Below are 56,514 nucleotides of genomic sequence, written 5' to 3' on the forward strand. Positions count from 1 at the left end.
AGGTGATCGAGCAGCAGATGAGCGGCCTGGACCACCTGCTCTACTTCTACTCGGAGAGCGACAAGGACGGCACCATGACCATCACCCTCTGCTTCGAGCAGGGGACCAATCCGGACATCGCCCAGGTGCAGGTGCAGAACAAGCTGCAGCTGGCCACGCCGCTCCTGCCGCAGGAAGTGCAGCAGCAGGGCCTGCGCGTGGCAAAGGCCACGGTCAACTTCCTCATGTTCTTCGCCCTCTATTCGGAGGACGGGACCATGAACGGGGGACGACATCGCCGACTTCATCGCCTCCCACGTCCAGGACCCCATCAGCCGCACTTCCGGCGTGGGCGACTACCTCCTCTTCGGCTCCCAGTACGCCATGCGCATCTGGCTCGATCCCGCGAAGCTCAACGAGTTCAACCTGACGCCCGGCGATGTCCAGGCCGCCATCCAGGCGCAGAACGTGCAGCTGGCCTCGGGCGAGCTGGGCGGCCTTCCTTCCGTGAAGGGGCAGCAGCTCAACGCCACCGTCATCGGGCCTTCCCGCCTGCAGACGCCGGAGCAATTCGGCACCATCCTCCTTAAGACGCTTTCTTCCGGCGCGCAGGTCCGGCTGAAGGACGTGGCCAAAGTCGGCCTGGGGGCGGAGTCCTACGCGATCAACGGCCTCTACAACGGCAAGCCCGCCGCCGCCCTGGGCGTGAAGCTGGCCTCCGGCGCCAACGCGCTGGAAACCGCCGAGGCCGTCCACAAGACCCTCGACAAGCTTCAGCCTATCTTCCCCTCCAGCCTGAAGGTCGCCTTCCCTTACGACACCACGCCCTTCGTGAAAATTTCGATCGAGGAAGTCGTGAAGACCCTCCTGGAGGCCATCGGCCTCGTCTTCCTGGTCATGCTTCTCTTCCTGCAGAACCTGCGGGCCACCCTCATCCCCACCATCGCCGTGCCGGTGGTGCTCCTGGGCACCTTCGCCATCCTTTCCGCCGCCGGATTCACCATCAACACCCTGACCATGTTCGGCATGGTGCTGGCCATCGGCCTCCTGGTCGACGACGCCATCGTCGTCGTGGAAAACGTGGAGCGCGTCATGGCGGAGGAAGGCCTCACGCCGAAGGAAGCCACCCGCAAGTCGATGGAGCAGATCACGGGCGCCCTCGTCGGCATCGCCCTGGTCCTTTCCGCCGTCTTCATCCCGATGGCCTTTTTCAGCGGCTCCACCGGCGTCATCTACCGGCAGTTCTCCATCACCATCGTCTCCGCGATGGGCCTTTCCGTGCTGGTCGCCCTCATCTTCACCCCCGCCCTTTGCGCCACCCTCCTCAAGCCGGTGGAAAAAGGCCACACGGAGCGGCAGAAGGGCTTTGCCGGCTGGTTCAACCGCGCCTTCAACCGGGCCAACCGCAGCTATGAAAGCGGCGTCCGCCGCGTCCTGGGCGGCGCGGTGCTCTGGCTGCTCGTCTACGTCCTGATCGTCGGCGGCCTGGCCTTCCTCTTCCTGCGGCTGCCCACCTCCTTCCTGCCGGACGAGGATCAGGGCATCCTCTTCGTGCTGGTGAACACCCCGCCGGGAGCCACCCAGGCCCGCACCCAAAAGGTCCTGGACGATGTCCGCACCTACTTCCTGACGCAGGAAAAGGACAACGTGGCCGACGTCTTCACCGCCGCGGGCTTTAGCTTCGGCGGCCGCGGCCAGAGCAGCGGCCTGGCCTTCGTCAACCTGAAGGACTGGAAGGAGAGGCCCGGCGCCCAGAACAGCGTCTCCGCCATCGCGGGGCGGGCCATGGGCCGCTTCATGCAGTTCAAGGACGCCATGGCCTTCGCCTTCGCTCCGCCCGCCGTGATCGAGCTGGGCAACGCCACCGGCTTCGACTTCGAGCTGGTCGATCGGGCCGGCCTGGGCCATGAGGCCCTCATGGCCGCGCGCAACCAGATGCTCGGCATGGCCTCCCAGGAGAAAGGCCTCGTCGGCGTCCGGCCGAACGGCCTGAGCGACGAGCCGCAGTTCCGCTTCGACATCGACCGGGAAAAGGCCACCGCCCTGGGGCTGACCGTAGCGGACGTGAACGACACGCTCTCCGCCGCCTGGGGTTCCGCCTATGTGAACGACTTCGTCGACCGGGGCCGCGTGAAGCGCGTTTTCGTCCAGGGCGATCCCTCCTCCCGCATGTCCCCCGAGGATTTCGGAAAATGGTACATCCGCAACAATACCGGCAGGATGGTGCCCTTTTCCGCCTTCGCCTCCGGCAGCTGGATCTACGGCTCCCCCAAGCTGGAACGCTTCAACGGCTCCCCCTCCATCGAGATCATGGGCGCGCCCGCCCCCGGCCTTTCCACCGGCTCCGCCATGAAGACCATGGAAGACCTGGCCGCAAAGCTGCCCGCGGGCATCGGTTATGAGTGGACCGGCCTTTCCTTCGAGGAGCGGCGTGCGGGTTCCCAATCCGGGGCGCTCTACTCTGTCTCCCTGGCCATCGTCTTCCTCTGTTTGGCGGCGCTCTATGAAAGCTGGTCGATCCCTCTGGCCGTCATGCTCGTCGTTCCGCTGGGCGTCTTCGGCGCGGTGGCGGCGACCGTCTTGCGCGGCCTTTCCAACGACGTCTTCTTCCAGGTCGGCCTTTTGACGACCATCGGCCTCTCCGCAAAGAACGCCATCCTCATCGTCGAGTTCGCCAAGGAGAACTACGACTCCGGCATGGACCTGTTGGAATCGACGGTGCGCGCCGCCCACCAGCGCCTGCGCCCCATTCTCATGACCTCGCTGGCATTCATCCTGGGCGTCATGCCCTTGGCCATCTCCACCGGCGCCGGTTCCGGCGGCCGCAACGCCATCGGCACCGGGGTCATCGGCGGCATGGTCTCCGCCACCCTCCTGGCCATCTTCTTCGTGCCGCTCTTCTTCGTCATCATGCTGCGGCTTTTCAAGGTGAAACCCTTCCGCGCCGGACACGATCCCCATGCGGACGAGGAGGAAAAGAGGGAGGGCCGCTCATGAGCCGCCTGGCTCTTATTGCCGCCGCCCTGCTCCTGGCCGCCTGCACCATGGCGCCCACGTATAAGCGGCCGGACTCCTCCATCCAGGCCTTCTGGCCGGACGACGGGCAGGGGAAGAAGGAGGAACCCTCCACGATCGCCGTGCCCGCCGCCGACATCGGCTGGCGTGATTTCTTCTCCGATCCGCGCCTGCAGAAGCTCGTAGAGCTGGCGCTGAAAAACAACAGGGACCTGCGCGTGGCCGCGCTCAACATCGAGCAGGCCCGGGCGCAGTACCAGATCCGCGCCGCGGCCCTCTATCCGGGGGTCAACGCCACCACCACCGGCGCCGTCCAGCGCCAGCCTTTGGCCGTCTACCTGCCCAGCGCCGGCAGCGGCGGCCTTACCATCCACAACTACAACATCGGCGTGGGCGTCACCTCCTATGAGGTCGACCTCTTTGGCCGCATCCGCAGCCTGAAGGAGCAGGCCCTCCAGCAGTTCTTCGGCATGGAGGAGAGCCGGACCACCGCCCAGATCAGCCTGGTGGCGCAGGTAGCCAACGCGTACCTCACCTGGCTGGCCGATCGGGAGCTGCTCAAGGTGGCGGAGGAAACCCTGGTCAGCCAGGGGCAAACCTATTCCATCCAGGAGCGCGCCTTCCAGGGAGGCGTCCTCAGCGCCCAGGACTTCCAGCAGGCCGCCACCGCCGTCAGCCAGGCCAAGCTCATCATCGCGCAGAACAAGCTGGCCGTGGCCCAGGACATGAATCTGCTGGTCCTGCTTGTCGGGGAACCTTTTTCGGACGAAGTGCAGGCTTATTTGGCCGCCAACCACGGCCTGGAAAACGATTCCCTGCTGGAAGCCCTTCCGGCGGGCCTTCCTTCCGATCTGCTGCGCCGCCGGCCCGACATTCGTTCCGCGGAGGACAACCTGATCGCCGCCAACGCCAATATCGGAGCCGCCCGGGCGGCCTTCTTCCCCACGCTGACGCTGACCGGCGCTTTCGGCACCGCCAGCAGCGGCCTCTCCGGTCTCTTTGCCGGGGGATCCCAGGCCTGGAACTTCACCCCCCAGGTGAGCGTTCCTCTCTTTGACGGCGGTGTCAACCTGGCCAACCTGAAAGCGGCCAAAGTGAACCGGGACCTCTACGTGGCCCAATACCAAAAGAGCATCCAAACCGCCTTCCGGGAAGTGGCCGACGCTTTGGCCGCCCGCAAGTCCCTGGACGATCAGCTCAAAGCCCAGGAGGAATACCTGAAGGCCACCGACGACAGCTACAAGCTTTACGACCTCCGCTTCCGCAACGGCATCGACAGCGACCTCAACGTCCTGATTTGGCAGCGCTCCCTTTATACGGCCCGCCAGAACCTGGTCAGCACTCGCCTGGCCCGTTTACAGAATCTTGTGAATTTGTATAAGGCCTTGGGGGGAGGGTGGTTAGAGCACACCGTTCCCACGGGAAAGACCCCGTCTGTAAAGCAGGGATAAGGCCTGGAACGGCCTATGCTTACCCTTAAGTAAGCCATGCCCGCCCAAGCTCCCCCATCCATCACCCTCCGCGCCGGCGGAGACGGCATGACGCTCGATTTCGATAAGTTCTACTCTGATCTGATTTCCGGCAAGCCGCTGGACGCGCTCCAACAGATCGATTCTTCCGCCTTCATGCCACAGGCCAATGCACCGGCCTACGCTCCCGCCGGGGAGCCGGGGCAGCTGATTCAATCCTTCTTGCCCAGCCAGGGAGCAGGACTGCGTGGGCTGTCGGTAAACCGCAATTCGGTTCCCATCCAGGCCACCCAGCTGGACGCCATTCAGCCGAAGGATGTCCCGATTGACTTTAACCGTCTGGCCGCCGCCTATTCCGTTACCGAATCGGGCCGGGATGGCTACGAGGCGGTGGGCCGTCCCACCGGCGTCAAAATGGGAATCGCCCTGGGCCGCTACCAATACATGAGCGGGCGGGACGACGTGCGCCAGGCCATCACGGCCAACGGGGGCACCGAGTTCCTTCAGCGCCTCGACCAAATCAGCCGCGTTCACGCCGACAAGAGCAACCTTTCCAAGGCGGAGAAAGAGGAAGTCCGGGAGGGGATGGACCGCTTCTTCCCCAAGAAGGACCAGGACCGCCTCTTCGTCCGGGACCAGACGCACCTTTACAACGTCGCCGTCCGGCAGATGGGCAGCACTGACCAGAAAGTGGTCCTGGAGCGGATGTTCGAGATGCATTACGGCGGCACCGGTTCCACCATCCACGGCGGCGCCCGGGACGTGAACGGCCGTTACGACTTGGCTGGATACGGCAAAGTGGGCCTGCGCAATTACGAGAACGCGGCCGCGCCGAAAATCGAGCTGGCCGGGGCGACCCGCTCCAACTGGCAGGTGATTCCCGGCGGGCGCGGACAGCCCCAGCAAGACCAGCAGCGGATCGCCGCCTGAAAATTTCATCCGCCCACAAAAAAAGGCCCGGTCTTTCGACCGGGCCTTTTTGCGTTAGAGACGGGTCTTACTTGCCGTTGAGCACGTCGTAGAGCGCCTTGCTGGAGGCGGGGGCCTTCACCTTGCCGGTGAGGATGTCGTTCACCCAGACGTTGGGGCCGTAGTAGCCCTGGTTGGCGTCGTCCGCCACGGCCACGGTGGTGCCGCCCAAGGTCGCGCCGCCGAAGACGCCGTCGACGTCCTGGTAGTAGATGATGGGGAGCTTGGCCAGCTGGGAGTTGGTCTCCTTCAGCTGGGTGGCGCCCGCGGTGCCCGCGGCGGTGCCGTCCCACTTCACCTCGCTGCCCTCGGTCGTGAAGAGGCGCAGGGCCTTCTCGGAGTTGATCACCATGACGTAGCGCTTGGTCTGGAAGCCGATTTGGGCGCCGAAGGTGCCGCCGGAGAGGTTAAAGGCGCTGGGGGCGCTCCAGCCGGAGCCGAGCAGGCTGGGTTTGCGGGTGACCAGGATGCCCTGGCCGCCGATGCCGCCGAAGACGAGGCCGCCTTGGCTGACCTTGACGATGGCCACGCCCTTGGCGTTCTTCAGAATGCTCTCCGGGATGGGATGGCCGCCGTGCTGGCGGGCGGAGAGGATGTCGACCGCTTCGGAAATGCGATCCTGCAGGTTTGCGGCGGACGCCGAGACCGCCGAGATGAACCCGATGGCCAAGGCCAGAAGAAGAGCGGAATATTTCATAGGTCTCAAAGGGTAGCACAGAACTTCCTCTTCGCCACCGGAAGTGCATATCCGGATTGTTGACCGGCGGCTGGCCGCTATCCTAAGTCCATCATGGCGATGAGAATCCTGTGCCTGGGAGCGGCCCTCTTTTTCCCTCTTTTTTCCCTTCAAGCCGCTCCGGTGGAAGCCGTGGTGAAGGCCGTGCAGGGAAGGGTGGAGGCTTGTCCCGCCGGCGGCACTTTTGCGCCGCTGAAGGCGGGGGCGCGGCTTTCGTCCGGAACCCGGATCCGGACCGATGGGAGCGGGCGCGCGATCCTGCTGGTCACGCCGGGCGCGGCGGCCTGTCTGGAAAAGGGAACTTCCGTTCGCCTGGAGCATTTGGAGTTTTCCCGGACGGCGGACGGCGTGGCTCGGCGCAAGGCGCTGCTTAACCTGCGTTCCGGAACGGTCCTTTCCCTGATCGACCGGAAGAACCCGAACGTCACCGATTTCGTCGTGCGGACTCCGCAGGGCGCGGACGCCGTGCCGGGCGCTTTCTACCGGGTCACGGTGAGGGGCGGCAAGACGCACGTCAGGACTACCGCGGGTCAGGCGGATGCCGCCGCCCGGGCGGAACTGAAAAAGGCGATTAAAAGCTAAGGCGCGGGCGGCGGTTCTTCCTTTGAAGAGGGCGCCGCATTGGATTCCGGCGCGTTCGTGGAAGCCGGCGCATCGGGGGAGGACGCGGTCTTCTCCGGGGCCGCCGGAGCGTTCGTCCCGTCAGCAGGCGGCGGCTGGGGCGCCTCCACCGCGTCCGGCGCGGCGCAAGTGACGGTGAGCGCGGTCTGCGCCATGAGTAAGTTGTTGAAGGCGTTCAGCAGTTGTTCCCGCTTGGTTTCCGGCGGCAGGTCGAGCATCTGGTGCAGGGCGTAGACCCGGATCTCGTAATGATGCACGCCGGAGCCGGGTTTTAAGTCGGGGCCGTCGTAGCGGTTGTTGCCGAAGTCGTTTTGTCCCACCACGACCCGGACGGGAAAGCGGATGTTTTCCGGGATCGTCCATGTCTGGCGGGGCAGATTCCAGACCAGCCAGTGGGTGAAGGGGCCGTCCGGGCCGTCCAGATCGACCATCACCACGGCAAGGCTCCGGGCGTGATCCGGGATGTGGTCGATCTTCAAGGGCAGGCTGACGTTGCCGCCTTCCTTCGTGTATTGCTTGGTGAGCGGGTCGCCGTTTTTGAAGGCCGGGGAGGTGAGGGAGAAGACGATGCTGTCCGGCACCTCGTAGGGAAAGGCCTGGGCCCAAAGGGAAGACCCGGAAAGAAGAAGGCCCAGCAGGCAGAGGAGCGCGTGCACGTCTCACGTTGCCCCGGAAGGGCGGGTTCCGCAATCCGGCAGGAAAAAGCCCCGGCATCGCGGGGATGCCGGGGCTTTTAGGGAAGCGCCCGCTTAGTTGACGGCGATCTTGAGCTGCTTCGGCTTGCTCTCCTCCCTCTTCGGGAAGGTGAGCCGCAGGACGCCGTCCTGGAAGTCGGCGCGGATCGCCTCCGCGTTCACGTCTTCCGGCAGCGCCAGGCCGCGGGTGATGGAGACGGTCCGGCGGTTCTCGCCGAAGCCGATCTCGCGCTCGGCGGCCAAGGTCAATTCCTCGCCTTCGACGTTCAACTGGACGGCCTCCTTGCGGACGCCGGGGAGGTCGAACTCGGCATAGTAATTGTCCTTGTCCTCATGATAGCGGCCCGCGGACTGGCCGGGGGAGTTCCATCCCATCAAGTCGGCCAGGTCGGACGTGTGGCCGTTCAAGCGATTAGCAATGTAAGGCACTAAGTTCATCGTGTTATTCTCCTTTTTAGTTAGTGAGGGGTTACCTCTGACAGGAGAGCTGCTTAAGCTGTGCCGCGCTTAAGTCCTTGATTTCAAAGGAGTGCATCCGGCGCGATGAGTCAAAACGTCCCAAGGCGCGGGACACTCTTTCCCGCTAGGCGGTGGCAGGGATCAAACGGCGCTTTTGCATCCGCCCCCAGGCCTCGTATCCGTAACTCAGGCACAGCACGCTGAGGAAAGTCAGGAGCAGGAAGGTATGAGAAGTGAGCCCCTGGGCGAAGGGGTCGTGCAGGTGGTGGGCCAGCTTCGGTCCCAGCCAGCAAAAGAAGAAGAACTGAAAGATGTAGAGGGCGTAGCTGATCTTGCCGATGTGGATGAGGTGCCGGTTCTCCACCAGGAGGTCGAGGTGCGGGAAACGGCCATGGGCGTCAAAGGTGGCCCAGACCAGCGCGGCCAGGGAAACGGCCTCCAGCGATTCCCGGAGGAACTGGAGGTGAACCATTTCGGGGAGAAAATGAAGGGTGATGCCCGCCGCAAAGGGAAGCGTCAGCCACAAAGCGGGCCGCGCCACCTTCCGCGCCGCCGCAGCCACGGCGGCGCGCTTCGCCGGGTCTGCGTAGACATGGGCCAGCACCGCGCCGGCCATGAAGGAATCCCAGCAGCCGGGCAAGAGCAGCCACTTGCAATAGGGGGAGAGGCCGTGGCTATCGCAATAGAAGCGGAAGAAAAGCGTGCAAACCACGGTGAGCCCCACCGTGGCCCGAAAGGACCAGCGGCAGGCCACCAGCAGCAGGAGCGGCCAGAGGAGGTAGAACTGCTCCTGCATGGCCAGAGACCAGAAATGGGCCGTGGCCCCGGGCCATTCATTCGCATGGACCACGTAGAAATTGGTCAGGAACAGGCTGTCCCAGCGGATTGTCTCCCGCGCCTGCGGCAAGCCTGCCCAAAGGCCCAGAAGCAACCCGCCGTAAAAGAGCGGGGCGATGCGGAGGAAGCGCTTGAGATAAAAGTTCTTGAGGATGTGAAGCCACGATCCCTGCAGGCCCGCTTTTTCCTGCGCCCGCCAAAAGGAAAGAGTGATGTGAAAACCGCTCAGGACGAAGAAAAGCCGGACGCCGACGGGTCCCAGGTGGAGCGGCAGCGCGTGCAGGTTGTAATGGTCCCACAGGACCAGGAGGATGGCCACGCCACGCAGCCCGTAGAGCCGCTGGGAAGCGGCCCGGCCGATGGTGTAGATCTTGGAAGCGTCTTCCATTGCCGTCTTGTCAGGCTAGCCGACTTCGGGGAGAGGGCAAGCGACGGTGGGGGGAAGAAACGTCGTTATGACGATCTTCTCCCCCCGAAGGGGAGTGGAGGCGGGGGGAGTCGAACCCCCGTCTTCTAGCGGGCTACCAGCCGCATCTACAAGTTTAGTGGCCGTTTGAGTTTCGGATTCCGGCGTTGCCTGGCCACGGGCCGCCGGAACCTAGTCACCACATTGATGCCGGCGCGGAGGTCGGTCACTCACCTCTCACGCCCGCCCGGCTAATGGCGCCGTTGTCCCCCAGCCGGAGTCAGGGCAACGACGTCGCGGCACTATTAGGCCGCGAGAGCCAACTCTTCGTTAGCGTTTATTTGTTTGAACAGGATTTTTTACGAGGCCAACCCGTTCAGTCCTCGACTTGCAGCGGGAGGCGACGCTCTAGAATCGAAGCCAATGCGCCCCCGTTAACGAGGGAACCTTACAATAAGAAGCCCCTTCCCGCAAGGCAGGAAGGGGCCCGGATTGGAGTTCCGAAATTCCGATCAGCTTCGGCTTAATCCCGGCGGGAAACCAGGAAGCCGACGACGAGGCCGATGCCCAGAGTGATGGCCACCGCGCTGAGGGGGTTGTTCTTCACATATTCCTTGGCGGTGCCGGCCGCGTTCTGCGCGACTTGCTTAGCCTGGTTGATGCGATTGCCCATTTCGCGGGTCAAATCTTGCTTGGCATTGGCGGCGATGTCGCTGATCGGCATGTCGCTGTATTTGTTGAGGGTGTCGTTCGTCATGAATCTTGGGGATCACATGGCGTGCCAATTCCAGATTCCCATTGCGCGGGAAGGAGTTGTGAAAGCGAAGGGGTCAGGACGCCGCTGCCGGTGCGGCAAAATGCATGAATCAGGCTTTTTGAAGCGGCGTTTTTGCAGAAACGCCCCGGCGCGGGCAGAGGTCGAGCAGCTCGCACTGGGGGCAATCCGGACGCTGGGCGCGGCAGCGGCGGCGTCCGTGCCAGATGAGGAGGTGGGAGAAGAGGGTCCACTCCGGCCGGGGAACGCGGCGGACGAGGGCGGCTTCGATCTTCTCCGGCGTGGTCTGGCGGGTCAGGTCGAGGCGGTGGGAAAGCCGCGTGACGTGGGTGTCGACGACGATCCCCTCGTCGATGCCGAAGGCGTTGCCCAGGACGACGTTGGCCGTTTTCCTGCCCACCCCGGCCAGCTCGACGAGGGCGTCCATCTCCCGTGGCACTTCCCCGGCGTGCTTTTCGACGAGGACCTGGCAGCACTTTTTGATGTTCTTTGCCTTGGCGCGGTAGAGGCCGATGCGGCGGAGCATTTCCTCCAGCTCGGGCAGGGGGGCGGCCGCGTAGGCGGCGGCGGTCTTGTATTTCTGGAAGAGGGCGGGCGTGACCTTGTTCACCAGCACGTCGGTGCACTGCGCCGATAGGATGGTGGCGACGAGGAGCTCCAGCGGGGTGCGGAAGTCTAGCTCGCACCGCGCGCCGGGGTAGGCGGCGCGCAGGCGGAGGATGATCTCGCTCAGGCGGTCGGCCTGGGCCTCTTTCACTTGGCCTTGCGGCGGAGGTAGTCGGTGATGAGGCGGACGCCCGCGCCGGTGGCGCCCTTTTCCAGGTAGGGCAGCTCCTTGGTCGTCCAGGCGGTGCCGGCGATGTCCAGGTGGACCCAGGGCGTGTCGCCCGTCCAGTGGTGGAGGAAGGAGGCCGCGGTGGAGGCGCCGCCTTGGCGGCCGCCGGTGTTTTTCACCAGCGCCACGTCGCTCTTGATCTGGTCGGAGTATTCCTCGGCGAAGGGGAGGGGCCAGGCGGGGTCGCCCGCTTCCTCGGAATTTTCCCAGAGGTCCTGGCGGATCTTCTCGTCCGTGGCGAAGAGGCCGGTGCGGCCTCCGCCCAGGGCGACGACGACGGCGCCGGTGAGGGTGGCCATGTCGAACATGAGCTTGGGCTTGAGGTGCTTTACCGCGTAGGCCAGCGCGTCGGCCAGGACGATGCGGCCCTCGGCGTCGGTGTTCAGAACCTCGATGGTCTGGCCGTTGTAGGTGGTGACGATGTCGCCGGGGCGGTAGGCGCGGGAGCCGGGCATGTTCTCCGCGCTGGAGATGAGGCCGACGACGCGGATGGGCAGCTTCAGCTCGCTGACGGCCTGGAGGATGCCCAGGACGGCGACGCCGCCCATTTTGTCGAACTTCATTTCGTCCATGCCCTCGCCGGGCTTGATGCTGATGCCGCCGCTGTCGAAGGTGATGGCCTTGCCGACGACGACGTAGGGGGCGGCGCTGGACGCGCCCTTGCCCCGGTATTCCAGGGAGATGAAGCGCGGCGGATTGGCCGAGCCCTGGCCGACGGCCAGGATGCCGCCGAAGCCCTCGCGCTTGAGCTGCTTTTCGTCCCACACTTTCACGGCCAGGCCGTGGGTCTTGGCCAGCGCGCGGGCGCGCTCCGCCAGGGTGGCGGGGGTAATGTGGTTGGGGGGGAGGTTGCCGACTTCGCGCACCAGGTTGGCGGCGCGGGCCAGGATGGCGCCTTGGTGGGCGTTCTGCTCCGCCTGGCGGCGGGCGGACTCGCCGCCCTGCTCCACGGCCACGGTGAGCTATTTTGCAGGCTGTTTTTCCGGCGGGCTTGGGGGGCTTTGTAGACCTCGAACTTGTAGGAGGCCAGGAGCGCGCCTTCCACGATGGCGGAGAGGTAGGGCAGGTGGCTGCCGGGAGCTAGGACGATTTCCTGCGCGCCGATTTTCAGGAGGGCCTTTACGCCGGTGCCGGCGGCCTTGCGGAGGAGGGCGGCGGTGGCGGGTTTTTTCTTGGGATCGCCGATGCCGACGTAGAGGGTGCGGCGGCCGTCGGCGGAGCGGTGGAGGAGGGTGGAGAGCGGCGCGCCGGAAAACTCCGCGGCGGGAACGCCGGGCAAGGCCTTGGCGGTGGAGGGGAAGAATTCAACCCGGTCGGTCCGGGCGGGCGCTTTGGTGACGATGTCGAGTTTCATGGTTGGAAAAGGGAGATGGGCAAAGAAAAGGGGAGCCGAAGCTCCCCTTTTCATGAATGCGGTGTTTTAGGCCGTGGCGGCGGGCGCCGGCGCGGGCGCGGGCGCGGGCGCGGCGGCGGCCGGCTGCGGGGCCAGGACGTCCTGGAAGCCGGGCGGCAGCAGGGTCTCCACGTTGACGCCGCGGAACTCGAAGAGGCGCTTGATGGCTTCCTCGATCAAGTTGTTCGGGCAGGAGGCGCCGGCGGTGATGCCGACGTGGACGTTGCCCGGGGGCAGCCAGTTTTCCGTGCTCTTTTCCTGGCCGTGGTGCAGGTCCCAGTGGCGGATGAGCTGGGGGGAGACGAGCAGCTCGGAGTTCTTGATGAAGTAGGTGGGGAGCATCGCCTCGCCCATCTCGGCCAGGTGGGAGGTGTTGCTGCTGTTGTAGCCGCCGACGACGATGAGGAGGTCCATCTTTTCCTGGTCCAGCATGTCGCGCAGGGCGTCCTGGCGTTCCTGGGTGGCGCCGCAGATGGTGTCGAAGAAGCGGAAGTGGTTGTCGACGGACTGCTCGCCGTAGCGGTCGGCGATGGCCTTGCGGATGCGGCGCTGCACTTCCTCCGTCTCGCCGCGCATCATGGTCGTCTGGTTGGCGACGCCGACGGCGCGCAGGTGCTGGTCCGGGTCGAAGCCGGGGGAGTGGGCGCCCTTGAACTTCTCCAGGAACTCTTCCTTGTTGCCGCCTTCGCGGATGTAGCGGCAGACGTAGTCCGTCTCGTCCAGGTTGTAGACGACGAGGTAGTGGCCGCTGGGGGTCTTGCCGTCGCCGACGGCCTGGCTGGCCGTGGCTTTCGTCTCCTCGTGCCAGGCCTTGCCGTGGATGATGGAGGTGACCTGCTCCTTCTTATATTGGCGGACGCGCTTCCAGACGCTCATGACGTCGCCGCAGGTGGTGTCGACGAGCTGGCAGTTGATTTCCTTGAGGCGGTTGATGGTGTTCACCTCCGCGCCGAAGGCGGGGATGATGACGACGTCGTCGGCCGTCAGGTGGTCGACTTGGTATTTGCCGTCGACTTCATGGAGCTGCTTGATGCCCATGGCGCTGAGCTGGTCGTTCACCTCGGGGTTGTGGATGATCTCGCCCAGGAGGTAGATGTCGCGGCCGGAGCAGACCTTGGCGGCGGCGTAGGCCAGGTCGATGGCGCGCTCGACGCCGTAGCAAAAGCCGAAGGCCTTGGCCAATTTGACGGTGAGGCCGCCCGCGGTCAGGGGGGAGCCGGTGTGGCGGAGAAATTCAACGATCGGGCTGCGGTAGTGGTTTTCCACCTCCGCTTGGACGATCTTCATGACCTCCGGCGTGCGGAGGTTCACCTTCTTGGCGGGCGTCGACATAGCCCGGCATCCTGCCGGGGCACGCGCGGCAGGTCAACCCGCAATCCACCGCAAGGCCTTCTCCGCCAGGCGGTCCAAGGCGGCGACGGCCTGTTCCAGGTGCTCTTCCCGGGTGTCCTCGATCTTGTTGTGGCTGATGCCGTGGAGGCTCTGGACGAAGAGCATGACGGTGGGGACGCCCGCCCCGGCGACTTCCGAGGCGTCGTGCAGGGGGCCGGAGGGGATGCGGTAAAGGGTCCCGGCGGTCTGGGTCACCGCCTCGTCGCAGAAGGCCAGGAGCTGCTCGTGGAAGGGGCGCGGGGCGATGTGCCAGATGCGGCTCCATTCGACGGTAACACCGCCTTCCCGGGCGAAGCGCTCGCTGGCTTCCCGGGCCTCCCGCAGCATGGCGGCGAGCGCGGCGGCGTCCAGATGCCGCTGGTCCAGGGTGATGCGGCATTCCTCCACGACGCTGGTGACGATGCCGGGCTTGGTCGTGCAGGAGCCGATGGTGCAGACGCCGCCGTGGCGATCGGTGATGGCGTAGATTTCCGGGGACATCTTTGCGGCGGCCAGGAAGGCGTCTTTGCGGCGGTTCATCGGCGTGCTGCCGGAGTGGGCGGCCTGGCCTTTGAAGGTGATGGCGTGGCGTTCCACGCCGTAGGTGCCCAGGACGGTGGCCAGGGGCAGCCCGGCGTCCAGGAGGACGGGGCCCTGCTCGATGTGCAATTCCAGGTAGGCGGCGGCGTTTTTGAGTTCCTTGCCCGCGTCCTTGGCGGTGGCCAGGTCGATGCCGTGGGCTTTGACGGCTTCGGGGAGGGGGATGCCGTCCTTGTCCTTAAGGCTCCGGGCCTCGTCCAGGTCGAGCGTACCCGCGCAGGCGGAGGAGCCGAAGAGGCTCTTGCCGAAGCGGGCGCCTTCCTCGTCCGTCCAGTCGACGAGGCGGACGGTGACGGGGGGCTTCCCATTATATTGGGCGGCGATCCGGCGCAGGACTTCCAGCCCGGCCACGACGCCCAGGCAGCCGTCAAGCCAGCCGCCGTGGGGCACGGAGTCCAGGTGGCTGCCCAGAACCAGGGCTTTTTCCGACGCGCCCCGCAGGGTGACCCAGACGTTCCCGGCGGCGTCGGTCGCGGTTTCCACGGGCAGGCCCTTTAGCTTTTCCCGGAACCATTCCCGGGCTTTCGTCCAGGTAGGGGTGAAGGCGACGCGCTGGGCGCCGTTTTCATCGGCGGTGAGGGCGCGGAGTTCCTTCAGTTCGGCGACGGTCCGTTTCGGGTCGAGGGTCATGGGGAGGGGGGAGCTAGCGGTTCGTGTGCCAAATTCCTTAATATTTGCAAACCTTGGCCTTTAAATTGCTTACGGAGCCCTTCTTTGTTAAACCGCTAAACTTCCTAGGAGGGCAATTATGGCAACACTGGCAACTACGGTCAACGGGCTCAAGCTTCCCAACCCCTTCATCATCGGTTCCGGGCCGCCGGGAACCAATCTCAACGTCATCCGCAAGGCCTTCCAGGAAGGCTGGGGCGCGGTCATCGCCAAGACGATCAGCCTGGACGCCTCCAAGGTGACCAACGTGAGCCCCCGCTACGCGAAGCTGTTTTCCAACAACCAGGAAGTCATCGGCTGGGAGAACATCGAGCTGATCAGCGACCGCCCGATCACCGCGTGGATCGAGGAGTTCAAGCGCTGCAAGGACGAGTTCCCGGACCGCATCCTCATCGCCTCCATCATGGAGGAGTTCGAGGAAGGCCGCTGGATCGAGCTGGTGCAGAAGTGCCAGGACGCGGGCGTCGACGCCTTCGAGCTGAACTTCTCCTGTCCGCACGGTCTGCCGGAGCGGAAGATGGGCGCCGCCATGGGCCAGAACCCGGAGATCCTGGGCCAGGTCTGCAAGTGGGTGATGAGCGCCGCCAAGAAACCCGTCTGGGCCAAGATGACGCCGAACGTGACGCGCATCGAGGACCCCTCCCGCGCCGCGCTGGAAGCGGGCGTCGACGGCCTGGCCGCCATCAACACCATCCGCAGCGTCATGGGCGTGAACCTGGAGACGTTGCGGCCGGAGCCGAGCGTGGAGGGCTACACCACCCCCGGCGGCTATTCGTCCAAGGCGGTCCGCCCCATCGCCCTGCGCATGTGCATGGAGATCGCCCAGCTGATCCGCAAGGATTTTCCGGGCAAGACCCTTTCCGGCATGGGCGGCATCGAGACGGGGGAGGACGCCGCGCAGTTCATCCTCCTGGGCAGCGACACGGTGCAGGTCTGCACGGGCGTCATGAAATTCGGCTACGAGTGCGTGAAGCCGATGCAGGAGCAGCTCCTGGCCTTCATGGAGAAGCACAAGTTCGAGACGCTGGCCGACTTCAAGGGCAAGAGCCTGGACTACTTCACCACCCACGCCGACCTCGTCGTGCGGCAGAAGGCGCGCAAGGCGGAGCAGAAGGCCGCCGCCGACGCCAAGAAGATGATCTCCGCCGACACGGAGTGGAGCGGCGATTCCTTTGTCGCGCAGTCCAACGCCCTAGCCCGCAACTAAACGCAAAACGGAGTCCCTTCCCATGTCGACGCTCACCTGTCCGGTCTTAGTCAACGGGGAGTGGCAGGCGCCGGACGGCGTCGCCACGTCCCCGGTCTACAACCCCTCCCACGGGCAGGTGATCGCCCACGTGCCGCTCTACGGCCCGGAGATGGTCGACGCGGCGGTGCAGGCCGCCCATGACGCCTTCCCCGCCTGGAGCGAGACGCCCGCCGTGGAGCGGGCCCGCATCCTCTTCCGCTACAAGATGCGGCTGGAGGCGGAGTTCGACGCCCTGGCGCAGAGCGTCACCCGGGAGCACGGGAAGACCCTGGCCGAGGCGCGCGGCGACGTGCGGCGCGGCATCGAGAACGTCGAGTTCGCCTGCGGCATCCCGTCCCTCCTCATGGGGGAGAGCCTGGAGAACATCGCCCGCGGCATCGACTGCGACTCCGTCCGCCAGCCGGTGGGAGTCTGCGCGGGGATCACGCCGTTCAACTTCCCGGCCATGGTGCCGCTGTGGATGTTCCCCGTGGCCCTGGCGTGCGGGAACACCTTTGTCCTCAAGCCGAGCGAGAAGGTCCCGCTGACCGCCCTGCGCCTGGCCGAGCTGCTGCTGGAGTCCGGCATGCCGCCGGGCGTCTTCAACATGATCCACGGCGGGCGGGAGTGCGTCGACGCCCTCATCACCCATCCGAAGGTCTCCGCGGTTTCCTTCGTCGGCTCCACGCCGGTGGCCAAGTACATCTATGAGACCGGCATCCGGCACGGAAAGCGGGTCCAGTCCGCCGGCGGGGCGAAGAACTTCGTCCTCATCATGCCGGACGCGGAGGTCGACGCCTCCTCCACCGCGCTCATCGAGGCGGCCTTCGGCTGCGCCGGGGAGCGGTGCATGGCGGGCTCCACCGCCGTGGCGATCGGCGACGCGGGGAAGACCGTCCTCCCCGCCCTGGTGGAGAAGGCCAAGGCCCTGCGCGTCGGCCCCACCGACGTCGATCCGGAGGCCAAGATGGGCCCCGTCATCACCTCCCAGCACCGCGACCGCGTGTGCGACCTGGTTTCCGCCGCCGCGGGGGAGGGGGCCAAGGTCCTGAGCGACGGGCGCGGGGCGAAGGTCGATAAGGCCCCGAACGGCTTCTACGTCGGCGCGACGATCCTGGACGGCGTGCAGCCCGGCATGACGACGATGAAGGAGGAGGTCTTCGGCCCCGTCCTCAACGTCGTCCGCATGGACAACCTGGACGCCGCCATCGAGCTGGCCAACCGCTCCGCCTACGGGAACGGCGCGGCCATCTTCACCCGCTCCGGCAAGGCCGCCCGGGAGTTCAAGCACCGCATCCAGGCCGGGATGGTCGGCATCAACATCGGCGTGCCCGCGCCGATGAGCTTCTTCCCCTTCAGCGGCTGGAACGACTCCTTCTTCGGCGACCTCCACCTGCAGGGGAAGGAATCGATCCAGTTCTTCACCAAGCAGAAGGTCACCACCACCCGCTGGTTCGGCGCGACCGACGGCGACATCTGGCAGAAGTAGCCCCGCCCCATGGCGCTCCTCATCAAGAACGGCGAGATCGTCACCGCCGACCGCCGCTACAAGGCCGACGTCTGGTGCGAGGGGGAGACGATCACGAAGATCGGCCCCGGCCTTACCGCCCCAGCCGGGGCGGAGGTGATCGACGCGGCGGGGAAATACGTCTTCCCCGGCTTCATCGACCCGCACACCCACATCTACCTCCCCTTCATGGGGACCTACGCGAAGGACACCTACGCCACCGGCAGCCGCGCCGCCCTGGTCGGCGGGACGACGACGATCTTCGACATGTGCTGCCCGGCCCGCTCCCAGGAAACCTGGGACGGCTACCGGACCTGGCGGGAGCGGAGCGAGGGGCAGTCCGCCTGCGACTACACCTTCCACATGGGCGTCACCCAGTTCGGGGAAAAGACGGAAGAGCAGCTGCGCCGAATCGTCGCGGAGGGGCTTTCCTCCTTCAAAATCTTCCTGGCCTACAAGGGCGCCTTCGGCATCGACGACGCGGAACTCTACAAGACCCTCTCCCTGGCCAAGGAACTGGGTGTCATCGTCACCGCCCATTGCGAGAACGAGACCCTGGTCGCCTCCCTCCAGCAGCAGCTCATGGCGGAGGGAAAGACCGGCCCGGAGTATCACTATTGGAGCCGCCCGCCCCGCGTGGAGGCCAGCGGCGTGCAGCATCTGACCTCCTTCGCGGAGCTGATCGGGACTTCTCTCTATATTGTCCACCTGAGCTGCAAGGAGGCGCTGGACGAGGCCCTGGCCGCCCGCGCCCGGGGCGTCGACGTGGCGGTGGAGACCCTCATCCAGTATCTCCTCCTTTCCAAGGACGACGCGGAGCGCGCCGGATTCGAGGGGGCCAAGTTCGTCATGTCGCCGCCGCTGCGGGACGCCGCCAACCAGGACGTCCTGTGGAAGGCGCTCAAGGAGCACGCGATTCAGACCGTGGCGACCGACCACGCCCCGTTCGACTTCGCCGGGCAGAAGCCGATGGGGAAGGACGACTTCACGAAGATCCCCAACGGCATTCCCGCCCTGGAGGACCGGGTGAACCTCCTCTACACCTACGGCGTGGCGGCGGGCCGCATCGACCTCCAGACCTTCGTCGCCGCCGCCAGCACCAACGCGGCCAAGCTCTTCGACCTCTACCCGCGCAAGGGCGCGGTGGAGGAGGGGAGCGACGCCGACCTCGTCGTCTACGATCCCGCCTACCGCGGCGCGATCTCCGCGCGGACTCATGCGATGAACGTCGACTACAGCGCGTTCGAGGGGTGGGAAATCCAAGGCCGCCCCTCCGTCGTCACCGTGCGCGGGGAGGTGGCGGTGCGGGACGGAAAATTCGTCGGGCAGCCGGGCCGGGGCCGCTTCCTGCAGCGGCAGCCCAGCCATTTCTGACATGAGCGGCATCGCCCACGCCGACGCCTTCACGGAGGTGGTGAACGTCCAGGAAAGCCACCTCTACAGCGAGGACCTTTCCCCCGTCCGCCCCCGGGATCGCAGCTGGGGCGTTTGGAACTACGCCGCCCTCTGGGTCTCCATGGCGGCCTGCATCCCCACCTACATGCTGGCCTCCTCCCTCATCGGCGGCGGCATGAGCTGGTGGCAGGCCGTGGCCACCATCTTCCTGGGGAACGTCATTCTCCTGGTCCCCATGCTCCTCAACGCGGAGGCCGGGACCCGCTACGGCATCTCCTTCCCCGTCTACTGCCGCGCGGCCTTCGGCGTCCGCGGGGCGAATGTCCCGGCCCTCCTGCGCGCGCTGGTCGCCTGCGGGTGGTTCGGCATCCAGTCGTGGATCGGCGGGGCGGCCATCCACCAGATCCTGGCCGTCTTCTTCCCCGCGCTGGGGCAGGGGACGCCGATCGGCTGGCTCGGCATCACCGCTTCCCAGCTGGTCTGCTTCCTCTTCTTCTGGGGGATCAACATGGCGGTGATCTACCGGGGCATCGACTCGATCCGCTTCCTCCTCAGCGTGAAGGCGCCGCTCCTCATCGCCCTGGGGCTGGCCCTGCTGGACTGGGCCTACCGGCACGCGGGCGGCTTCGGGCCCATTCTTTCCCAGCCCTCCGCCTTCGATCCCGGCCAGCCGCAGGCGGGGCGCTTCTGGGGCTACTTCTTTCCCGCGCTGACCGGCATCGTCGGCTTCTGGGCCACGCTCTCCCTGAACATCCCGGACTTCACCCGCTACGCCAAGACGCAGCGGGCGCAGGTGCTGGGGCAGAGCCTGGGGCTGCCGTTCACCATGGCGCTCTACTCCTTTATCGGCGTGGCCGTCACCTCCGCCACGGCGGTCATCTACGGGAAGGCGATCTGGGATCCGGTGGAGGTCCTCACCCACATGCGCAATCCCGGCGTCCTTGTCATTTCCATGGTGGCCCTCTGCATCGCCACTCTGGCCACGAACCTGGCCGCCAACGTGGTCAGCCCGGCCAACGACCTGGCCCATCTTTCCCCGAAGCATATCTCCTTCCGCACCGGCGGTTTCATCACCGGGCTGGTCGGCCTCTTTATGATGCCGTGGAAGCTTCTGGCCGATCCTTCCGGCTACATCTTCACCTGGCTCATCGGCTACAGCGCCCTGCTGGGACCGATCGGCGGCATCCTCATCGCCGATTACTTCGTCTACCGGAAGCGGCACCTGAAGCTGGCCGCGCTCTACCACGCGCGCGGGGAATACGCCTTCACCGGAGGCTACAGCGTCGTGGCGCTGGCCGCGCTGGCGTTGGCCGTGCTGCCGAACCTGCCCGGCTTCCTCATGACGATCGGCGTCCTGCATTGGCACGCGCCGTTCCTGCTCTCCCTTTACCACTACGCCTGGTTCGTCGGCTTCGGCCTGGCGTTCGTCCTCTACCTCATCCTCCGCCTCCCCTTCAAAAATGCATAAGAACATGCCCGTCCTCCCTCCCTTCAACCATCAGCCCGCTCCCTACACCGGCCCCTCCGCGGAGGAGGTCCTGGCGCTGCGGAAGCAGTATCTAAGCCCCGCGCTCTTCCACCTCTACAAGAAGCCGCTCATGATCGTGGAAGGGAAGGGGCAGTATCTCTATGACGAGACGGGCCGCCGCTATCTGGACGCCTTCGCCGGCATCGTCACCGTGAGCTGCGGCCACTGCCACCCGCACATCGTGGCGGCGGGCAACCGCCAGAACGAGCTGCTCCAGCACGCCACCACCATCTACCTGCATCCGAACATCGCCGAATACGGCAAGGCCCTGGCCGACAAGATGCCGGGCGACTTGAAGGTGGTCTACTTCGTCAACTCCGGCTCGGAGGCCAACGACCTGGCCATCCTCATGGCCCGCGCCTACACCGGGAATTACGACGTGGTGGCCCTGCGCAACGCCTACCACGGCGGCAACGCCTCCGGCATGGCCCTGACGGCCCATTCCACCTGGAAGTTCAACGTGCCCCAGCCCTTCGGCGTCCACCACGCCCTGGCGCCCGATCCCTACCGCGGCCCGTGGGGCCACGATGACGCGGAAGCGGGCAAGAAATACGGACGCGACGTGAAGAGCGTCATCGACTACGCCACCTCCGGCAAGGTCGCGGCCTTCATCGCGGAGTCGATCCAGGGCGTCGGCGGCGCCGTCGTCTTCCCGGACGGCTACTTGAAGGAAGCCTACGGCCACGTCCGCGCGGCGGGCGGCGTTTGCATCGCGGACGAGGTGCAGGCGGGCTTTGGCCGCACCGGCACCCACTTCTGGGGCTTCGAGACGCAGGGCGTCGTCCCGGACATCGTGACGATGGCCAAGGGCATCGGCAACGGCGTGCCGCTGGCCGCCGTGGTCACCACGCCGCAAATCGCCCAGGCGATGACCAGCCGCATCCACTTCAACACCTTCGGCGGCAACCCCGTGGTCTGCGCCCAGGGGAAGGCCGTGCTGGAGGTCATCGAGAAGGAGAAGCTCCAGGACAACGCGCTGAAGATCGGCGCGACCCTCGACGCGGGCCTGCGCAAGCTCCAGCAGAAGCACTCCCTCATCGGCGAGGTGCGGGGCAAGGGCCTCATGATCGGCGTGGAGCTGGTGAAGGACCGCGCGACGAAGGACCCGGCCAAGGAAGAAACCCTCCAGGTCTACGAGAAGGCCCGGGAGCTGGGCCTCCTCATCGGCAAGGGCGGCTTCTTCGGCAACGTCCTGCGGGTGAAGCCCCCCATGTGCCTGACGGAGGCCGACGCCGCTTTCCTCCTGGAAGTCCTCGACGAGTCGTTCGCGAGCGCCTAGCCCTCCTGGGGTGAAGCTCCACCGCGGCCTGATCGCCCTGCTGGCCTTTTTGGCCATGCTGGGGCCGTTCTCCATCGACACGTACCTGCCGTCGTTCCCGGCCATGGGCCGGTATTTCGGCGTGGGTCCGGCGGCGATCCAGCAGACGCTCACCGTTTTCCTCCTGGCGATGGCGGTGATGACCCTCTTCCACGGGACCCTCTCCGACGCTTGGGGAAGGCGGCCCATTATTTTGGCGGGGCTCTCCGTCTACGCGCTGGCCTCGGTCGGCGCGGCTCTGGCGCCGCGGGTCGGCGTCCTCGTCTTCTTCCGGCTGGTTCAGGGGCTTTCCGTCGGCGTCGGCATCGTCGTGGGCCGGGCGATGATCCGGGACCGCCTTTCCGGCCCGGAGGCGCAGAAGGCGATGTCGACGGTCACCGCCGTCTTCGGCCTGGCGCCGCTGATCGCGCCGCTTTTGGGCGGATGGCTGGAGGTGGCCCTGGGATGGCGCTCCGTCTTCGTCTTCATGGGGCTCTACGGGGCGCTCCTGCTAACGGCCTGCGGGCGGAGTCTTAAGGAGACGCTGGTGCCGGAGGCCCGCGTGCCGTTGCGGCTGCGGGCCACGCTGCGCGCCTACGGACGGGTGGCGGCGGATCGGCGCTTCCTGAGCCAGTGCCTGGGCATGACGCTGGCCTCCTCCATGCTTTTCCTTTATGTCAGCGCGGCGCCGGTCTTCCTCATGCAGCTCTTGCACCTGCCGCCGACGGCCTTCGCCTGGCTCTTCACGCCGCTCATTACCGGGATGACGCTGGGGGCGATCGTCTCCGGCAAGCTGGCCCACCGCTGGCCGCCCAAGCGGACGATCTGGACCGGCTACGGGATCATGGGCGGCGCCGTGGCGGTGAACGTGGCCTATAACGCCCTGGCCGCGCCGGCGGTTCCCTGGGCCGTGCTGCCGATCATGGTCTACACCTTCGGCATGGCGTTGGCCTCTCCCGCCATGACGATTCTGACGCTCGACCTTTTTCCGGCCAACCGGGGCCTGACCGCCTCCCTCCAGGCAGCCATCCAGCTGGGGACTTTCTCCCTCATCGCGGGCGTGGTGGCGCCCCTTATCTTCCACAGCGGCCTGCTGCTGGCCGTGGGAGCCGCCGCCGGATGGCTGGCGGGGTTGCTTTGTTGGAAATGGGGAGCGGGCGGCCCCGACTCGGCCGGGGAGCCGAAGCCGCCCGGCGAAGTTACTTTTTGAAGCTGGCCTTGTCGTCCGCCTCGAGCATGTCGAAGAGGGTGCTCTTGGCCGGATCGATGCCCAGGGGCTCGCAGGCGCCGACGAACCATTCCTTCTTCTCCGGGTTCTCGTACGGCTTGGCGGCTTCCATCGAGTCGGACCAGGCCTTGATCTCCTCCGCCGTGCGGGGCGTGCCGCTCTTTTCGAGCCAGGCGGCGAGGTCGGCGTCGCTGGCGCCGGTTTCCAGGAGCTTCTTCACGTCGGCGTCCTTCACGCCCTTGAATTCGAAGAGTACCTGGTCCAGGGGACAGGCGAAGTGATACTCGCCCACCTTGCCCTGGAGGTCGGCGCGGCCCTTGTCGGCCATGCGGGAGAGGAGGGCGTAGCCGCCCGTGCGGACGCGGGGGCTGGTGGGGGCTTCTTTGGTCAGGTCTTTGATTTGGCTCATAGGCCGTCAATTTACGCTGGGAAAGGGCGCTGTCCAGCGAGGCTTTCGCAAGTAATTTGCGATTATAATTGCAAATAAATTGCATTTTAGACACCCTCAGCGCTTTGTATGCAGCGCAATTCCACGCACCCCCAGCGCAAGGCTGGGGAAGCCGTTTTGGCCGCCCCGGCTAGCGTCAACTCCGTGAATTCCGAATATTTCAACATTCCGGACGACGAGGCCCCGGCCGCCGATCAGGCCGCCGAAGGCGCTGTCTCCGAAGCCGCCGAGGGCGAGGAAGCCCAGCAGGGCGGCCGCCTGAACGGCCTTACTTTCGTTTATTCCCGCAAGGTCGGGCATTTCAAGAAACCGCCGGAGGCCTGGGGCAAGTTCCGGAGCATGTAACCGTTTTCCCCGCGTAAGCGGGCGCTGCGGCGGGTCATCCCCAAAAGGGAAGCCCGCCGTTTTTCGTCATTTGCCCTTTCATCCATGAAACTTTTGCAAAGCTTCCGTTCCCTGATGCGGCTGGCGGGCCCCCACCGGGGCAAGCTGGTCGTCTCGGCCGTCTGCGGCGTGCTGGCGGGGTGGATCGGCATGATTCCCTTCGCACTGGTGGCCGCGATTGGGCAGGCCTTCCTGCGGCATGACGCGGAACGCCGCCATATTCTGGCGTTGACCGGCTGGGCGGTGGGGGCGCTCCTGGCCCGCTACGCTTTCCTGGCCGCCGGCAAGCTGCTTTCCCACCTGGCGGCTTACCGCACGATGTATGACCTGCAGCTGGCGCTGGCCAAGAAGATCGGCGCTCTGCCGCTGGGGGCGGTGATGGAGCGGGGCTCCTCCACGCTGAAGAAGACGGTGCTCCAGGATACCGACGTGGCCCACACGCTCCTGGGCCATTACCTGTCTGACTTCCTGGTCGGCCTCACCGTTCCGGCAGCCACCCTGGCCGTCTTTTTTTGGGTCGATTGGCGGCTGGCGCTGGCGGCGGCGGCGGTATTGCCGTGCCTCTACCTGGCCTACCGCGCCTCCTTCCGCAATTACGAAAAGGAGCTGGAAGCCTATTTCCGCGCCGACGAGAGGATGCAGTCCGGATTGGTGGAGTACGTCTCCGGCATCATGGCCATTAAGACCTACAACCGGGACCTCTCCCGCTTTCTGCGGGAGGCGGTCTGGGGTCAGGTGGAGCAGTCGGTCCTCTGGGCGGAGCGGACGCTCAAGCCCTGGTCGGCCTTCAACGTCTTGCCCGACCTGAGCCTCCTCTTTATCCTGCCGGTCGGCCTTTGGCTGGTGGTGGAGCACCGGGTGGGATTCGACGTCCTCCTTTTCTTCCTCCTGCTGGGGGTCGGCTATTTGCAGCCGCTGGTCCGGCTCTCCATTCAGATCGGCCTGCTCAATTACGCGGGCAAGAGCCTGGAGCGGATCGAGTCGATCCTCAACGCCCCGGCGCTGACGGCGGCAGGCCCCGTTCTTTCTCCGGAAGGAAACGCCCTGGTGCTCGACCGCGTCTCCTTTTCCCACCACGGAGCGGAGGCCGCCGCTTTGGAGGAAGTCAGCCTCACGATCCCGGAGGGTACCACCTGCGCGATCGTCGGCCCCTCCGGCGCGGGCAAGTCGACCCTGGCGCAGCTCATCGGCCGGTTCTGGGACGTGGAGAGCGGCGCGATCACGATCGGCGGCGCAGACCTGCGCCAGGTGGAAGAGGAGGAGCTGTACCGCCGCGTCTCCTTCGTTTTCCAGGACGTCTTCCTGTTCCGGGGGACGGTGGCCGACAATCTCCGCCTGGCCAAGCCGGAGGCGAGCGATGCCGAGATCGTCGCCGCGGCGAAGATGGCGCGCGCGCACGAATTCATCATGGCGATGCCCCGGGGCTACGAAAGCCAGGTGGGGGAGAAGGGCGGCTTTCTCAGCGGCGGGCAGAAGCAGCGGCTCTCCATCGCCCGTGCCATCTTGCGAAACGCGCCTCTCCTCATCCTGGACGAGGCGACGGCCTACGCCGACCCCGTGAACGAAGCGGAAATCCAAAAGGGGTTGCGGGCCCTGATGAAGGGGCGAACGGTCGTCATGATCGCCCATCGCCTCTCCACCGTCGTCGGCGCGGACCAGATCGCGGTCCTGAACCGGGGCAGGCTGGTCGCGGCCGCCCCGCATGAGGCGCTCCTGCGGGAATGCCCCCTCTACGCCTCCCTCTGGCGCGACTACAGCGAGGCCGCTCACTGGCACTTCGACGAGCATTCCCAACCAAGCCTGGCCCGATGATCGGACGCCTTCTCCAATTCGGAAAGGGGGCGGGTCCCAGCTTGCCCCGATATGAAAAGGCCCTCGGCGGCCAGCGCGGCGCGCTTTTTCTCCGCCTGGCGGAGAGCCTGCTGTTGGCCGCCGTCTACCTGCTGCTCTATCCCACGCTCCGCCGCCTTTTTGCGGGGACCCTTAGCGAGGCCTACATCGTCAAGGTCACCGTGGCGATGGCCGCCTGCCATGCGCTGCGGATGGCGCTCTTCCACCGCTCGGCGGTCGTCATCTACACGGCCAGCTACGCCCGGATCGGCGCGCTCCGGCTCCGCATCGCGGAGCATCTGCGGGCGTTGCCGCTGGGCGCCTTCCAGGCCGACCGCCTGGCCCATGTGAAGAGCGTTCTCACTGAAGACCTCCAGCTCGTCGGCCAGATGGCGGGAAGCCTGGTAGGCTTCTTCATCTCGGCGGTGGGCCTGCCGTTCTTCCTGGCGGCCGGCCTGGCCTTTCTCAACGTGAAGCTGGCCGCGGCGCTCGTCGCGGGCCTTCTTCTGTGCCTGCCGGTTTACCGGTGGATGCACCGTTTCATGGCCCGGCACAGCCGCCTGCACTTCCAGAACATCTCCCAGTCGAGCGCCCGGCTGCTGGAATACGTCATGGGCATCAAGGTCCTCAAGTCCTACGGCCTTACCGGCAAGCGATTCATTCAGCTGGAAACCTCCCTGGCGGGGACCCGGGACTCGGTTCTGGCCCTGGAGCTGGGGGCGATCTCCTTCCTGGTCGTCCTGACGCTGCTGGTCGAGTTCGGCTTTCCTCTCCTTCTCGTCTGCGGGACCTATGCGGTGCTCGGCGGGACGGTCGACGTGCCGACCTTCCTCTTCGCCCTGATCCTCTCCGTCCGCTTTTACGCGCCGATTCAGGAGGCCTTCGCCCTCTCGACCGAGTTCCAATACCTCAACGCCGCCCTGGACCGCGTGGACGGGGTGCTCTCCCTGCCCCGCCAGGAGGTCCCCGAGCGGGCAGAGCGTCCCCGCGCCTTCGACATCGAGTTCCAGAACGTCTCCTTCCGCTACGAAGAGGGCGGCGCGCCCGTCCTCCAGGACGTCTCTCTCCGTATTCCGGAGGGGAGCATGACGGCGCTCGTCGGCCCTTCCGGCGCGGGGAAGACCACGGTCAGCAACCTCGCTGCCCGCTTCTGGGACCCCGATCAGGGGCGCGTCCTCATCGGCGGCGTGGACCTGCGCCGGATGGAGGCGGATGAACTCCTGGGAGACATCGCGATCGTTTTCCAGGACGTGGTCCTCTTCCACGACACGGTGCGGGAGAACATCCGCATGGGCCGTCCGCAGGCCAGCGACGCGGAGGTGGAGGAAGCCGCCCGCCGCGCTCAGTGCCATGACTTCATCCTGCGCCTGCCCCGGGGCTATGAGACCCTCATCGGGGAGGGGGGCGGCCGTCTTTCCGGCGGGGAGAAGCAGCGGCTCTCCATCGCCCGCGCGCTCCTCAAAGACGCCCCCATCGTGCTCCTGGACGAGGCGACAGCCTCCATCGATCCCTCCGCCGAGAAGGACATCCAGAAGGCCTTCGCCGCCCTTTCCGAGAACAAGACCCTAGTCGTCATCGCCCACAAGCTGGCGACCGTCACCCATGCCGACCAGATCGTCGTGCTGGAAGAGGGCCGCATCGTCCAGCGCGGCACCCATGCCGAGCTGCTGGTCTCCGGCGGCCTTTACAAGACGATGTGGGAGAGCCAGGCGGCCGCCGCCTCCTGGCACATTTGATTTGGAGACACCCATGCAGACCAACACCCTGGAAAAACCCGCCAATCCCTCGCTTCCCGTCCGCGTCCCGCCCCGCCTGGGCCCGGAGATGAAGGCCCTCTTGGACAGCACCGATACCCTCTTCCGCGCCGCCGCGCTGCATAATGGCCCCGTTCACCTCATCACCCCGGGCGCGTTGGAGCGGAACGTCGCGCAGATGCGGGAGGCCTTCGAGAGCCTGGGCCTCGACCATCAGATCTACTTCGCCCACAAGGCGTGCAAGTCGTCGGCCCTGGCCAAGCAGGCGCGGAAAAGCGGCATCGGCATCGACGTCGCCTCCCGCAACGAGCTTGTCGCCGCCCTGGGGGCCGGCTTCACCGGGGAGCGGATCATCTGCACCGGGCCAAAGAACCGGGAATTCCTTCGCCTGGCCCTCATGCAGGGCTGCCTTATCTCCTGCGACTCGGAGGACGAGCTGGAGAAGTTGGCCGAGCTTTTGGAAGAGCACCCGGAGATCGCGTCCGCCCAGATTCTCCTGCGCATCAGCAACATCCGCTCCCGCGACCGCAGCGCCATTGCCGCCGCCTCCCGCTTCGGCATTCCGCAGGAGAGCCTGCCGCGGATCTTCGAGTGGCTGCCCACCGTGCCCCGCCTCGTCCTCAAGGGCTTCCACAACCACAATGACGAGCGGAATCGGGACGCCAAGGCGGGCTTCATCGACAACCTTCTTTCCCTGATGGAGCAGGCTTACGCGGCGGGCTTCGCGCCGACGATCGTCGATATCGGCGGCGGCCTGCGCAGCATCCGCGTGGCCAACGCCCAGGACTGGTCCGACTTCATCGACCAGCTTGCCCAGGGCCTCCTGGACAAAACCGGGACCGGCACGTGGAGAAACTTCGGCCTCGGCATGTCGATCAGCGAAAAGGGGGCCATCGCCGGCCGTGAGCGGGTACAGGGCAAATACGCCTCCGACGAGGAGTTCCAGGACGTCCTAACCACCGTGCTGCAGAACGACGCCTTCCGGGGCCGCCCCCTGGCGGAGATTTTCGCGGAGAACATGTTCTCCATCGCGGTCGAGCCGGGCTTCGCCCTCCTCCAGCAATGCGGGCTCACCCTCCTTCGCGTCGTGGGGGTCAAGGAGGCTGCCGACGGCACGCCGCTGGTCCTGGTCGACGGTAATATCTACAGCCTCTCCCAGGGCGTGACCGAGATCCTCTACGACCCCTACCTGATTCCCCGGCAGAAGGAAGGGCAGGCCCGCCCCTTTGCCGCCAACGTCATCGGCAACATGTGCCGGGAAGAGGACGTCATCACCAAGCGCCGCATCGTTTTCGACCAGGTGCCGCGGGAAGGGGATCTGCTTTGCTTCACGAATACCGCGGCTTACAATTCGGACTTTGAGGACTCCAACCCTCACCAGCATCCGATGGGACGCCGCTTCGTCGCCCAGGAGCGGGGCGGGGAGTGGTCCCTCCTGTCCGAGGAAGCCTACAGCCCCTACGCCGCCTAACCAGAAACCAGACCTATGATCATCGAGAAAATCCAAGACGCCATCGGCCGGACGCCGATCATGAAACTCGACCCGGCCAAAACCGGGCTGAAGAACATCGACCTTTACGCGAAGCTCGACCTGCTCAATCCCTTCGGCTCCCTCAAGGACCGCATCGCCCAGGGCATGCTGGAGCCGCACATGGCAGAGCTTTTGGCCAAGAAGAAGACCGTCATCGAGGGGTCTAGCGGCAACACCGCCAAGTCCCTGGCCGCCATCTGCGCGGTCAACGGCCTGGACTTTCGCGTCTATACCAACCGCATCAAGCTGCCGGAAATCCGCATGATCCTGCAGCTCCTGGGCGCGCAGATCGAGGAGCTGCCCTCCCTCTCCGACTGCCCGGACCCGATGGACAACAACAGCTTCTTCGCCGTGGCCGACGGCGTGGCCAAGGCGGAGCCGGAGAAATACCTCTACACCGACCAGATATTCAACCCCCTCAACCTCCAGTCCCATTACGCCACCACGGCCAAGGAGATTCACGAGGACATCGGCGAGTTTCACTACTACATCAACTTCCTGGGCACCTGCGGCTCCAGCATGGGCGTCATCAAATACGCCAAGGAGAACTTCAAGGAGAAGACGGCGTGCTGGGGCGTCGTCGCCTCTCCCGGCCACCACGTGCCGGGCGGCCGCAACATGAACGAGCTGTGGGAGACCAGCTTCTTCGACAAGGACGTCTTCGACGAATTCATCCACGGCACCGCGCGGGACTCCGTGGAGGGGATCATCTCCCTCTGCCGCAACTTCGGCATCCTGGCGGGGCCTACCTCCGGCCTCCAATACCATGTCGGCCTCAAGCGCCTTCAGGAAGAGGACGCCAAGCTGGAGGGCACCGGCGTGAGGAAGAAGGCCGCCTTCATCATCTGCGACCGGGTCGAGCCCTACATGACCTACATCAAGAAATACTATCCCGAGCTATTCACCACCGCCACGTCGACGCGCCCCCGCGTCGACGCCCTGTCCGCGGCGGATGTGGAGGCGGCGCCCGCCCTGGAGGCGGAGGCGCTGTCCCAGTTCCTTGGGGATGGAAACCCCCTGGTCATCGACGTGCGCGGCAACTTTGCCTACAACATGGGCCACCTGCCCGGCGCGGTGAACATCCTGGACGAGCTCTTCGGCCAGATGATCGAAGAGGGGCCGATCTCCGACAAGAGCCGGAAGATTCTGGTTGCCTGCGGCATCGGCAACATTTCCCGGAAATACGCCGCCTTCCTGCGCACGCAGGGTTATGACGCCTATTCCCTCAAGGGCGGCATCAACGGCTGCAAGAAGGCGGGCGTCACGCTGGCTTCCGGCATGGCCAAGCCGGAGACGGGCGGCGCCCACACCGTGGCCAACCAGGCCCGGGAAAAGGGCTACGTCAGCCTCAGCGGCCTGAAGCAGCGCGCGGAGAGCGGCGTATGAGCACCTTCATCGACACCGCGGACAACTACCAATACATGTTCCGCCCGCTCAGCCACATGCGGCGGGAGAAGTTCAAGCGCATCGTCGCCCGCGTGGGCGGCGGCGACGTCCTGGACCTGGGCTGCGGACAGGCCGGACATTACTGGGCCATGGGCTACGCCCACAAGGCGGACAGCCTCTCCTTCTACGACATCGTGCCGGAGAACATCGCCGAGCAGCAGGCCAGCATCGAGACCCTCTCTCCCGACTTCCTGGCCGAAAGTTTCGGAGAGACCCTTGGCTTCCTCGGCGCGGAGGGGATCATCCCCCAGCCCGTCGATCCCCAGTCGATCGCGGAGAACATCGTGGGCAAGACCGTCGACGTGCGGGTTTTCAACTTCATTCACGACAAGGCCGACCGTCAGTTCGACTTCGTCATGGCGATGGAGTCGATCGAGATCGCCGACACCTACGCGGAGTTCGTCTCCTCCCTGCGGACGGCCAAGTCCCTCCTAAAGCCGGGCGGGCTCTTTCTGGGCGTCATCCTGCCCTATGACGTGCTGCTGCCCACCACCCAGGAGCAGATCAGCATCAAGCGGGAAGGCATCCTAAACCCCCGTGTCGAAGAGACGCGCCAGGCCTTCTCCGACGCGGGCTGGAACCTGGAGGCCCTGGAAACCTACAAGACCCTGCAGGCCAATTACGACGAGGCGATTTGCTTCTACGCCCGCCACGCCTAAACAAGGAAAACGGATCATGACCATGGTTGAACAGTTCGTCGCCGATTGCGTCGCCGCCCTAGACAAAGCCGATCCGCCCGCCGAGATCGAGAAGCTCCTCCAGCGCTTCATGGCCGACGCGGAGGCCCTTAAGGCCGCCCTGCCGCCGATCGACGTGGAAGACTACCTCCTGCACCAGTCCCCGCTCCTGAGCATCTACCACATCCGGTTCGAGCCGGGCGTCGGCTATCCGGCGCACAACCACGGCATGCCGGTCGTCTCCGGCATCTACGAGGGCGTGGAGACCAACCGCATCTATCGTGAGAGAGAGGACGGGAAGATCGAGTTCCTCAAGGAGGTCGAGTTCACCCATCCGCATACCTTCATCATGCGGGATGGAGTCCATGCGGCCTCCAACCGCGGCACCATTCCCTCCCTGGGCTTCCATATCCACGTCGGCGACTTCTACGGAGCGCCCCACTACCTGTGGGATGAGAAGACCGGGGAAAAGTTCCCTTACAGCGACAAGAAATTCGTCGAGCTGGCGACCTATCCCCCCGGCTATCCGGTGCCGCAGGTCTGATGCAGGAAGCCTGCGACTTCGACTACATCTACGCCCCGCTGACTCCCTACCGGGCGGAGATCCTCCGCTTTGTGGAGCGCCATGTGCCGGAGGGGGCCTCCGTCCTCGACTTGGGGTGCGGCGCGGTCGGCTTCTATTGGGCGCTGGGCTATCTGCGAAAGGCGGCGGCCCTCCGCTTCGCGGACCGGAACGAGGCGGTCCTGGCCGGGCTGGCCGCCCGCCTGGACCAGCTGACTCCGGCCATGCTGGAGCGCGATTTTGCCGACGTGCCACCCTCCGGCCTATCCCGGGAGACATGGCTGGAAAAGCTCCATGCCGTCGCGGACGTGGCCCAGATCGACGCCCTGGAAGCGGGGGAGGGAACCTATGGCGCTCTCCTGGCCGTCGAGCTTCTGGAGTGCGCCCAGGATGAGGAGGAACTGCGGCGCATCGCTTCCTTCTGCGCCGCCCGTCTGGTTCCGGGAGGGCGCCTGATCGGCTGCACGCTGGATTACGTGGCGTGGACGCCCTCCCTGGAGGCGCTGGCCCGGGAGCGCCTGGCCGGCCGGGTCCGGATTGAGGAAAAGACGCTGCGGCAGGCGATAGAGGACGCGGGCTTAAAGGTGGCGGATTGGTCCGTTTTCTCCACCGGGATGGAGAACCATCCCCGCGCCTATTTCTTCTGCGCGGAAAAACCGGCCTGATCCCGGATCGCCGCGGCCGTTTCCGCAACGCTGGCCAAGAGGGCTTCGGCGTCCGCCTGCGTCGTGGGGCGGCCGAAGCTGACCCGCAGGCATTCGTGGGCGAAGAATTCCATCCGCATGGCAGCCATCACGTGGGAGATCTCTTCCCCGCCCGTGCTGCAGGCGGAGCCGCGTGCCACGGCGATTTCGGGAAGCGCCGCCATCAAGTCGGCCATCGGCACGCCGGGGATCTGGAAGTGGCTGACGTGGGACAGACGGGGGGAAGGCTCCCCGTTCACGCGCAGATCGGGAAAGGAGGCGCGGAGGCCTTCTTCAAAGCGGTTCCGGATGTCCTGAAGGCGGCGGGCCTCCTCCGTCATCCCGGCTAGGGCCGCATCGACCGCCGCGCCCAAACCGACGGTGAGGGGGACCGCCACCGTGCCGGAGCGGAGCCCATCCTGCTGGCCGCCGCCATGGATCTGGACACCCAGGCGGGATCGGAGGCCCGGTCCCACGTAGAGGGCGCCGATGCCCTTGGGCCCGTAAAGCTTGTGGGCGGAAAGGGAGAGAAAATCAGGGACGGTTTCCAGGGGGATCTTGCCTGCGGCCTGGGTGGCGTCCGTGTGGAAGAGGATGCCGCGCTCCCGGCAGAGCCGGGCGGCGGCCTCGACGGGCTGGATCACGCCGGTCTCGTTGTTCGCCCACATGACGCTGGCAAGGAGGACGTCCTCGCCGAGTCGGGAAGTGAAAGCGTCGACGTCCAGCGCTCCGTCGTTGTTGACCGGCAGCTCATCCACGGTGAAGCCGCGCCCCCGCAGGAAGCGCGCGGTCTCTAAGACGCTGGGGTGTTCGATGGCGGAAACCAGGATGCGGGTGCGGCCCGCCGGGGCCAGGTCGGCTAGGCCCTTGAGAACCAGGTTGTTGGCCTCCGTGGCGCCGGAGGTAAAGGTCCACTCCCCCCGGGCGCCCGGGAGCAGGCGGGCCAGCTTGGCACGGGCCTCTTCCACCGCCTCCTTGGCGTCCAGGCCGTAGATGTGCGCGTCAGCGTGGGGGTTTCCGAAGCGGCCCTCCCAGTAGGGGCGCATGGCGTCGAGGACGCGGGGATCGGGAGGCGTGGTGGCCAGGTAGTCGAAATACACGGCGGCGCGGGAATTAGGCGGTGATCTTGGCGCGAACGAAATCGACGTGCTGCCTCAGGGAGTAGAACTGGTCGGCAAAGGAGGCGGGCAGCCGTAGCTGGTTGACCGCCTGTTCGATCTCTTCCAGCCGCTTGAGGAGCGGCGCGCGGTCGCCTTCGGGATGGGTGAAGAGGTCCTTTTCCAGCGCCAGCAGGGCGCGATACCACCGCAGGAGCCGCCCGCGCATCCGCCACCGGTAGGCGACTGGCAGCAGCCGCAGCGTGGGCAGGATGACGACGATGGCCGGGATGATCACCACCAGGATGCGGCTGACCACGCTGGCCAGCCAGAAAGGGAGGTGGTGGTAGAGGAAGCTCTTCCCGGATCGGTAATAGCGCAGCGCGTCGTCGCTCAGGCGGAAGCCGTGTTCCATCGGCGCGGGGAATTCGCCTTTCTTTTGGAACAGGGAGGGGCGCCCGTGGATTTCCTGGGCCGCGCCGAGGATCAGGTCGGACAGGGCGGGATGGAGCTTTTTCCGCGCGACGAGCTCGATGGTCGGCCCCACCAGGTAAACGTCCCGGGGCGGGACGTCCTTGGCCAGGTCGATCGCGCCCTCGGGCATCTTAAGCGTGCTCAGCCAGTTGAAGCGGCGGGCGTAGGCTTCCTGCTGGGAAAAGCTTAAGAGATGGACGCCGGGCGCGGTGAGCAGCCCGCGAAGGATGGCGATGGAGGCGTCCTCCCCCATGAGAAAGACGGCGTCCACCTGGCCGTTCAAGAGCGCCTGGGAGGAGCGCTGCGGGTCCCAATCCAGGAGTGTGGTGGCCCCGTCCGGACGGATGCCGTTGGCCTCCAGAAGGGTGAGGGCGATCTGCCGCGTGCCGCTGCCCTGGCTGCCGATGACGACGCGCTTCCCGGCCAGAGCGGCCAGGGTGTCGACCGCCGTCGTGCCGCGGTAGAAGACGAGGAGGGGCTGGTAGGAGACGCTGCCCAGGGACATGAGATTGGGATATTCCTCCGACGTGACGCCGTCCTGGACGAAGCCGATGTCGACCTTGGCGGAGGGATCGTTCAGCCGTTGCAGGTTTTCCAAGGAGCCGTGGGAGGAAAGGACGCGGAGCGTCACGCCTTGGCGTTTGAGGATCGCGGCGTATTTCTGCGCGGTCGTGTAAAAAATGCTCCCCTCCGGACCGGCGGTGATCGTGAGGTGGGTGGGAGGCGCGGAGTGGATGAAGAAGAAGACGGCGGCGACGATGACCAGCGCGATGAAGCAAGCCGCTCCGATGGCGCCTTGATGGCTGATGCCGAAGGTTTCTTCCAATCGGGAGAGGGGAGCGTTGAGTTTGGAGGGGGCTTCCGGGGGATTCATAAGCGACTTACTGACACTGTTGTGACACTAACGCCGTAAGGCGTTGATAGAAAGGGGAGCGGGTGAAGGGAATCGAACCCTCGTGTGCAGCTTGGAAGGCTGCCGTTCTACCATTGAACTACACCCGCGGGAAAATTGAAAATTGGGCCCTAAAGGATTCGAACCTTTGACCTTCTGATCCGTAGTCAGACGCTCTAATCCGCTGAGCTAAGGGCCCGTGAAGGAAAAGCAAGAGTGCCGAAATCGCCGAATTTGGCAAGCCCCTAAAAGATTCCCCGGTCGACCTGGATCTGGTCGCCCGCCTGGAGGGCGATGTCCAGGGTGGGATTCTTGAGGGCCTCGACGGCGTTGAAGCGGATAAGGGCGCCGTTGCGCAGGATTTTGACCTTTCGCTTGTTGGCGTAGTCGGTGAAGCCGCCGCAGGCGGTGATGGCGCGCAGGACGCTGAGGTCGTTGGTGAAGGGGATGCGCTGGGGCTGGCGGACCTCCCCGCTCACGTTCACGTAGCGCAGCTGGGGGACGATGGTGATGTTGGGGGTGGAGTAAATTTTCTTTTCCCGGTAGGCCGTCTCGATGTCTTCCTTGAGCTGGGAGGTGGTGCGGCCCGCGGCCTGAAACTTGCCCGCGTAGGGCATGGAGATGTCGCCCTCGTCGCCGATCTTCACCTCGTAGATGCCGGCGTCGTCCGAGGGGACGCCGGAGAGGCGAATGGTCAGGACGTCGCCGACGCGCAGGAGGTCGGTTTCCGGCGCGGCGGCCGGGGTCTGGGCCGTTCCTTCCGGGGTGACGGCGGGGGAGGGCTGGTAGGCGGCGGTGCCGGTGTTGGCGCCGGTGGAGGAGAAGCCGCCGCCGCAGGCGGCGACGAGGAGGCAGGCGGCCAGGAGCAGGAGGAGGCGGTTCATCGGAAAAGGGGAGGGTTTTAGAAATCCTCGGTGCGGACGGGCGTGGGGGCGTGGATGCCGTTGCCGTTGGCGGAGGGGCCGCCCTTGCCCTTCTTGTCGTCACGCCGTGCCTGCTTCTTTTTTCCTTCGGTCGGCTTGCCGTAGTAGTCGGCGTAGGCGCCGTAGTGGTAGTAGCCCTCGTCGGCGTGGCGGGAGACGGCGTTGAGGACGACGCCGATGAGGTTTCCCTGCACCTCGGTGATGGTGTGCTTGGCACGCAGGGAGATGTCCTTGGGGTAGCGGCGGTGCTGGATGACGAGGACGGTCTTGTCGACCTCGTGGCAGATGATGGAGGCGTCGCTCACGCCCAGGGCGGGCGGGGAGTCGATGAGGACGACTTGATACAGGCTCTTCAGCTCGTCGAGCATCCGGCGCAGGGCTTGGTTGCTGAAGCGGTTTTTGGCCTCCGCGGGATTGGAGCCGGCCAGGACGACGTGGAGGTTCGGGATGGGGGTGGAGAAGAGGTAGGGAGCCACGGGGCCGTCCTGTTCCAGGAAGTCGGAAAGGCCGGGGGCCAGGTCCCATCCCAGGATGCGGTGGAGGGAGGGGCGGCGGAGGTCGGCGTCGACCAGGACGACGGACTTGCCCGCCTGGGCGCAGACGTAGCCGAGGTTGAAGAGGGTGGTCGACTTGCCCTCGCCGGGGCCGCCGCTGAGGATGCTCAAGGCGTTGCCCTGCTGGGGGCCGCTGCCGTTTTGCAGATCGATGCGGGCGCTGAGGATGCGGTAGCTCTCGGCAAAGGGGGAATCGGGCGGCTCCTGGTTGAGCGGGCGGGCGCCGTGGGGGACGAGGGCCAGGACGGGAACGCCCAGGACGCTTTCGACCTCCGCGATGGTCTTCACGCTGGTGTCGAGGTGCTCGATGAAGAAGGCGACGCCCAGGCCCAGGGCGAGGCCGCCGAAGCCGGCCAGGGCCAGGTTGAGGAGGAGGATGGGGCGGACGGGCTTCGGGTTGGGTTCCGCCGGGGAGATGATGAGGGCGGGCTCGCCGGTGACCTGCTTGTCGACGCTCTCCTGTTTGAAGCGGATGTTGAGCTGGTCGAGGATGATTTGCTGGGTTTCCGCGTATTTTACCGCGTCGAGGTAGGGGGCCATCTTGTCGCTTCGCTCTTCCCGGACTTTTTGCCGGAGGGAGTCGACGTCCTTCTTCAGGAGGGCCAACTTTTCCTGGCTGACCTGGAGGTCGATCTGCAGGGCGGTCCTCTTGCCTTCCGCCAGGCTGTTGAGCTGCTCGTTGAGTTTGGCCAGGGCGGCGCGGAGGGACTGGACGCGCGGATGCTCCGGCCCGAAGCCGCTCTTAAGCAGGCTTTGCAGGTTGGATTCCGCCTGGAACTTCTGGTCCTGGAGTTGGGTGATGTTGGTGTCGTCCAGGTTGAGGGAGGGCAGGGTGCTGAGGAGCTGCGCGTCGCTCAGGTTCTTGAGGCTCTCCAGGCGGACGCGGCGGGCCTCGGTGTCCGTGCGCTGCTCGTCGAGCATCTGCTGCTTGCGCTGGAGTTCCTGGTCGGTCAGCTGCATTTCCGCGCTGGTGCCGACGAGGCCGGTGACGTCGATGTCGAGCTTGCGGCGCAGGTCCTCGACGCGTTCTTTGGCCTTGCGGACTTCCTCCTGCTGGGTCTTGACCTGGTCGCTGACGCTTTGCAGGCCGCGGCTGGCGTTCTGCGTTTCGCGTTCGGTGCGGGAGGAGACGTATTGGCGGGCGATCTCGTTGGCGATGCGGGGGGCCTCCTCCATGTCCTCCGTCTGGACGGTGATTTCGATGATGTTGGAGCCGCGCTGGGGGTCGATCTTCAGGTGGTGGCGGCGGAGGAGGTCGTAGACCTCGTCCTTTCGCAGGTCCCGCTCCCCGTGCATGTAGCGTTGGGACCAGACGCGGACCAGGTCGAGCTTGTCGATGATGGGGTAGAGGATTTCCTTCGACTCCAGGGTCTCCTTTTCCGACTCGAAGAAGACGGGGTCGAAGTAGTTGGGATCCCGCTGGTCGAAGACGGGGATGTCCTTCTCGTTTTTCAGCACGCGGATCTGGACGGTGCCGCCGTACTGCTTGTTCATCAGGAAGGCGGAGACGACGTAGCCCGTGCTGAGGGCCAAAAGGAAAAGGGTGAAGATGATCCCGGAGCGGGCGCGGATGACCCGCCAGTAATCGCGGAAAGCCGGTGTCTCGATGAGATCGGATGCGATAGCCATGTCGTGCAGCTTAAGGGCGGTGGGGGCCCTCATGGGAAAGGATAAGGAAAAGGGCCTCGATGGGGAAGGCCATTAGTAGGTGGCCGTCAGGCCCAGGGAGACGACGTTGCGGTCGTAAGCGCGGCCGGGATCGTCCGAATTGACGTGGGTGTAGCTGTAATTGAGGCTGAGGTTCAGATACTTGTTCAGCTCGTAGCTCAGGCCGAAGTCGACGCCCAGGGTGTTTTCCAGAAAGTCTCCGGCCCCGGCGACCAGGGAGGAATTGGCGTCGCTTACGCCCAGGTTGTAGTCCCCCTGGAGGCGGGCGGTGAGGAGGGGGGTGATCATGTAGCGGCCGGTGATGGCAAAGTTGTCGCTCACCTGGCTGTCGTAGTTGTTCACGTCTGTCTGGGAGACGGTGTGGACGTAGTTGAAGCTCAGGGAGCTGCGGGGGCCGATCTGCCAGGTGGCAAAGGCGCTGGCATAGGGATTGAGCGCGCTGCCCAGGGATTGGTAGTCGGCTTCCACGCCGCCGACGCGGGCGCCGAGGAGGATTTCCGGCGAGATGTTGTAATCCAGGCCGACGTAGCCGGTGTAGGACTGCCAGTCGCGCCGGACGGCGGCGGTGGCGCCCGCGGGGACGAAGGAATTGGCGTAGCCGACGTCGGTGTAGGTGCCGCCCGCCACGAGGGTGGTGGTGGAGGTCAGCAGGAAGCGGAAGTCGTTCTGGAGGATGTTTACGTCGCGGTCGTTGTAAAGGGACTGGGTGGGATCGTCGTAGCCGAAGTAGTCGTTGGTGAAGGTGGTGACGGTGCTGAGCTTGGGCATCCACTGGGCGGTGCCCTGCATGGTGAAGGTGTTTTCCACGAAGCTGCCCGCCACGCGGTTTACCGTGGCGCCGCTGGAGATTTCCGGCTGGGTGGTGTTCAGGACGCGGTCGCGGACGTCCAGGTTGAAGCGGTCGGAAAAGGAGTGGTTCACGCGGGCCAGGAAGTCGTGGCTTAGGTCGAAGCTGCTGCCGCTGCGGTCCGGATAATAGGTGGCGCCGAAGGTATAACGGGCGGCCAGGAGCGTGTTCTCCATCGGGTAATTGAAGAGGAAGCTGGGCTGGACGATCGTCTCGAACTGGGAGGTCTTGTTGTTCGGGGTGGTATAGATGTTGTCGTCGTAGGCCTCGCGAACGGTGGCGCTGACGGTGAAGAGGCGCTTGTTGTCGGCGTGGGACATGGGGACGTTGTTCCGCATGTCGTTGGACGCCCCGGCGGCGTAGGAGGGCGGGGGCTGCTGAGACGGGGAGGGGGTGACGGCGGAGGCGTTTTGGTCGGCCGGAGCTGTCAGCGTGTTGTTCCCCAGGCTGCTGGGGGCGTATTGCATGGCCTCCGGGCTTAATTGCTGGGCGTGGACCTCAAAAGAGAGATCCCAGGCGAGAAGGAAAGCGGCGGCGATCGCTATTTTTTTCATTCAGGCCGAAAAGGTCTTAAGCGAAGCAGCTTCTTACGTAATTACCAGAGTAATTCATTTCACGCACCAAAAAAGTAAAATGCAGACAACGAATCAGAATGTGCGACAAAAGTAAACCGAAAGGTTTACTGTGTAAAGGGGGTTACGGCGATTTTTCCGCGACAGGCCACCGGACGTGGTCGGCGAAGAGGAGGTAGTCGCTGCCGTTGGGGGGGAGTGGGAGGGCGGTTTGGAGCGGGAAATCGGGCGGATACCCCTTTTTATTGATTAGGGACTCCCATTCGGCCCATTCGCCGCGCTCGATGTCGAAGAGGTTGGCGGCGTTTCGGCTGACGGGGGTGAAGAGGACGCCGCGGATGGAGGAGACGTAGTCGTGGATCTCCATGAAGTCTTTGCGGGTGGCGGGAAGCCAGAGGGACGGGCGGTTCTGATACCAGGCCACGGCCCAGGGCATGTCGCTGGCGATGGCCTCGTTCGGCTCGAACCAGGGGGCGCTGTAAAGGAGGATGGGGGGGAAATAAGGGGGATAGGCAAAAGCGCCGCGGCCGGAACCGGCCAGGGTGGCCAGGAGGGGAAGCGAGTTGACCGCCAAAAAAAGCCCGATAACCCAGGGGCGGAGGACGCCGGAGACTTGCAGGCGGTCCAGCAGGATGAAGAAGAAGGAGGCGCCGAGCAGAGTCACTAACGGCCAAAGAAGGAAAAGAGTATTGGCTAAGGTGGCCGGTTCCGGCTCCGCCTTCACCAGGGAGGTGCCAAAAGCCAGGCAGAGAAGGCCGACCAGGACGAAGCCGCGCACGATCTGCCCCCGGCGGCGGCGGAAAAGGTAAAGAAGCCCGACGAGGAAGAAGGCCGGGGCGATGCCGGTCCCCAGGAGGCGGTAGAAATTTTCGATATGGTAGCGGAGGCCGTGGGCGGCCTTGTGCAATCCTTCCTGCCAGATGAGGACGCCTGTCTTGAAGCGGTAGGAGCGTTCCAGGGAGGTGCCGGGATAAGACTCCCCGCCGGTGCCCAGGAGCAGCGTGTTGACGCCCACCGGATTGCCGGTGAGGGCGATTTCCCGGAGAGCCCAGGGAGTCAGGAGCACGCCCCAGACGGCCAGCAACAGGGCGGCGGTGCGCCAGCGCGCCCGCAGGCCAAGGAGCGCGGCGGCCAGGAACGGCGGCAGCAGCCACCCGGCGGTGTATTGGCTTAGGACCGCCAGCCCCAGGAAGAAGGCGCCCAGGGCCAGGGAAAGCCAGGGCCAGGATCTTCCTTCTTCCTCCCGCAGCAGTGCCCGGTGCAGGAAGAGGGCGGCGAGGGTGATGAGGAGGAGAGTCAGGCAGACGGGCAGGCCGGAGAGGGAAAAACGCCAATTCAGGTCCCCCGCCAAACAGGCCGCGGCGGCCAAGAGGCCGACCCGCTGGTCAAAGAGGGAGCGCCCCAGCAGGAAGACCGCGACGGCGGTGAGAGCCAGGCAGAATTGGTTGAAGAGATTGACCGCCAGTTCCGGCGTGAAGAAGTGGAAGTTGCTTAGCTTTTCCGGCGGCACGGAAAAGGAGACGCCGCTGACCTTGAACAAGGCGGCCAGGCAGAGGGGGTAGAGGGGCGGATTGGCGGTGTCCGGCAGGCGGGTGAGGTCGACCGCCCGGGAGGAGGCCGTGGCAGGGGAGGTGATGAGGCCGCCCTGGCGCAGGTAGGCGCGGTCCCGCATCTGGGCCAGCGCGGCGGGGCGGACGAAGTAGGTGGTGAAGCCGTGCCCCTGGGCCAGCTGCCGGGCCAGCTGCGCGTCGTCCATCGCCTCCTGGGAGGCGAAGCCGCGGAATTGGAAAAGGTTGAGCCAGCCCGCCAGGACGAAGAAGGCGACGAGGAAGACGATCCAGCGGACCCAGGAGACGCCGCGTCCTTGTTCGAGGTTGTAGATCGTTTCCTGGATCGTCGTCATGGCGTTTTACATTCCTTCCAAGCCGTATTCCTTCAGCTTTCGGTGCAGCGTCCGGCGGCTGATGCCCAGGGCCTCGGCGGCCTCCGTCCGGTTGCCGCGATGCTGGCGGAGAGCCTGGGCGATGTAGCGTTTTTCCATCGCTTCCAAGTTGAGGCCGTCGGCGGAGGGAGCCTCTTCTCCCCTGCGGAGCGGGGTGCCTTGAAAGAGGCGCTCCGGCAGGTCGGCCGGGGTGATGAGGTCGCCCCGCGCCAGGACGACGCCGTGTTCCATCGCCATCCGCAGCTCGCGGACGTTGCCCGGCCAGTCGTAGCGCTGCACGGCCTCCCGCGCCTCCGGGGAAAGGCCGGCGATCCTCTTGCCGTTTTCGGAGGAGAATTCCTTGATGAAGGCGTTGCAGAGGATGGGGATGTCCTCCTTCCGCTGGCGCAGGGACGGCATGCGGAGGCGGACCACGTTGAGGCGGAAGAAGAGGTCCTCGCGGAACTTGCCCGCCGCCACTTCCTGTTCCAGGTCGCGGTTGGTGGCGGTGATGAGGCGGACGTCGACCTCGATCGGCTTGTTGCTGCCGACGCGCTGGACGGTCCGTTCCCCGATCGCGCGCAGGAGCTTTACCTGGGTGGCGCCGTCGATCTCGCCGATCTCGTCCAGGAAGAGGGTGCCGTGGTTGGCCTCCTCGAAGCGGCCGATGCGCCGCTCCACCGCGCCGGTGAAGGCGCCCTTCTCGTGGCCGAAGAGCTCGCTCTCCAAAAGCTGCGGGGAAAGGGCGGCGCAGTGGACGGTGATGAGGGGGTGCCCCTTGCGGCTGCTCAGGCGGTGGAGGGCCTGGGCGGCCAGTTCCTTGCCCGTGCCGCTCTCCCCCTCGATGAGGACGCTGGCGCGGGAATTGGCCACCTGCTTGATCTTTTCCAGCACCTCGCGCAGGGCGGGGGAGTTTCCCAGGATCTTTTCCAGGCCGTATTTCTGGTCCAGCTCCTGGCGCAGCTGGACGTTCTCCGCCTCCACCTTGTTGGAGCGCAGGGCGCGGGTGAGGAGCAGCTCCAGCTTGTCGAGGTGGAGGGGCTTGGTGACGTAGTCGTACGCGCCCCGGCGCATGGCCTGGACCGCCGTGTCGACGGAGCCGTAGGCGGTCATGAGGATGCAGATGGGCGGCTTGGGCAGGCTCTGCGCCTTGGAGAGGAGGTCCATGCCGCTGTCGGTCCCCAGGCGGAGGTCGGTCAGGAGGAGGTCGACAGGCTCGCTTTCCAGCACGTTCCAGGCGGTCTGGATGTCGGAGGCCAGGTAGACCTCGAATTTGTCCTCCAGCGCGCGGCGGAGGCCGTCGCGGGTGTTCTTTTCGTCCTCCACGATGAGGAGGCCGGGCAGGTTGCCGGTGACGCCGGTCATGCCGCGCTTTCTCCCGCGGGCAGAAGGCGGACCCGCTTTTCCGGCAGGGGCAGCAGCAGCCGGACGGTGGTGCCGGCGCCGGGGTGGCTCTCCAGCTCCAAATCCCCCCCGTGCTCCCGCACGATGCGGCGGACGATGAGCAGGCCCAGGCCGCTGCCGGAAGGCTTGGTGGTGAAGTACGGCTCGAAGATCCGCCCGATCTTTTCCGGGGGAATCCCGGCGCCGTTGTCCGCAAAGGTGATCACGAGGTGGGTGTCCGTCCGCTCCGTCGACAGCAGGAGCTTACCCCCGGCGGGCATCGCTTGCAGCGCATTTTTTATCAGGTTGTAGAACGCCTGCTTGAGTTGGTCGCGGTCGACCCAAAGGGGCGGGGCGGCGGCGTCCAGGCGCGTTTCCACGTGCAGCTCCCTGTCCCGGATCTCCGGGCGGAGGAACTCGATCGATTCTTCCAGCAGCGCGTTGACGTTTTCCAGCTGGAGCTGCGGCGTCGTCGGGCGGATGGCGCGGAGAAAGTTGACCAGAATCGTGTCCAGGCGGCTCATTTCCGTGCGGAGGACCTGCCACGACTCGGCGATGTTCTGGTCCTTCTTGAAGACGCCCAGCCGCTTCAGGTCCCGCTCCAGGAGCTGGAGATGGATGTCCAGGGAGTTGAGCGGGTTGCCCAGCTCGTGCGCGACGCCCGCGGCCAGGAGGGTGAGGGCGCCGAGCTTTTCCGACTCGATGGCCTCCTGCGTCTCGGCCCGGGCGCTGGTCAGGTCCCGGAAGATGAGGGCGAAGCCGCCGCGCTCCTGCCCGTCGTCCTCCAGGGGGACCAGGGTCAGATTCAGGTAGCGGCGCTCCGGATAGGAAACTTCGAAGTCCCGGCTGAGGCTGCGCCGCTCGCCCAGGATGGAGGTCCAGTCGACGTCCCGCAGGTAGCGGGTGACCGGCTGGTGCAGGGCGTCCTCCAGGGGGATGCCCAGGAGCCGCTCCACGCCGTCGTTCATGTAGATGATGCGCCCGTCCGGATCGACGACCAGGATGGCCTCCTGGAGGCTGTTGAAGATCGCCTCCAGGAATCCCTTGTCCCGGGCCAGCTGCATCAAATAGTGCTGCAGGTCGCCGGGGCCGACGCGGTCGATCCGGTGGAGGAACTTGTCCAGGAAGCTGCTCTTCTTCACGGGTTCCGGTCCTCCTCTGCCGGGCGGAAGTCGGCCTCCGTCTCGCTCTGTTCGGAGGCGGCGGGCGCCGGTGCCGGCGCGGCCACGGGAACCGGGCGCGGCGCGTTGGCGGGCGTGGCCACGGGCTGGTCGCTGCTTTCCTGCAGGAAGTTTTCGATGCCGGTGGCGATGGCGTCGGCCAGCCGCTGGCGGTAGAGCGGCAGGTCGACGGCGGCGGCTTCCAGCGGGTTGGTCAGGAAGCCTCCTTCCACCAGGACGGAAGGGAGGCTGTTTTCCTTCAGAACGACGAAGCGGGCGCGTTTCAGGCCGCGGTCGGCCTCTGTGTCGCCGGGGTTGAGACGGATGATCTGGCGGTGGATCTCGTAGCCCAGCAGGGTATTCCACATGTCCTGCTCGTTGCCGGGGACGCGCTGGTAGTCGGACATGCGGAGGTAGCCTTCCGAGCTGGTGGAGGCGGCGCCGCGCGGCGTCTCCACGTAGGTTTCCAGGCCGCGCGCGGCGGGATTGGCGGAGTTGAAGTGGATGGCGACGAAGATGAAGTCCTTGTATCGCTCCCCGAAGCGGGCGCGCTCCTCCAGCGGGACGAACTCGTCCCGGCGGCGGGTGAGGACGGTCTGGATGTTGTGCTTGCGCAGGATCGCCTCCAGGCGGAAGGCGGTGTCCAGCGCGTAGTTCTTCTCCATCTTCCCGCGCGTGCTGGTGGCGCCGTTGTCCGTGCCGCCGTGCCCGGCGTCGATGACGACGCCCAGGAACGCCCGGCGGCCGGAGATGCGGTAGGGGCGCAGGGCGGGTTCCAGCAGGTAGCTAAGGTCCAGGCGGGAGAGGAGCCAGTTCCCGTCGCTCTCCACGACGGGGAAGCAAAGGTAGTAGCGGACGCCGTTGAGATAGATGGCGGCGCTGTCCAGCTGGAGCCGCAGGGTCCCTCGCGGCCCTTTCAGGACGCAGACCTTTCCGTCCATCGCTCCCGGAAAGTCGAAGCCGTAAAAGCGGCAGAAGTCGTGCAGGGTGACGTATTCCCGGCGGTTGAGGGAGACGAGGTGCCAGGAATCGTCCGCGGCGCGGGCTTCGGCGGGGGAGAACGCCAGGACCGCCAGGAGAAGAAGGAGCAGCCGCCGCATCATTTGACGGGGCAGGGGACGTTGTCCAAAAGGCGGGTCTTCCCCACCCAGGCGGCGACGCAGAGGCGCCCGCCGGAGAGGGTGACGTAGTCGAGCTTGAGGCCGGGGGCCTTGGCCAGGTGGCGGCGGAGCCACGCTTCCCCGCCGGTCCGCCCGGCGGCGACGCGCAGGAGGAGCGGGATGGCCAGGGCGCGCTGCCGCTCTTCCGGGGAGAGGTAGCGGTTGCGGGAGCTGAGGGCCAGGCCGTCCCGGTCCCGCACGGTTTCTACCGGCACGATGCGGACGGGCAGGTTCAGGTCCCGCGCCATCCGGGTGACGACTTCCAGCTGCTGGGCGTCCTTCCAGCCGAAGCAGGCCAGGTCGGGCTGGACGAGGGTGAAGAGCTTGGTCACCACGGTGGTGACGCCCCGGAAGTGGCCGGGGCGGGAGGCGCCGCAGCGGCCTTCGGAAAGGGCCTCTTCCGTGACCCAGGTGGAATGGCCGGGCGCGTAGAGGTTGCCGGGGGCGAAGACGAGATCGACGCCCAGCTTGCGGCAGAGGGCCAGATCGGCCCGGCGCGGGCGCGGGTAGCGGGTCAGATCTTCCCGGGGGCCGAACTGGGTGGGATTGACGTAGATGGAGACGACGATCTTGCCTTTCTTTCCCGCCTTTTGGCGGGCCACTTCGATCAAACGGGCATGCCCTGCGTGAAGGGCCCCCATCGTGGGCACCAGGGCAATGCGGACGCCGCGCCGCCGCCAGGCCAGGGCGGTGCGCTGCATGAGGGCGGGATCGGAAACGGTTTTCATTTTTCCGGGAGAGGGAAGCTAACGAACCTGAACGCTTCCGCCGAGAGTTTTCCATCGCCCTAATTCGGCCTCCAGGGATGCCTGTTTTTCCCGGGCGGCGGCGTAGGCCCGCGCGGCCTGGGGACGGGGGCGAACGGCGGGTCCATGGAGGGGGCGGAGATTCTTTTGCAGAAGTCCCGAGTTTTGGAGGGCGTAGAGGGCGGCCCCCCGGAGGGAGGCTTCCGGCTCCAGGGAGGGATGGACCGGGCGTCCCAGGACGTCGGCCAGCTGCTGAAGGGCGGCGGGGGAGTGGAGGAGGCCGCCGGAGACGATGTAGGAAAGGCGGCGGCCCGCCGTCTTTTCCACCAGCTCCGCGATGCGGGCCAGGCGCAGGTAGCTGGCCTCCTCCAGCGCGTGAAGGAGGTCGAGGGCGGTCGTGGCCTGCGTCATGCCGAAGAAGGCAGCGGGGATGCCGTCCGGCCAGGTGGGGGCGCGCTCCCCGGCCAGGAAGGGGAGCATTTCCAGGCCCGGCGCGGGGCCGAGGCGGCGCGCGGCTTCCCTTTCGAGCGCGGCGGCGTCCGGCAGCCGCAGGACGCGGAGGGCCCAGGCGCGGAGGTTGCCCGCGTTGCTGATCGCGCCGCCCAGGAGGCGGTAATCGGCGTCGATCCGGTAGGCGAAGAGGCCCAGCGGGGCCAGCGGCCCCTGGGCTCCCTTGCCCGCGCGGACGCCGACGCGCAGCGCGCCGCTGGTGCCGAAGTTGATGGCGGCCACGCCGGGCCGCAGGGCGCCGGAGCCCAGGTTGCTGGCCGCGCCGTCGCCCAAGGCCGGGTACCAGCGGGCGTCGCGGAGGGACGGGAATTTAGCCGCCAGGCGGGGGTGGGTGGGCAGCGGCGCCTCGCTCAGGGGGTTGAGCTTCCGCGCGGAGAGGCCGCAGCGGCGGAGGAGAGGGGTGTCCCAGGCCAGCTTGCGCCCGTCGAGGAGGCCGGTGCCGCTGGCCATGGAGAGGGAGACGTGGGCCCGGCCGCACCATTTTTCCATGATCCACTCCCCGGGAGAAACCCAGCGGGCGGTTTTCTTGAAAAGGGAGGGCTGGGCGCGGCGGAGCCAAAGGAGCTTGGCCGGCCAGAAGGAGGCCCGGGCCATGCAGCCGGTGCGGGCGTGGAGGCGGCGTTCCCCGCCGCGCGCGCGGAGCCGCTCCGCCTCCGGATGGCAGCGGGAATCGGCCCAGGTGAAGACGGCGGAGAGCGGCGCGCCCTTTTCGTCCAGGGCCAGGAGGCTGTGCCAGAAGCAGGAGACGCCGACGGCGGCGATCGGCCCGCCGCGCCATTTCTTGAGCGCGGCGGAAACGGTCTTCAGGACGGCCCGTTGGATGTCGGCGGGGCGCAGCTCGGCCCGGCCGTCGGGGGAGGTCTGGAGCGGGTAGGCGATTTGGGCGGTGGTTTCCACCCGCCGGACGCCCCGGCGGTCATAGACCGCGCAGCGGGTCGACGAGGTGCCGATATCGATGGCCAGGACCGCCATGCGGGCAGGCTACTTGATGTCCTCGCCGAAGGAGGGCTCGTCCGGCGGATCCTGCTCCTCTTCCTGCTGGGCCTGCTTCATCTTTTCCAGCAGCTCGGAGGCGTCCTCCACCTCGTCCCACACCTCGCGGCTGACCAGGATGGGGCGCTGGGAGGCCAGGGCCAGCGCTAGGCAGTCGCTCGGGCGGGCGTCGATCTCGATGATCTTTTTGTGCACCTCGTTCTCCGCGTGGAGAATCAGGCGGGCGAAGTAGGTGTTGCTCCGCAGATCGTTGATGATGACGCGGTCCAGGGAGATGGAGAAGGCCTCGAAGATGAGGCCGATCAGCTCGTGGGTGAGGGGGCGCTCGTTCTTCTCCCCGCGCAGGGACATGGCGATGGCCCGTCCGACGTAGGCGTCCACGGTGATGACAAAGACCTTTTCCGTGTTCCCCAGCAGGATGGCGACGCCCTGATTGTCCGTGGGGGTAATGCCCACGACCTGCACGGGTACGACGTCGGATTTCACCCTAAACACTTACCATGCGGGGGCGCGTTGACAAGTGGGCCCGCAGTCCCTTTATAAGTGCTTCACAGAAATGACAAATTCCGAAGCCCCCTGGGAGTTGGAGCAGGCGCTGCGCACGTATCAGATTGACCGCTGGGGAGGCGGCTATTTCCAAGTCAACGGGAAGGGCCACATCACGGTCCGTCCCGTGCAGGAGGAAGGGGCGGAGATCGACCTCATGGAGGTGATCGACGACGCGCGCGAGCGCAACCTCAAGTTCCCCATGCTCCTGCGCTTCCAGGACCTCCTGCGCCACCGCGTGCAGCGGCTTAACCGGGCCTTTGCCGAGGCCATCCAGGAGGCCGGCTACCAAAACGTCTACCGCGGCGTCTTCCCCATCAAAGTAAACCAGCTTCGCGAGGTGGTGGAGGAGATCATCGACGCCGGGACCGAGTTCCACTACGGGATCGAGGTGGGCAGCAAGCCGGAGCTCTTCGCCGGGCTGGCCCTCCACAAGGACCCGGAGAGCCTGATGATCTGCAACGGCTACAAGGACCAGGTCTTCATCGAGACCGCCCTCATGGGGCGCCGCCTGGGGAAGAAGATCATCCTGGTCGTGGAAAAGATCGAGGAGCTGCGCGCCATCCTGGACCACGCGGCCAGCGCCAACGTGGAGCCCCTCATCGGCATCCGCGTCCGCCTCAGCGCCAAGGGGCAGGGCCGCTGGGCTCTCTCCGGCGGGGAGGACGCCAAGTTCGGCCTCACCACGGCGGAGCTTTTGGAGGCCGCCGCCCTCATGAAGGAGCGCGGCATGGCCCATTGCTTCAAGCTGCTCCACTTCCACATCGGCTCCCAGATCCCGGACATCCTGACCGTGAAGCGCGCGGTGCGGGAGGGGGCCCGCGTTTACGCCAAGCTGCGGCAGGAGGGCTTCGACCTGGGTTACCTGGACGTCGGCGGCGGCATGGGCGTCGACTACGACGGAAGCCGCTCCGCCAGCGACGCCAGCATCAACTATACCCTGGCCGAATACGCGCGGGACATTGTCTACAACGTCGCCGACGTCTGCAACGAGGAGAAGGTCCCGCACCCCACCCTGGTCAGCGAGAGCGGCCGCGCCATCGTGGCCCACCACTCCGTCCTCATCGTCAACGTCTTCGGCGCGATCGAAAAGACGAAGCTCCTGGAGATCGGCGAGAAGGCGAGCCAGCCGGAAAAGCCCGCCCACAAGCTGGCCGCCAACCTCCTGGAAATCCGCGAAACTCTCAACCGCAAGAACCGCCGGGAGCATTTCCACGACGCGGTGCAGATCAAGGAAGAGACCCAGAGCCGCTTCGACCTGGGCCTCATCGACCTGCGCACCAAGGCGCAGGTGGAGACCCTTTTCTGGGAGATCGTGGAGCGGATCGTCGGCTTCTACGGCGATTCCTCGAAGATTCCGGAGGACATCCGCCGCCTGCGCGATTCGCTGAGCGACCAGTTCCTCTGCAATTTTTCCGTTTTCCAGTCCCTCATCGACCACTGGGCGCTGGGCCAGCCCTTTCCCATCGCGCCGGTCCACCGGCTCAACGAGCGGCCCCTGCATGACGCCACCCTGGTCGACATTACCTGCGACTCCGATGGGAAGATCTCCCAGTTCATCTCCGGGGAGGAAGCGCCGCGCAAGACCCTCCCCCTCCACGCGCCCGGCGGGAAGCCCTACTACCTGGGCATCTTCCTCATGGGAGCCTACCAGGACATCATGGGAGACCTGCACAACCTCTTCGGCAACGTGAACGAGGCCCACGTCTTCCTGGACCCGGACGAGGACGACGGCTTCTACATCGAGGAGACGATCCCCGGAGGCACCATCGGCCAGGTCCTGGCCTCCGTGCAGTATGACACCCCCTCCATTGCCCGCGCGATGAAGGCGCAGATCGACGCCGCCATCAAGGCCGACGTCCTTCGGCCGAACGAGGGAATGCGCCTCCTCGAAAACTACGAGAAGGGCCTGGAAGGGACCACCTACCTCCAGTTCACGCCGTAGCGCCTATGCGGTGGGCGGCGTTCCTGGCGGTCTGGCTTTTAGGGCTGGCCCTGGCCGCGGCGGAGGAGCGCACCTTCTCCGTCTGCTGGTGGAACGTCGAAAATTGGGGCGAGACGGACCGCCGCATCGACGGCCAGTTCCTCCCCCACGCGATGAAGCCGCCCCGGGAGGTCGCCTCCGTCCTGGCCATCCTAAAGCGCGTCCGCCCGGACATCCTGGGCGTGGCGGAGATCATCCAGGCCCCTGACGACAAAAACCTGGCCCTCTTCCGCCGGGAACTGGCCGCCGAAGGCCTGGACTACCCCTACGTCTCCACCGCGCGCGGGGAGGACACCCGCATCGAGATGGCGCTCTTTTCCCGATACCCCATCGCCGAAGACCACGCGTTCAACCGGGAAACCTTCGGCGTCACGCTGCACAGTCCCAGCACGGGCGAGAGGAAGCGGGCGCGCTTCCGCGTGGGGAGGGGGTTCCTCAACTGCCGGATCGAAGTCGCGCCGGGCTACTCCCTTCAAGTCATGACGGCGCACCTCAAATCGAAGTGGCCGGAAAAGTCGGTGGAAGGGGAGGAGGGCGAGCCCGGGGACGCCTACGTCCGCCGGAACGAGGCGCGGCTCCTGCGGCGCCACGTCGACACGTTCCTAAAGGACCATCCCGGCCAGGACCTTTTGGTCATGGGGGACTTCAACGACACGCCGGACAGCCGGACCGTGGCGGAAGTGCTGAAAGGCGGCAGCCTGGCGGAGCTGCCGCTGGCCGATTACCTGGGCGACCGCTGGACCGAGTGGTTCCGCCAACGCCGGAGCTACGAGCAGATCGACTATCTTTTTGCCGACGACTCCCTGCGCGCCCGCTTCCTGCCGGGGGAATCCTTCCTCTTCCGCCCGAAGGCGGACGATCCGCCGGACCTCGACCCGCGCGAGGCGAGCGATCACCGCCCCCTCTGCGCGCGCTTCAGCTTGCCTTGAGGAACTTGTAGGCGAAAAAGGCGGCCACCAACAGCGCCGTGAAGGCCGCCGCTAGCAGCTTAAAGTATCGGGCGAAGAACTGCTCCAGCTTCTTCCCGTAGAGCCGGGTCAGGCCCGCCACCAAAAAGAAGCGCAGCCCGCGTCCCAGGAAGGAGGCGATGAGGAGCGTGCGGATCGGCACCTCGCAGACGCCCGCGGCGATGGTGAAGATCTTATACGGCACCAGCGTGAACGGGGCGACGAGGATGGCCAGGAAGGCGTTCGCGTCGTAAAAGTGCTTCACCTGGGCGAAGACCTCCGGCGTGAAATGGAGGACGTGCGTCATGAAGTGGCTGGCGAAGACGTGCGGCGCCAGCCATTTCCACAGAAAGAAACCGATCGACCAGCCCAGAAGCCCCCCCGCGAGGGAGGCGGCCAGCGTGGCTGCCGCGTTGCGGAACCACTTCTCCGGATGGGCCAGCGTCATGGCGATGAGCAGCACGTCCGGCGGGATGGGGAAGAAGGAAGCCTCCGCGATGGCGATGAGGACCAGCGCGGGCAGAGCGTAGCGCGTGCGGCACCAGTGCAGGGTCCACTCGTAAAGGCGGGCGACAAGGCGGGTCATAGCGGGGGTGCTAGGCGAACGGGGGGAAAAGAAAAGGACTTTGTGCGGCGGCGCGATTCGCCAAGGTGATTCTGGGCGCAATCGCGTTTTTTAAACCTTCCAAAACGCCGTTCCGGCTGGATATCAAGAGATACCGCGGGAGGACCCGGGCCGGGCCCGTTTTCCCGTTGACGCTCCAACGGGCGATTTCTAAAGTCCGCTTCCCGCTTTTAATCAGGCGGGACAATCCTCAAAGAAAGACTCCACTACTATGGCAATCAAGATCGGCATCAATGGTTTCGGGCGCATCGGCCGCCTCGTGTTTCGCGCTATCGTCGAGCAGGGCCTCCTGGGCAAGGAAGTCGACGTCGTCGCGGTCAATGACCTGGTTCCCGCCGACAACCTGGCCTATCTCCTCAAATACGACTCCACCCAGGGCTCCTTCAAGGGCGCCGTGAGCAGCGAAAAGTCCAAGGCCGACCTGCACGAGGACGACGTCCTGGTCGTCGACGGCCACAAGATCAAGTGTCTGGCCGTGAAGGAAGGCCCCGCCGCGCTCCCCTGGAAGGACCTGGGCGTCGACCTCGTCATCGAGTCGACCGGCCTCTTCACCGATGCCGAGAAGGCCAAGGGCCACCTCACCGCCGGCGCCAAGAAAGTCATCATCAGCGCCCCGGCCAAGGGAGAGGACATCACCGTCGTCGTCGGCGTCAACCACGACAAGTACGACCCCGCCAAGCACCACATCATCTCCAACGCCAGCTGCACGACGAACTGCCTGGCCCCCGTCGTCCACGTCCTCCTGAAGGAGGGCTTCGGCGTCGAGGAAGGCCTGATGACCACCGTCCACAGCTACACCGCCACGCAGAAGACCGTCGACGGCCCGTCCAAGAAGGATTGGAAGGGCGGCCGTTCCGCGGCGATCAACATCATCCCGTCCACCACCGGCGCGGCCAAGGCCGTGGCCCTGGTGATCCCGGAAGTGAAGGGGAAGCTCACCGGCATGTCCTTCCGCGTGCCGACGCCGACCGTCTCCGTCGTCGACCTCACGGTCAAGACCGCCAAGCCGACCAGCTACAAGGAAATCTCCGCCGCCCTCAAGAAGGCCAGCGAGACCTACCTGAAGGGCATCCTGGGCTTCACGGAGGACGAGGTCGTCTCCACCGACTTCATCCACGACACCCGTTCCTCCATCTTCGACGCCGGCTCCGGCATCGAGCTGAACGACCGCTTCTTCAAGCTCGTCAGCTGGTACGACAACGAGTGGGGCTACTCCAACCGCTGCGTCGACCTGGTCCGCCACGTCATCAAGTCCCTCTAAGGCGCGACATGGCGAAGGTTTCCATCCGGGACCTGGATCTCCAGGGGAAGCGCACCCTCGTCCGCGTGGACTACAACGTCCCGCTGGACGAGAAGGACGGCGCGCAGGTCATCACCGACGAGACCCGCATCAAGGAGACGCTGCCCACCCTTAAGCTCCTCCGGGAAAAGGGCGCGCGCGTCATCCTGGCGGCCCACCTGGGCCGTCCCAAGGGGAAGGTGAACCCGAAGGAAAGCCTCCGCCCCGTCGCCGCCCGCCTGGGCGAGCTGCTCGGCGCCCCCGTGGCGTTTTGCGAGGAAACCGTCGGCCCCAAGGCGCAGGCCGCCGCCGACGCCCTCAAGCCGGGTGAGGTCCTGCTGCTGGAGAACACCCGCTTCCACGCCGGGGAGGAAAAGAACGACCCCGCCTTCGCCGCGGAATTGGCCAAGCTGGCCGACGTCTACGTCAACGACGCCTTCGGCGCGGCCCACCGCGCCCACGCCTCCACGGAGGGCGTCGCCCACCTGGTGAAGGAGAAGGCCATCGGCCTCCTCATGGAGCGGGAGCTGAAGTTCCTGGGAGACGCCGTCGCCCACGCGGAAAAGCCCTTCGTCGTCATCCTCGGCGGGGCCAAGGTCTCCGACAAGATCCAGGTCATCGAGGCCCTGCTGGACAAGGCCGACGTCATCCTCATCGGCGGCGCCATGGCCTACACCTTCAACCTGGCCCTGGGGAAGACGGTGGGCAAATCCCTCGTCGAGCCGGACCAGATCGGCACCGCCAAGGCGGCCTTGGAAAAGGCCAAGGCCAAGGGCGTCCGCTTCCTCCTGCCGGTGGACAACTACATCGTCGAGGAATTCGACTTCGCCGCGAAGACCGTTTCCCCCGGCCGCTACATCCAGCCCGGAGAGGGCATCCCGGATGGCTGGGAAGGCGTCGACATCGGCCCGGAGACGGTCAAGGCCTACACGGCGGAAATCGCCAAGGCCAAGACCGTCCTCTGGAACGGCCCCATGGGCGTCTTTGAGGTCAAGGAGTGCGCCAAGGGCACCTTCGCCATCGCGGAAGCGGTGGCCAAGCTCCACGGCCAGGCCGTCACCATCATCGGCGGCGGCGACTCCGTGAAGGCGGTCAAGCGCGCCGGCGTCGCCGACCGCGTCAGCTTCATCTCCACCGGCGGCGGAGCCTCCCTGGAATTCCTGGAGGGCAAGGTCCTTCCCGGCGTCGCCTGCATCCCCGACAAGGAGTAAATCCCATGGCCATCCTTCGCAAAAAGATCGTCGCCGGAAACTGGAAGATGAACCGCACCGCGGCCGACGCCCGGAAGCTGGTCAACGAGGTCTTCCTCGGCGTGAAGAAGTTCGACGCCGTCGACATCGTCCTTTGCCCGCCCTTCACCGCCCTCTCCGCCGTCTCCGAGATGCTGGCGGACGTGCCCAACGTCTTCCTGGGCGCGCAGAACGTCCACCAGGCCGCCAGCGGCGCCTACACGGGGGAAATCTCCGTCGAGATGCTGCGGGAGCTGCACTGCCGCTACGTCATCATCGGCCACTCGGAGCGCCGCCAGTATTTTCATGAGAGCGACGAGCTGGTCTGCCAAAAGGTGAAGGCCGCCCTGGCCGGGAACCTCCGCCCCATCGTCTGCGTCGGCGAGACGCTGGAGGAGCGCGAGTCCGGCTCCTGGCGCGACGTCCTTTTCCGCCAGATCACCGTGGGCCTGCAGGGCATCCCGGAGTCCGACCTGGCCGACATGGTCATCGCCTACGAGCCCGTCTGGGCCATCGGCACAGGCCGCACCGCCACCCCGGAGCAGGCGCAGGAGACCCACGCCTACGTGCGCGGCGTCGTCGCCCAGCACATCTCCGCCGAGGTGGCGCGCAAGCTCCGCATCCAATACGGCGGCAGCGTCAAGCCGGAGAACGCCGCCGAGATCCTTCACCAGCCCGACATCGACGGCGCGCTGGTCGGCGGGGCCAGCCTGGACGGCCGCGCTTTTTCCTCTATCGTCCTCAGCGCGGGGGTGGAAGCTCCCGCCGCCGCCTAACCCACACATCCCATGATCAACTTCTTCATCGGCTTCCTGCTCGTCGTTTTCTTCGGCGTCTCGGGCCTTCTCATCCTCGCCATCCTCATGCAGCGCAGCAAGCAGGACGGCCTCGGCGCGGCCTTCGGCGGCGGCCTGACGGAGTCGGTCTTCGGCGCGCAGACCTCCACCATCCTCATCCGCTTCACCTCCTGGCTGATCGGCATCTTCTTCCTGAGCGCCATCGCCCTGGCCTGGCTCTACGGCCACCGCGGCCGCCAGGAGACCGACCTCTCCCGCCGCCTCCACGGGACCCCGGCTGCCCAGACGGCCCCGGCCACGCCCGCTCCGAAGGCTCCTTAGCCTTTTCCCCGGTGGGCTGGATGCGCGTCCTTCCGGTTCTCTTCTGCCTCCTTTTGGGCGGATGCGGCCGGGCGTTGCCGCCCGCCGACTTCACCTTCATCAACGGCGCGGAGCCGGAGACGCTGGACCCCCACGTCGTCACCGGCCAGCCGGAGATCCGGCTCTGCGAAGCCCTTTTCGAGGGGCTGACCTCCCGCGACGGCCGCGGCGCGATCATCCCCGGCATCGCGGAAAAGTGGGACGTCTCCGCCGACGGGCGCGTCTACACCTTTCACCTGCGTGCCGCCCGCTGGAGCAACGGGGACCCGCTCACCTCCGCCGATTTCCTCAACTCCTGGCGCCGCGCGCTGGAGCCCCTGACCGCTTCCGAATACGCCTACCAGTATTACCCGATCGTCAACGCGCAGGCCTACAACACCGGCGCGCTTTCCGACTTTGCCGAGGTCGGCGTGAAGGCGCCCGATCCGCAGACCCTCCGCGTCACCCTTTCCGCGCCGACGCCCTACTTCCTCGACCTCTGCGCCTGCTCCACCCTGGCGCCGATCCACCTGGGCGCGATGAAGCAGTGGGGGGAGGACTGGATCAAGCCCGGCAAGCTCGTCACCGACGGCCCCTACACCCTGGGCGCCTGGCGGATCAACGACCGGATCACCCTGGTGAAAAATCCGCACTATTGGCGGGCCCGGGACGTCGCCTTCCGCCGGATCGACGCCCTCTCCCTTTCTTCCGCCACCACCGCCTTTAACCTCTTCCACTCCGGGGAGGCGGGGCTGATCCTGGACAAGTCGATGGTCCCGGCCTTCTTCATCGACGCCCTGAGGTCGAAATCCTATTTCCATTCCCAGCCCATCTACGGGACCTACTTCTACCGCTTCAACGTCACGCGCAAGCCCCTGAAGGACCCGCGCGTCCGCCTGGCCCTGGCCTTGGCCGTCGATCGCAAGCGGCTGGTCGACCGAATCACCCGCGCCGGGGAACCGCCCGCCGGCACCTTCGTCCCGCCGGGCATCGGCGGCTACACCCCGCCGGAGGGGATGAGCTACGACCCGGCGCGCGCGCGGAAGCTCCTGGCCGCCGCCGGATTCCCGGGAGGGAAGGGCTTCCCCGTCCTCTCCGTCCTCTACAACAGCAGCGAGCAGAACGAGCAGATCGCCACGGAGATCCAGGACATGTGGCGGGAGAACCTGGGCATCTCCATCGAGCTGCGGAACCAGGAATGGAAGGTCTACCTCAACTCCTTGAGCGAGCTCGATTACGACATCGCCCGCTCCAGCTGGGTGGCCGATTACCCCGATCCGAACACCTTCCTCGACTGCTTCATGAGCGGCCGGGGGAACAACCGCACCGGCTGGTCTTCCGCCCGCTACGACGGGCTGATCGAGGAGGCCTGCCGCCAGCCGGACCGCGCCGCCCGCTACGCCCTTTTCCGCCAGGCGGAGGAAATCCTCAGCCAGGAGGCCCCCATCGCGCCGCTCTACAATTACGTGGCCATCTCCATCTATCGTCCCGACCACCTGGGCGGCTTCTTCCCGAATGCGATGGACGAGCACCCCCTGCGT

General features: G+C 66.0%; 49 protein-coding genes, 2 tRNA genes, 1 other RNA gene and 1 pseudogene (2 of these 53 running past the window's edge). 26 read left to right on the forward strand and 27 right to left on the reverse strand.

All coding sequences use genetic code 11. The features are described 5' to 3' along the window. From PW734_10395 to PW734_10410, 4 genes and pseudogenes are all read left to right on the forward strand, one after another. Positions 1–209: pseudogene (locus PW734_10395) on the forward strand (efflux RND transporter permease subunit) (it extends 130 nt beyond the left edge of the window). A 118-nt stretch (positions 210–327) separates the two neighbouring features. Continuing rightward, a complete protein-coding gene (locus tag PW734_10400; GenBank protein ID MDE1171599.1) occupies positions 328–2,976 on the forward strand; it encodes an efflux RND transporter permease subunit in 2,649 nt (882 codons plus the stop codon). Continuing rightward, positions 2,973–4,445: an efflux transporter outer membrane subunit gene (locus tag PW734_10405; GenBank protein MDE1171600.1), complete on the forward strand. Its 1,473-nt coding sequence runs from the start codon at positions 2,973–2,975 to the stop codon at positions 4,443–4,445. The genes PW734_10400 and PW734_10405 overlap by 4 nt, the downstream gene beginning before the upstream one ends. Positions 4,446–4,481: 36 nt before the next feature. Further along, a complete protein-coding gene (locus PW734_10410) occupies positions 4,482–5,393 on the forward strand; it encodes a hypothetical protein (GenBank protein MDE1171601.1) in 912 nt (303 codons plus the stop codon). A gap of 67 nt (positions 5,394–5,460) precedes the next feature. Here the strand turns inward: PW734_10410 and PW734_10415 are convergent, their stop codons facing one another. Continuing rightward, positions 5,461–6,129: a lipid-binding SYLF domain-containing protein gene (locus PW734_10415; protein ID MDE1171602.1), complete on the reverse strand. Its 669-nt coding sequence runs from the start codon at positions 6,127–6,129 to the stop codon at positions 5,461–5,463. A 93-nt stretch (positions 6,130–6,222) separates the two neighbouring features. Here PW734_10415 and PW734_10420 point away from each other — a divergent pair, with 93 nt between their 5' ends. Then, entirely contained in the window at positions 6,223–6,750 is a 528-nt protein-coding gene (locus PW734_10420; GenBank protein MDE1171603.1) for a FecR domain-containing protein, read from the forward strand. Here the strand turns inward: PW734_10420 and PW734_10425 are convergent. From PW734_10425 to PW734_10470, 10 genes are all read right to left on the reverse strand, one after another. Then, positions 6,747–7,445 carry a YbhB/YbcL family Raf kinase inhibitor-like protein gene (locus PW734_10425; GenBank protein ID MDE1171604.1) on the reverse strand — a complete coding sequence of 233 codons (699 nt, stop codon included), beginning with the start codon at positions 7,443–7,445 and terminating at the stop codon, positions 6,747–6,749. The two genes, PW734_10420 and PW734_10425, sit on opposite strands and share 4 nt — an antisense overlap. Positions 7,446–7,538: 93 nt before the next feature. After that, on the reverse strand, positions 7,539–7,922 hold the full coding sequence (locus tag PW734_10430; protein MDE1171605.1) for an Hsp20/alpha crystallin family protein: 384 nt from the start codon (positions 7,920–7,922) through the stop codon (positions 7,539–7,541). A gap of 145 nt (positions 7,923–8,067) precedes the next feature. Further along, positions 8,068–9,168: an acyltransferase gene (locus PW734_10435; protein ID MDE1171606.1), complete on the reverse strand. Its 1,101-nt coding sequence runs from the start codon at positions 9,166–9,168 to the stop codon at positions 8,068–8,070. Between the two features lie 92 nt (positions 9,169–9,260). Further along, positions 9,261–9,619: a transfer-messenger RNA gene (ssrA, locus tag PW734_10440) on the reverse strand. 90 nt (positions 9,620–9,709) lie between these two features. Further along, a complete protein-coding gene (locus tag PW734_10445; protein ID MDE1171607.1) occupies positions 9,710–9,943 on the reverse strand; it encodes a hypothetical protein in 234 nt (77 codons plus the stop codon). Between the two features lie 109 nt (positions 9,944–10,052). Then, positions 10,053–10,718: an endonuclease III gene (nth, locus tag PW734_10450; GenBank protein ID MDE1171608.1), complete on the reverse strand. Its 666-nt coding sequence runs from the start codon at positions 10,716–10,718 to the stop codon at positions 10,053–10,055. Next, a complete protein-coding gene (locus PW734_10455) occupies positions 10,715–11,683 on the reverse strand; it encodes a leucyl aminopeptidase (protein MDE1171609.1) in 969 nt (322 codons plus the stop codon). The genes nth and PW734_10455 overlap by 4 nt, the downstream gene beginning before the upstream one ends. Beyond that, positions 11,566–12,150, reverse strand: a complete 585-nt coding sequence (locus tag PW734_10460) for a M17 family peptidase N-terminal domain-containing protein (GenBank protein ID MDE1171610.1) — start codon at positions 12,148–12,150, stop codon at positions 11,566–11,568. Before PW734_10460 ends, PW734_10455 begins: the two co-directional genes overlap by 118 nt. Before the next feature lie 66 nt (positions 12,151–12,216). Continuing rightward, positions 12,217–13,521 (reverse strand): 4-hydroxy-3-methylbut-2-enyl diphosphate reductase, encoded by a 1,305-nt coding sequence (locus PW734_10465; GenBank protein MDE1171611.1) that lies wholly within the window; start codon positions 13,519–13,521, stop codon positions 12,217–12,219. Between the two features lie 33 nt (positions 13,522–13,554). After that, positions 13,555–14,790: a hydantoinase/carbamoylase family amidase gene (locus PW734_10470; GenBank protein ID MDE1171612.1), complete on the reverse strand. Its 1,236-nt coding sequence runs from the start codon at positions 14,788–14,790 to the stop codon at positions 13,555–13,557. A 118-nt stretch (positions 14,791–14,908) separates the two neighbouring features. Between PW734_10470 and preA the strand changes: the two genes are divergently transcribed. From preA to PW734_10500, 6 genes are read left to right on the forward strand one after another with little or no spacing between them, the layout of a single operon-like run. Continuing rightward, complete coding sequence (preA, locus tag PW734_10475) at positions 14,909–16,036, forward strand: NAD-dependent dihydropyrimidine dehydrogenase subunit PreA (protein ID MDE1171613.1); 1,128 nt, start codon at positions 14,909–14,911, stop codon at positions 16,034–16,036. 22 nt (positions 16,037–16,058) lie between these two features. Beyond that, positions 16,059–17,546, forward strand: a complete 1,488-nt coding sequence (locus PW734_10480) for a CoA-acylating methylmalonate-semialdehyde dehydrogenase (protein MDE1171614.1) — start codon at positions 16,059–16,061, stop codon at positions 17,544–17,546. A 9-nt stretch (positions 17,547–17,555) separates the two neighbouring features. Beyond that, positions 17,556–18,938 (forward strand): dihydropyrimidinase, encoded by a 1,383-nt coding sequence (hydA, locus tag PW734_10485; GenBank protein ID MDE1171615.1) that lies wholly within the window; start codon positions 17,556–17,558, stop codon positions 18,936–18,938. A gap of 1 nt (position 18,939) precedes the next feature. Continuing rightward, positions 18,940–20,427 (forward strand): NCS1 family nucleobase:cation symporter-1, encoded by a 1,488-nt coding sequence (locus PW734_10490; protein MDE1171616.1) that lies wholly within the window; start codon positions 18,940–18,942, stop codon positions 20,425–20,427. 4 nt (positions 20,428–20,431) lie between these two features. Beyond that, complete coding sequence (locus PW734_10495) at positions 20,432–21,766, forward strand: aminotransferase class III-fold pyridoxal phosphate-dependent enzyme (GenBank protein MDE1171617.1); 1,335 nt, start codon at positions 20,432–20,434, stop codon at positions 21,764–21,766. Positions 21,767–21,776: 10 nt separating this feature from the next. Continuing rightward, a complete protein-coding gene (locus PW734_10500) occupies positions 21,777–22,994 on the forward strand; it encodes a multidrug effflux MFS transporter (GenBank protein MDE1171618.1) in 1,218 nt (405 codons plus the stop codon). Here the strand turns inward: PW734_10500 and PW734_10505 are convergent. Next, positions 22,984–23,421 (reverse strand): DUF5069 domain-containing protein, encoded by a 438-nt coding sequence (locus PW734_10505; GenBank protein MDE1171619.1) that lies wholly within the window; start codon positions 23,419–23,421, stop codon positions 22,984–22,986. The genes PW734_10500 and PW734_10505 overlap by 11 nt on opposite strands. Positions 23,422–23,604: 183 nt before the next feature. On the opposite strand from PW734_10505, the gene PW734_10510 reads away from it, so the two are divergent. From PW734_10510 to PW734_10545, 8 genes are all read left to right on the forward strand, one after another. Beyond that, positions 23,605–23,805, forward strand: a complete 201-nt coding sequence (locus PW734_10510) for a hypothetical protein (protein ID MDE1171620.1) — start codon at positions 23,605–23,607, stop codon at positions 23,803–23,805. An 84-nt stretch (positions 23,806–23,889) separates the two neighbouring features. Beyond that, positions 23,890–25,656, forward strand: a complete 1,767-nt coding sequence (locus PW734_10515) for an ABC transporter ATP-binding protein (GenBank protein ID MDE1171621.1) — start codon at positions 23,890–23,892, stop codon at positions 25,654–25,656. Further along, positions 25,653–27,410, forward strand: a complete 1,758-nt coding sequence (locus tag PW734_10520; protein ID MDE1171622.1) for an ABC transporter ATP-binding protein — start codon at positions 25,653–25,655, stop codon at positions 27,408–27,410. The genes PW734_10515 and PW734_10520 overlap by 4 nt, the downstream gene beginning before the upstream one ends. A gap of 13 nt (positions 27,411–27,423) precedes the next feature. After that, positions 27,424–28,899: a hypothetical protein gene (locus tag PW734_10525; protein MDE1171623.1), complete on the forward strand. Its 1,476-nt coding sequence runs from the start codon at positions 27,424–27,426 to the stop codon at positions 28,897–28,899. A gap of 15 nt (positions 28,900–28,914) precedes the next feature. Further along, complete coding sequence (locus PW734_10530; protein ID MDE1171624.1) at positions 28,915–30,345, forward strand: pyridoxal-phosphate dependent enzyme; 1,431 nt, start codon at positions 28,915–28,917, stop codon at positions 30,343–30,345. Beyond that, positions 30,342–31,064, forward strand: coding sequence for a methyltransferase domain-containing protein (locus PW734_10535; GenBank protein ID MDE1171625.1), 723 nt, complete (start codon positions 30,342–30,344; stop codon positions 31,062–31,064). The genes PW734_10530 and PW734_10535 overlap by 4 nt, the downstream gene beginning before the upstream one ends. Before the next feature lie 16 nt (positions 31,065–31,080). Beyond that, a complete protein-coding gene (locus PW734_10540) occupies positions 31,081–31,626 on the forward strand; it encodes a hypothetical protein (GenBank protein ID MDE1171626.1) in 546 nt (181 codons plus the stop codon). Beyond that, a complete protein-coding gene (locus PW734_10545) occupies positions 31,626–32,309 on the forward strand; it encodes a methyltransferase domain-containing protein (protein ID MDE1171627.1) in 684 nt (227 codons plus the stop codon). Before PW734_10540 ends, PW734_10545 begins: the two co-directional genes overlap by 1 nt. Here the strand turns inward: PW734_10545 and PW734_10550 are convergent. From PW734_10550 to PW734_10615, 14 genes are all read right to left on the reverse strand, one after another. Further along, on the reverse strand, positions 32,279–33,427 hold the full coding sequence (locus PW734_10550) for a cysteine desulfurase family protein (protein ID MDE1171628.1): 1,149 nt from the start codon (positions 33,425–33,427) through the stop codon (positions 32,279–32,281). The two genes, PW734_10545 and PW734_10550, sit on opposite strands and share 31 nt — an antisense overlap. A 13-nt stretch (positions 33,428–33,440) precedes the next feature. Further along, positions 33,441–34,772: a TAXI family TRAP transporter solute-binding subunit gene (locus PW734_10555; protein ID MDE1171629.1), complete on the reverse strand. Its 1,332-nt coding sequence runs from the start codon at positions 34,770–34,772 to the stop codon at positions 33,441–33,443. 57 nt (positions 34,773–34,829) lie between these two features. After that, positions 34,830–34,900 (reverse strand) — tRNA-Gly (locus PW734_10560). Positions 34,901–34,915: 15 nt separating this feature from the next. Further along, positions 34,916–34,989, reverse strand: a tRNA-Arg gene (locus tag PW734_10565). Between the two features lie 46 nt (positions 34,990–35,035). Further along, entirely contained in the window at positions 35,036–35,674 is a 639-nt protein-coding gene (locus PW734_10570) for a polysaccharide biosynthesis/export family protein (protein MDE1171630.1), read from the reverse strand. A gap of 17 nt (positions 35,675–35,691) precedes the next feature. Continuing rightward, positions 35,692–37,929, reverse strand: a complete 2,238-nt coding sequence (locus tag PW734_10575; protein MDE1171631.1) for a polysaccharide biosynthesis tyrosine autokinase — start codon at positions 37,927–37,929, stop codon at positions 35,692–35,694. 39 nt (positions 37,930–37,968) lie between these two features. Continuing rightward, entirely contained in the window at positions 37,969–39,336 is a 1,368-nt protein-coding gene (locus PW734_10580; protein MDE1171632.1) for an outer membrane beta-barrel protein, read from the reverse strand. A 142-nt stretch (positions 39,337–39,478) separates the two neighbouring features. After that, positions 39,479–41,257: a glycosyltransferase family 39 protein gene (locus PW734_10585; GenBank protein MDE1171633.1), complete on the reverse strand. Its 1,779-nt coding sequence runs from the start codon at positions 41,255–41,257 to the stop codon at positions 39,479–39,481. Between the two features lie 6 nt (positions 41,258–41,263). Then, a complete protein-coding gene (locus PW734_10590) occupies positions 41,264–42,640 on the reverse strand; it encodes a sigma-54 dependent transcriptional regulator (GenBank protein ID MDE1171634.1) in 1,377 nt (458 codons plus the stop codon). Continuing rightward, positions 42,637–43,800, reverse strand: coding sequence for an ATP-binding protein (locus PW734_10595; protein MDE1171635.1), 1,164 nt, complete (start codon positions 43,798–43,800; stop codon positions 42,637–42,639). Before PW734_10595 ends, PW734_10590 begins: the two co-directional genes overlap by 4 nt. Then, complete coding sequence (locus PW734_10600; GenBank protein MDE1171636.1) at positions 43,797–44,921, reverse strand: N-acetylmuramoyl-L-alanine amidase; 1,125 nt, start codon at positions 44,919–44,921, stop codon at positions 43,797–43,799. Before PW734_10600 ends, PW734_10595 begins: the two co-directional genes overlap by 4 nt. Beyond that, positions 44,918–45,706 (reverse strand): pantoate--beta-alanine ligase, encoded by a 789-nt coding sequence (panC, locus tag PW734_10605; GenBank protein ID MDE1171637.1) that lies wholly within the window; start codon positions 45,704–45,706, stop codon positions 44,918–44,920. Before panC ends, PW734_10600 begins: the two co-directional genes overlap by 4 nt. Before the next feature lie 18 nt (positions 45,707–45,724). Continuing rightward, complete coding sequence (locus tag PW734_10610; protein MDE1171638.1) at positions 45,725–47,206, reverse strand: gluconokinase; 1,482 nt, start codon at positions 47,204–47,206, stop codon at positions 45,725–45,727. 9 nt (positions 47,207–47,215) lie between these two features. Beyond that, positions 47,216–47,713: a bifunctional nuclease family protein gene (locus tag PW734_10615; protein MDE1171639.1), complete on the reverse strand. Its 498-nt coding sequence runs from the start codon at positions 47,711–47,713 to the stop codon at positions 47,216–47,218. A gap of 70 nt (positions 47,714–47,783) precedes the next feature. On the opposite strand from PW734_10615, the gene speA reads away from it, so the two are divergent. Continuing rightward, on the forward strand, positions 47,784–49,718 hold the full coding sequence (speA, locus tag PW734_10620) for a biosynthetic arginine decarboxylase (protein MDE1171640.1): 1,935 nt from the start codon (positions 47,784–47,786) through the stop codon (positions 49,716–49,718). Positions 49,719–49,723: 5 nt separating this feature from the next. Then, positions 49,724–50,686 carry an endonuclease/exonuclease/phosphatase family protein gene (locus PW734_10625; protein MDE1171641.1) on the forward strand — a complete coding sequence of 321 codons (963 nt, stop codon included), beginning with the start codon at positions 49,724–49,726 and terminating at the stop codon, positions 50,684–50,686. On the opposite strand, the gene PW734_10630 is transcribed toward PW734_10625, so the two are convergent. Further along, positions 50,673–51,290, reverse strand: coding sequence for a VTT domain-containing protein (locus PW734_10630; GenBank protein MDE1171642.1), 618 nt, complete (start codon positions 51,288–51,290; stop codon positions 50,673–50,675). The genes PW734_10625 and PW734_10630 overlap by 14 nt on opposite strands. Before the next feature lie 250 nt (positions 51,291–51,540). On the opposite strand from PW734_10630, the gene gap reads away from it, so the two are divergent. The 5 genes in view from gap to PW734_10655 are tightly spaced (at most 20 nt apart) and all read left to right on the forward strand, a layout consistent with a single transcriptional unit that may run on beyond the window. Further along, a complete protein-coding gene (gene gap, locus PW734_10635; protein ID MDE1171643.1) occupies positions 51,541–52,590 on the forward strand; it encodes a type I glyceraldehyde-3-phosphate dehydrogenase in 1,050 nt (349 codons plus the stop codon). Positions 52,591–52,598: 8 nt separating this feature from the next. Then, positions 52,599–53,819, forward strand: a complete 1,221-nt coding sequence (locus PW734_10640) for a phosphoglycerate kinase (GenBank protein ID MDE1171644.1) — start codon at positions 52,599–52,601, stop codon at positions 53,817–53,819. A gap of 5 nt (positions 53,820–53,824) precedes the next feature. Next, positions 53,825–54,613 carry a triose-phosphate isomerase gene (gene tpiA, locus PW734_10645; GenBank protein ID MDE1171645.1) on the forward strand — a complete coding sequence of 263 codons (789 nt, stop codon included), beginning with the start codon at positions 53,825–53,827 and terminating at the stop codon, positions 54,611–54,613. A gap of 12 nt (positions 54,614–54,625) precedes the next feature. After that, entirely contained in the window at positions 54,626–54,955 is a 330-nt protein-coding gene (gene secG / locus PW734_10650; protein ID MDE1171646.1) for a preprotein translocase subunit SecG, read from the forward strand. Positions 54,956–54,975: 20 nt separating this feature from the next. After that, on the forward strand, positions 54,976–56,514 hold the 5' portion of the coding sequence (locus PW734_10655; GenBank protein ID MDE1171647.1) for a peptide ABC transporter substrate-binding protein. Its footprint extends 30 nt past the window's final position; the window shows 1,539 of its 1,569 coding nt (coding positions 1–1,539); the start codon lies at positions 54,976–54,978; its stop codon lies beyond the right edge, outside the window.

Origin of the sequence: Verrucomicrobium sp. (assembly GCA_028283855.1) — a bacterium.
In the GTDB taxonomy this organism is placed as follows: Bacteria; Verrucomicrobiota; Verrucomicrobiia; order Methylacidiphilales; family GAS474; genus GAS474.

What these genes read in the sequence shown, in the direction of transcription:
- PW734_10515 (MDE1171621.1), top strand. Translation starts at nt 23,890, where the DNA reads ATGAAACTTTTGCAAAGCTTCCGTTCCCTGATGCGGCTGGCGGGCCCC.
- PW734_10405 (MDE1171600.1), top strand. Translation starts at nt 2,973, where the DNA reads ATGAGCCGCCTGGCTCTTATTGCCGCCGCCCTGCTCCTGGCCGCCTGC.
- PW734_10590 (MDE1171634.1), bottom strand. Translation starts at nt 42,640, where the DNA reads ATGACCGGCGTCACCGGCAACCTGCCCGGCCTCCTCATCGTGGAGGAC.
- preA (MDE1171613.1), top strand. Translation starts at nt 14,909, where the DNA reads ATGGCAACACTGGCAACTACGGTCAACGGGCTCAAGCTTCCCAACCCC.
- PW734_10585 (MDE1171633.1), bottom strand. Translation starts at nt 41,257, where the DNA reads ATGACGACGATCCAGGAAACGATCTACAACCTCGAACAAGGACGCGGC.
- hydA (MDE1171615.1), top strand. Translation starts at nt 17,556, where the DNA reads ATGGCGCTCCTCATCAAGAACGGCGAGATCGTCACCGCCGACCGCCGC.
- PW734_10575 (MDE1171631.1), bottom strand. Translation starts at nt 37,929, where the DNA reads ATGAGGGCCCCCACCGCCCTTAAGCTGCACGACATGGCTATCGCATCC.
- PW734_10495 (MDE1171617.1), top strand. Translation starts at nt 20,432, where the DNA reads ATGCCCGTCCTCCCTCCCTTCAACCATCAGCCCGCTCCCTACACCGGC.
- PW734_10540 (MDE1171626.1), top strand. Translation starts at nt 31,081, where the DNA reads ATGACCATGGTTGAACAGTTCGTCGCCGATTGCGTCGCCGCCCTAGAC.
- PW734_10545 (MDE1171627.1), top strand. Translation starts at nt 31,626, where the DNA reads ATGCAGGAAGCCTGCGACTTCGACTACATCTACGCCCCGCTGACTCCC.
- PW734_10580 (MDE1171632.1), bottom strand. Translation starts at nt 39,336, where the DNA reads ATGAAAAAAATAGCGATCGCCGCCGCTTTCCTTCTCGCCTGGGATCTC.
- PW734_10525 (MDE1171623.1), top strand. Translation starts at nt 27,424, where the DNA reads ATGCAGACCAACACCCTGGAAAAACCCGCCAATCCCTCGCTTCCCGTC.
- PW734_10640 (MDE1171644.1), top strand. Translation starts at nt 52,599, where the DNA reads ATGGCGAAGGTTTCCATCCGGGACCTGGATCTCCAGGGGAAGCGCACC.
- speA (MDE1171640.1), top strand. Translation starts at nt 47,784, where the DNA reads ATGACAAATTCCGAAGCCCCCTGGGAGTTGGAGCAGGCGCTGCGCACG.
- PW734_10430 (MDE1171605.1), bottom strand. Translation starts at nt 7,922, where the DNA reads ATGAACTTAGTGCCTTACATTGCTAATCGCTTGAACGGCCACACGTCC.
- PW734_10630 (MDE1171642.1), bottom strand. Translation starts at nt 51,290, where the DNA reads ATGACCCGCCTTGTCGCCCGCCTTTACGAGTGGACCCTGCACTGGTGC.
- panC (MDE1171637.1), bottom strand. Translation starts at nt 45,706, where the DNA reads ATGAAAACCGTTTCCGATCCCGCCCTCATGCAGCGCACCGCCCTGGCC.
- PW734_10435 (MDE1171606.1), bottom strand. Translation starts at nt 9,168, where the DNA reads ATGGAAGACGCTTCCAAGATCTACACCATCGGCCGGGCCGCTTCCCAG.
- PW734_10610 (MDE1171638.1), bottom strand. Translation starts at nt 47,206, where the DNA reads ATGGCGGTCCTGGCCATCGATATCGGCACCTCGTCGACCCGCTGCGCG.
- PW734_10600 (MDE1171636.1), bottom strand. Translation starts at nt 44,921, where the DNA reads ATGATGCGGCGGCTGCTCCTTCTTCTCCTGGCGGTCCTGGCGTTCTCC.
- PW734_10410 (MDE1171601.1), top strand. Translation starts at nt 4,482, where the DNA reads ATGCCCGCCCAAGCTCCCCCATCCATCACCCTCCGCGCCGGCGGAGAC.
- PW734_10465 (MDE1171611.1), bottom strand. Translation starts at nt 13,521, where the DNA reads ATGTCGACGCCCGCCAAGAAGGTGAACCTCCGCACGCCGGAGGTCATG.
- PW734_10555 (MDE1171629.1), bottom strand. Translation starts at nt 34,772, where the DNA reads ATGAATCCCCCGGAAGCCCCCTCCAAACTCAACGCTCCCCTCTCCCGA.
- PW734_10490 (MDE1171616.1), top strand. Translation starts at nt 18,940, where the DNA reads ATGAGCGGCATCGCCCACGCCGACGCCTTCACGGAGGTGGTGAACGTC.
- PW734_10505 (MDE1171619.1), bottom strand. Translation starts at nt 23,421, where the DNA reads ATGAGCCAAATCAAAGACCTGACCAAAGAAGCCCCCACCAGCCCCCGC.
- secG (MDE1171646.1), top strand. Translation starts at nt 54,626, where the DNA reads ATGATCAACTTCTTCATCGGCTTCCTGCTCGTCGTTTTCTTCGGCGTC.
- PW734_10420 (MDE1171603.1), top strand. Translation starts at nt 6,223, where the DNA reads ATGGCGATGAGAATCCTGTGCCTGGGAGCGGCCCTCTTTTTCCCTCTT.
- PW734_10415 (MDE1171602.1), bottom strand. Translation starts at nt 6,129, where the DNA reads ATGAAATATTCCGCTCTTCTTCTGGCCTTGGCCATCGGGTTCATCTCG.
- PW734_10570 (MDE1171630.1), bottom strand. Translation starts at nt 35,674, where the DNA reads ATGAACCGCCTCCTCCTGCTCCTGGCCGCCTGCCTCCTCGTCGCCGCC.
- gap (MDE1171643.1), top strand. Translation starts at nt 51,541, where the DNA reads ATGGCAATCAAGATCGGCATCAATGGTTTCGGGCGCATCGGCCGCCTC.
- PW734_10530 (MDE1171624.1), top strand. Translation starts at nt 28,915, where the DNA reads ATGATCATCGAGAAAATCCAAGACGCCATCGGCCGGACGCCGATCATG.
- PW734_10460 (MDE1171610.1), bottom strand. Translation starts at nt 12,150, where the DNA reads ATGAAACTCGACATCGTCACCAAAGCGCCCGCCCGGACCGACCGGGTT.
- PW734_10470 (MDE1171612.1), bottom strand. Translation starts at nt 14,790, where the DNA reads ATGACCCTCGACCCGAAACGGACCGTCGCCGAACTGAAGGAACTCCGC.
- PW734_10480 (MDE1171614.1), top strand. Translation starts at nt 16,059, where the DNA reads ATGTCGACGCTCACCTGTCCGGTCTTAGTCAACGGGGAGTGGCAGGCG.
- PW734_10625 (MDE1171641.1), top strand. Translation starts at nt 49,724, where the DNA reads ATGCGGTGGGCGGCGTTCCTGGCGGTCTGGCTTTTAGGGCTGGCCCTG.
- tpiA (MDE1171645.1), top strand. Translation starts at nt 53,825, where the DNA reads ATGGCCATCCTTCGCAAAAAGATCGTCGCCGGAAACTGGAAGATGAAC.
- PW734_10445 (MDE1171607.1), bottom strand. Translation starts at nt 9,943, where the DNA reads ATGACGAACGACACCCTCAACAAATACAGCGACATGCCGATCAGCGAC.
- PW734_10535 (MDE1171625.1), top strand. Translation starts at nt 30,342, where the DNA reads ATGAGCACCTTCATCGACACCGCGGACAACTACCAATACATGTTCCGC.
- PW734_10520 (MDE1171622.1), top strand. Translation starts at nt 25,653, where the DNA reads ATGATCGGACGCCTTCTCCAATTCGGAAAGGGGGCGGGTCCCAGCTTG.